This window comes from Aeromonas sp. 160P (assembly GCF_055193095.1).
The window spans coordinates 610,001-667,369 of the sequence record NZ_JBUXKV010000001.1 but is presented as its reverse complement, the minus strand read 5'-3'; the positions used below and the strand labels follow the sequence as shown (position 1 = coordinate 667,369).

The following is a 57,369-nucleotide window of genomic DNA, read 5'->3' as shown; positions in this document are numbered from 1 at the left end:
CCTGTCGTGGTGAAGCGCCCGAGGCCTTGCTGGCCCACACCCGGGCCACCTCCGCCGCGTTCTTCCAACTTCCTCTCCAGGAGTGATTCATGGCTACAACTCTTCCGGGCGCCTTTCCGGGCCGCCGCCTGCGCCGAGTGCGCAAACATGATTTCAGCCGTCGTCTGGTGCGCGAGAACGTACTGACCGTCAACGATCTCATCTATCCGGTGTTTGTGCTGGAAGGGGAGAACCGCCGGGAAGCCGTTCCCTCCATGCCGGGGGTGGAGCGTCTCTCCATCGATCTGCTGCTGGAGGAGGCTGCCGAGCTGGTAGAGCTGGGCGTGCCCGCCATCGCCCTGTTCCCGGTCACCCCGCTTCAGAGCAAGAGCCTGATGGCGGAAGAGGCCTACAGCCCGGACGGACTGGCCCAGCGCACCGTGCGTGCCCTCAAGGCCCGCTTCCCGGAGCTGGGGGTGATCACCGACGTGGCGCTCGATCCGTTCACCACCCACGGTCAGGACGGTATCATCGATGATGAAGGCTATGTGCTGAACGACATCACCACCGAGATCTTGATCAAGCAGGCGCTCTCCCATGCCGAGGCCGGGGTCGACATAGTCGCGCCGTCCGACATGATGGATGGCCGCATCGGTGCCATCCGCGCTGCGCTGGAAGAGAACGGCTTCATCAACACCCAGATCATGGCCTACTCCGCCAAGTACGCTTCCTGCTACTACGGCCCATTCCGTGATGCGGTTGGCTCTGCCGGCAACCTCGGCAAGAGCAACAAGGCCACCTATCAGATGGATCCGGCCAACAGCAACGAAGCCTTGCACGAAGTGGCGCTGGATATTCAGGAAGGGGCTGACAGCGTGATGGTCAAGCCGGGCATGCCCTATCTGGACGTGATCCGTCAGGTGAAGGATCAGTTTGGCGTGCCGACTTTCGCTTATCAGGTTAGTGGTGAGTACGCCATGCACATGGCGGCGATCCAGAACGGCTGGCTGAAAGAGAAGGAGTGCATCATGGAGTCCCTGCTCTGCTTCAAGCGGGCCGGGGCCGACGGCATCCTCACCTATTTCGCCAAGCGCGTGGCGCAGTGGCTGAAGGAAGATGCCCGTTAAGCAGACGTGACCGAGCGTGTAACGGATAGAAAAGAGGGGAGCCAATGGCTCCCCTCTTTCGTTATGAATGTCGCCCGGAGATAACTCCGGGCTGTGCCAATCGCGGTTGATGCGACGTGGTGGAGGGAGCCAGCGGCTCCCTCTTGGTTATGACCTGCTGATTACAGCTTGGTCCAGGCATCGCTCCAGGCAGAGCCGGTACCCGGTGCATAGTGGCTGGTAGAGCCACCACACCAGCCGCTGTACGGCCAGGGTTTGCACTCGAAGTTGCCGCCGGCGTTGCTGACCCGATCACCGGCCTGATAGCTGGTGTTGGGGGCATAGGCCGGGTAGTCGCCATCGTTGCCGCCGTTGTCGCTCTCTTCAGCCAGGGTGACCGGGAAGCGCTGTACCACCGGCTTCTGGCCGTCAGCCAGACCGCTGATGACCACTTCATAGCTGCCGTCAGTGACGTTGCTGCCTTGCAGTACCAGCGAGCTGGTGCCATTCACTTTGCTGCTGGTGGTGCCGTGGCTGCGGCCGCTCTGCTCCAGGGTCGCAGTGATCTGTACCGGGTTGGCGGTAGTCACGTTGAAACGGATGCTGACCTGACCGTTGACTATGGTGTACTCGCTGGCCATGGCGCCAACGGTGAAGTCGCTGCTGTCGATCACCGGCGGCTTGTTGCCACCGTCACAGTCGCTGTCACCCTGAACTTTCCAGACACCCCAGTCACCTGTGGTACCCGGCTCTTCGTTCTGGGTCCACCAGCCAGCCAGCCAGTTCTTGCCGTTGTGGCTGACGATGTCGCCGCCGACGTAGACCTTCTTGGCATCCCAACCGTTTTCACAGATAGCGCCCTGCTCCTTGACGGTCACGTTGCGCTGCTGGGTCACCAGCTGACCGGCACTGTCGGTCACCTGATAGGTGAGGGTGTAGCGACCGACCTTGTTGCTGTCGACGCTGCCGCTGACCTTGATCTGGGCAGTCAGGTCACCATCTTCTTCGTCATTCGCGCTGACGCCGGTCATCGGATCGAAGGGGGTACCCAGCTCCAGCGTGGTGTCGGTGACGCCGCTGAATACCGGCTTCATGCTATAGACTTCGACGCTACGCAGCTGTTCGGTGACGTTGTTGTCACGATCGCTCACCTTGTAGGTGAGGGGGTAGAGACCGATGCGCTGGTTGTCTACCGAACCTTCCACCAGGATCTGGCCAGTCAGGTCGCCATCTTCCTTGTCGTTGGCGGTGACACCGGCCATGGGATCAAAGGCGGTGCCCTGCTTGATGCGGGTATCGCTCACGCCACTGAACACCGGCTTGCCGTTGTCGATCGGCGGAGTGATCTCCTGCTCGTGGATGAAGGGGCCGTAGCTCTTGATGAAGGATTCGTTGTAGGCCTGACCAGCGGCGTTACGACCCATGTCCCAGTTGATGGACCAGGTCATCACGCCGCGCAGGGGCTGGCCCTGGCTCTTCAGCTTGTTGAAGGCATCGAACAGATCTTGCGGATTGGTGACGTAGCCAGTGGCGGCGGCGTCGATGTTGGTCGGGATGCCGAACACCAGCTTGTCGTGGGGGATCTTGTAGTAGCCACGGGTGCCGTTGATCAGCGAGTCCGCCATGTAGTAGATGAACTCTTCTTTCAGGGCATCGTTGTTCTGGGCAATCCAGCCGAAGCCGTCGATCCAGATACCGTCGCCACCCTGGTTGTAGAACTGGGGGTTGATCCAGTCATAGTAACCTTCCAGCGCCCGCAGATAGGGGGTGTAGAGGCCGTTGGCGGTCAGGTAGGGGAACTCGGGCGCCATGGTGATGAGGAAGTTTTTCCCCTGGGCACGATAGTGATCTTTGACGATGCGCAGGGCGGCCGGGATCACGGTCTGGTTGTTGGCAGCGGTGACTGCGGTTTGCTCCAGATCGATGTCCAGACCGTCAAAACCGTAGGTCTCCACCAGACGAATGATCTCGTCAGCGAAGGCTTGCTCCTGGCCGGTGCGCAGCTCGATGTGGGCATCGGCACCGCCCAGTGCCAGCAGCACGGCGCGGCCCTGACGGTTCAGTTCAGCGATCTGTTCGATGAACTGGCTTTCATTCATGCCGGTGCCGGTATCCAGCTTGAAGGTCGGGATCGGGTTGCTGCCATAGACCTTCATGAAGGAGACATCGACCACGTTGTATTGCGGGTTGACCTGATCGAGCTTGACGCAGGGGGCGACGCCACCCTTGTAGCCAGCGCCGCCGCACCAGTTGTGCCAGTAGCCGACTACCACGCCAGATTGCGGGTTGACCATGTTCTGGCCTGCGCTGGCGGCGTGCAGCATGGGGCTGGTGGCGCCGATCAGGCAGCCCAGCAGGGAGAGTTTGAACTTGTTCATTGTTGCTCCGTACGTTGCAAAAGGAGGCCCATCAGGGGATGGGCTTCGGGGGCAGCTCCGCTGTCATAGGAAAATCCCTTAGACCGGTGGCTTTGCGTGGTGGTCTTTCGAGCCACCTTGCCTTTTTCACCCGACCTCTGTGTGGCACAGACAATCAAGTGGCCCCCCAAATTAGCCGCATATGGTAGGAGAGGGAAGATAAATTAATCAACGTGCTCTTCTGTATGTCACATTTTGGAAAAAGTTAATAATTCAAAGTGTTCCAGAGGGTCTTTGTTTAAATAACAGGATGTTCGAAGAGGGGGGAAAGCCTGATGGCCACAGGGTTGGTGAGGAATTTACCCTGATGCTCGCCACCGGTGGCATGCCTATCAGTAGCACGGGAATGATGGGGAACAAGGGCTGCGGCCTGTGTCATTAGCTGACGCGAGGTGGCCCCCGGCTGGCTGGCGGCACCCCGGTTGTGAGACGGATGGCAAAAAGGGGGCTGGAGTGTGATTCCAGCTTGATTATTGCATGGGTTGCCCACATGTTAGAAAACCATACAGAGCTGATAAAGCGGTCTGTTCAAGACCTAACAAGAGGTAACCGGGATGAATAACCCTTTGCTGACAATGGATGCACTGCCCCCTTTCAGCCAGATCCAGCCAGAGCAGGTGCAAGCTGCCGTGGTGCAGGCGATCGCTGACTGCAAGCAGAAGATCAGCGATGTGCTGGCCCAGAATGAAACCCACACCTGGGATAGCCTGATTGCCCCGCTGGAAGAGGTCAATGACCGTCTGGCTCGGATCTGGTCACCGGTCAGCCACCTTAATTCCGTCCTTAACAGCGAAGCGCTACGAGTGGCACATGATGCCTGCCTGCCGCTGCTCTCTGAGTTCCAGACTTATGTCGGCCAGCATGAAGGGCTCTATCAAGCCTATCTTGGCCTCTCCCAAAGCGATGACTTCCCGCTGCTGAGCGGCGCCCAGCGCAAGGAAATCCTCAATACCCTGCGCGATTTCCGCCTCTCCGGTATCGGTCTGCCTGCCGAGGCGCAGCAGCGTTACGGCGAAATTCAGGCCCGTCTCTCCGAGCTGGCCTCCCGCTTCAGCAACAATGTGCTGGATGCCACCCAGGGCTGGCACAAGCCGGTGACCGAGGAAGCCGAACTGGCCGGTCTGCCCGACAGCGTGCGGGCTGCTGCCCGTCAGATGGCCGAACTCAAGGGCAAAGAGGGGTGGCTGTTCACTCTGGATATCCCCTCCTATCTGCCGGTGATGATGTACTCGGACAACCGCGAACTGCGTGCCGAGATGTATCAGGCCTTCACCACTCGCGCCTCGGATCAGGGCCCCAACGGGGGTAAGTGGGACAACTCCGCCATCATGAGCGAGCTGCTCACCTTGCGCCGCGAACTGGCCCAGCTGCTTGGCTTTGCCAACTATGCCGAGCTGTCGCTGGCGACCAAGATGGCGGACAAGACCGAACAGGTGGTGAGCTTTCTCACCGATCTGGCGGCCAAATCCCTGCCGCAAGGCAAAGCCGAGCTGGAGGAGATCCGCGCCTTCGCCACCGAGCAACATGGTCAGAGCGAGCTGGCCGCCTGGGATCTCGCCTATTACGCCGAGAAGCTCAAGCAGCACAAATTCTCCATCTCCGACGAGCAGTTGCGCCCCTACTTCCCCGCCAGCAAGGTGGTGAAGGGGCTGTTCGAAGTGGTGAAGCGGGTGTTTGGCATGAAGGTGCGCGAGCGTCTCGGCATTGATACCTGGCACCCGGACGTGCGCTTCTACGACATCTTCGATGCCGAGGATGAGCTGCGTGGTAGCTTCTACCTCGATCTCTACGCCCGTGAACACAAGCAGGGCGGCGCCTGGATGGATGTGTGCCTGGGTCGTCGTTACCGTCAGGATGGCTCGCTGCAAAAGCCGGTGGCCTACCTGACCTGCAACTTCAACGGCCCGGTGGATGGCAAGCCAGCGCTGTTTACCCACAACGAAGTGGTCACCTTGTTCCACGAGTTCGGTCACGGTATTCATCATATGCTGACCCGCATCGACGTGGCCGGTGTCGCCGGGATCAACGGCGTGGCCTGGGATGCGGTGGAGCTGCCGAGCCAGTTCCTCGAGAACTGGTGCTGGGAGTCCGAGGCGCTGGCCTTTATCTCTGGCCATCATGAGACCGGCGAACCGCTGCCTGCTGATCTGCTGGAGAAGATGCTGACGGCCCGCAACTTCCAGGCGGCGATGCAGATGCTGCGCCAGCTGGAGTTTTCTCTGTTTGACTTCCGGTTGCATCAGACATTTGACCCGGCCAACCCGGATCAAATCCCGAACCTGCTGGCTGAAGTGCGCAGTCAGGTGGCGGTGATGACGCCACCCGAGTTCAACCGCTTCCAGCACAGCTTCTCCCACATTTTTGCCGGTGGCTATGCGGCGGGTTACTACAGCTATAAGTGGGCTGAAGTGCTCTCTGCTGACGCCTTCTCCCGCTTCGAGGAGGAGGGGATTTTCAATCCGGTCACCGGCCAATCCTTCCTGAAGCACATTCTGGAGAAGGGGGGCTCGAAAGAGCCAATGGAGCTGTTCCGTGCCTTCCGTGGCCGCGAGCCCAAGGTGGATGCCCTGCTGCGCCACAGCGGGATCGCTGCGTGATATCTCTCCTCCAGAACCGGGGTGAGCTTCAAGCAGGTACATATTTATGACCTTGTAGGGTCAATTTGTGACTGGTGCGACAAAAAGGGACCTTATGGTCCCTTTTTTCGAGTCTTTTTAATATCTTGCTGACTGCATATTTGCACTGCCCGCGGCTCTTCAGTAGAGTCGTGTTCTAATCAGTCAAGGTGAGAAAGCCACTTGCCATGAGGCGAGCTCTCGATTCCGTCTATCAAATCATCTCCAGTCTGGCTCATTCGAGCGGGCGGGGATATTTCGATACTTTTGTGAGTGAAATCGCCGCTGCTGTGATGGCTGATGTCGTCCTGATCTCCAGTGGGGCGTTCAATGACACCCACTTGACGGTACAGGCGGCCTATCCCTCCTCCCTTGACCCCGATACCCTGACGCTGCAACTGACGACCACCCCTGATGCTATTACCTGGCAGGAGGGCGAGGCCTGGTTCAGCGATCGTCTGCTACAGCTGTTCCCCGAGATGCCACTTGCCCGCCAGTGGCAAGCCCGGGCGTATGTCGGGATTGCCCTCAAGAATGCTGACGGCGAGACCATAGGTGTCTGCAGTTTGCTCTATCGCCAGCCCCAAACCGATATGGGCCGGGTGATGGGCTTGCTCAGGCTGCTGGGGCCACTGGCGGGCCGCGAGCTGGCGTTGCTGTTGCAGCGACAGCTGCCGCAGCCAGTGCCTGATGCCCCCCAAGTGTTGCAGAGCATGCTTTTTGAGGCTCCGGTGGGGATCGGCAAGCTGGATCTCACTGGCCGGATCCTCTGGGCCAATCCGGCTATTGAAAGGATGTTGGGTTATTCCCTCGACGAGCTGCTGCAGCGATCCATCTCTGACATCAATCACCCCGAGGACTGGCAACGCAGTCTCGAGTGCTACCAGCAAATTCACCGTGGTGAGTGCAGTCGTTTTACGCTGGAGAAGCGCTACCTGCGCAAAGGGGGGGAGATCCTGTGGGGGCGGGTCACGGTTACCCTTATCACTGACGAGCAACAGCAGCCGGACTACCTGATGGTGCTGCTGGAGAATATCGATCCTCTCAAGCGTCATGCCGAACAGCTTAAACTTTCCCACCGGGTCTATGACAACCTCTCCGAAGCCATTCTGGTGTGTGATGCCGATAGCCGCATCATCTCGGTCAACCCGGCCTTCGAGCAGATCACCGGTTACAGTGGTGACGAGGCCCGTGGCCAGCGTCCCAGCATCCTCAAGTCCGGGCTACACGATCAGACCTTCTATGCCGACATGTACCATGCGCTGGAGCGGGTGGGGGTGTGGCGCGGCGAGGTGTGGAACAAGCGCAAGAACGGCAAGCTCTATCCGCAGCAGCTGATGATAAGTACCCTGCGTGAAGCGGGAAAAATCCAGCAATATATCGCCATTTTCAGCGATCTTTCCCAAACCAAGCAGGCTGAGCAGAAGATCGCCGCCCAAGCAAACTATGACACCCTCACCAGCCTGCCCAACCGCTGGTTGTTTAGCCGCTGTTTGAGTCGTTTTTGCGAGCGGGGCGAACGCTTTTCCCTGATGGTGCTCGATCTCAATAACTTCAAGGCGGTCAACAACAGCATGGATCACCAGGCCGGTGATGCCCTGTTGCGGGAGGTATCGGATCGACTGGTGAGCCGGGTGCGTACCGAAGATATGGTGGCCCGTATCGGCGGCGACGAGTTTGCCTTTCTGGTGCCCGGTATCGTCACTCGCCGTCAGGCGGAGGTGTTTGCCAAACAGGTGATCGGCAGCTTCGCCCGTCCCTTTATGCTGGCCAACCAGCAGCTCTATGTCACCGCGACCATCGGCATGACCCTTTGTCCGGTCGATGGCAGCGAGAGCGACGAGCTGCTACGCAACGCCGAACAGGCACTGTTTGCGGCAAAGCGGCAGGGGAGGTTGCTGGGTGCCTACAGCGCGACCATGCGGGAAGAGGTGCGCCAGCGCCACCAGATGCAGCAGGATTTGGCTGAAGCGATCAAGCTGGAACAGCTGACCATGGCCTACCAGCCGATCTGGGATAACCGCAGCGGGCGGGTTGCCAAGCTGGAGGCGCTGGTACGCTGGTATCATCCCCGCTGGGGACAGGTTTCCCCCGCTGAGTTCATTCCGCTGGCGGAAGAGGCCGGCTTGATTCAGGGGTTGGGGGCACTGGTGCTGTGGCAGTCGTGCCGGGATCTGGCGCGCTTGCAGCAATCCGGTTTCCCGCAGCTGCAGATGTCGATCAACCGCTCTACCCTGGAGTTCCAGACCATAGATCCGGAAGCGAGCGAGTGGCTCAAGGTGATTCAGCACTACGGGCTTGATCCTGCCGACATCGTCATCGAAATTACCGAATCCTTGCTGATGGAGAGTAGTGATCAGCACAGGGTGCGGATCGATGCGTTGCGTGCAGCGGGGTGCCTGCTGGCCATCGATGATTTCGGCACCGGTTACTCGGCGCTCAACTACTTGCGTACCTTCCCGGTCGATCTGGTCAAAATAGATGGCTCCTTTGTTCGCCACATCCCCTTCAACGAGCAGGATCGACTGCTGCTGGACGGCATCATCAACATAGTGCACAACCTCGGCATGGAGGTGGTGATCGAAGGGGTGGAAACCCGTGAGCAGCTCAACTTCCTCTGTCAGAAGGGGTGTGCCTTCACTCAGGGCTACCTGCTCAGCCGCCCGTTGGCCTATGACGACCTGACCGATTACCTCGCCCTCAATCAACAGGGGATGAGCCTCACGGTCGTGAGCTGATCCACCGCTTCTGTTATCATGGCCGCTTCTGTGCGTGTCATGAGTCTGCCCCCTATGCCCCATATTCAGGTTATCAGTGAAGTACCCGCCCGTGATGGCGAGCTCGACGCCCTGCGTTTACGCCTTGCAGAGGTGGAGTTTGTGGCCCCGTTTGCGCTGGTACTGACTGAAGAGAGACTGGAGCTGCGCAAGCTGGATGAGCCCAAATTGGGTGCAGTCTATGTGGACTTTGTGGAAGGGGCGGTGGCGCATCGCCGCAAGTTTGGCGGCGGCCGTGGCCAGTCTATCGCCAAGGCGGTCGGGCTCAAGGCCGGAGCCACCCCTACCGTGGTGGATGCCACCGCCGGGCTGGGCCGTGATGCCTTCGTGCTCGCCTCTCTCGGTTGCAAGGTGACTCTGATCGAGCGCAGCCCCGTGGTGGCCGCCCTGTTGCAGGATGGGCTGGCGCGGGCGGTGCAGGATCCCGAGATTGGCCCCTGGGTCAGCGAGCGGATGCAGCTGCTGCAAGGCCCGGCGGTGGATAACCTGCTGGCGCTGCCAGAGCGGCCTGACGTCATCTATCTTGACCCCATGTTCCCCCACAAGCAGAAGTCGGCGCTGGTGAAAAAAGAGATGCGGGTATTCCAGTCGCTGGTGGGGCCGGATCTCGATGCGGATGCCCTGCTGCCGGCGGCGCTCAAGATGGCGAACAAGCGGGTGGTGATAAAGCGCCCGGCCTATGCTGGCTGGCTCAATGAGCACAAACCCAGCATGGCCATCGAGACCAAGGGTAACCGCTTCGATGTCTATGTGATGGCGGCGCTGGTGGCCGGTTAACTGCCTGAGTGAGTCGCGGATGCAAAAAAAGAGGGCCAACGTCATGTTGGCCCTCTTTTTTCGTACTGGATTCAGTTGGTTGGCGCGAAGCGGATTAGCTTATCTTCCCCTTGCCAACTTAGGCCTAAAGTCGCCAACTCCCCTAGACTGAGCCGTTCACCACTGTGTAGCAGCAGATATTCGACCCCTTCACAGGCCTCTATAGTGCGGATCTTGTCATCCCACTGACGACCATCGCGACTGGCGAGGGTCACCGGCAGTTGCCAGCTGGCGGCAATTTCGAGCCAGTCGTAGAGATCGCAGCTGATGGGTTGATAATCCGGCATGATCGACTCCAAAACAGCCAGGTTGCTGGTTCAGGCTTCCTGCAGGCGGGTTGGCCAGCCCATCTTTTGCTGGCGTTCCACTTCCAGGCGCAGCTCGCTGGCGCGCAGGTAGTGTTCATCCATCCAGCCCTTGGGCAGGGTCAGGGTCAGTGACTCTTCCTCGGCCTGCAGGGTGAAGTTGGGCACTGTGCCCTGAGTGCGGCGCATGCAGAGAATGAGCGAGATGCGCAGGATACGGGCCAGCCGGATCGCCTGACGACCGGTGACTGCGCCCTGTTTTTCCAGGGTTTCCAGCTTGAATTCGTCCCGCTGGTTGAACAGCAGGGCCGACAACAGCTTCTTTTGTGCAGGGGTAAAACCCGGCATATCGATGTTGTCGATGATGTAGGCAGCGTGTTGTGGTGCCTTCTTGTACTCGATACAGAGGCCCAGTTCGTGCAGCAAAGCGGCATAACGAAGGATGGGGCGACCATAACGTTTGGAGAGACGCCAGCCCGGTTGCAGCTGGCTGAATGCTTCGACGGCGGTATCACGCACCCGCTCGGCGTGCTCTTTATCCAGCTGATAGCGGCTGATCAGGCTGTCGGCGGTGCGATCTCGGGCATCACAGTCGTGATTGTTGCCCAGCAGACCGTAGATCAGGCCTTCACGCAGAGCACCACCCGCCAGGGTCATGCTCTCTATATTCAGGGTTTCAAAGATGGCGATCAGGATGGCGAGGCCGGAGGGGAACACCGTCAGCCGTTCGGCCGCCAGCCCTTCCAGTTGCAACCGATCCAGCTTGCCACAGGCAATGGCCTGACCCATCAGCTCCTGCAGTTTTGGCAGGGTAACCCGCTCGCTCTTCCCTTGCGCCAGCATGATCTCTTGCAGCGCCTGCACCGTGCCAGAGGCGCCGACGCAGGTGCGCCAGCCGAGGGCGCGGTAATCTTCCGCCACTTTCTCCAGCACCGCTTTGGCGGCGGCAATCGCTTGCTCGAACCGCGTTGCACTCAGCTCGCCATCACCGAAGTGATTGTTGAGCCAGGTGACACAGCCCATGTGCAGGCTGTTGAGCAGTTTCGCTTCGCTGTGTTCGCCGATCACCAGTTCGGTACTGGCACCGCCAATGTCGATCACCAGCCGGTTGCCCTCTCCGGCAGAGGTCCAGGAGACCCCTTCGTAGATGGTTTTTGCCTCTTCCTCACCCGAGATAATCTCGATGCTGTGGTTGAGTAGCCGTTCTGCTTCGCTGAGGAACTCATCGACGTTGGTGGCAAGGCGCAGGGTTGCGGTGCCCACCACCCGGATGTTGTCGGCCGGAATATCCTGCAACTGCTCGGAGAACAGCCGCAGACAGTCCCAGCCCCGCTCCATGGCGGCACGGCTGAGGTGAAATTCCGGATCGAGCCCGGCCGCGAGGCGAACCTTGCGCTTGACCTTGGTGACGGTGCGCAGGGCACCGGCGACCTCGCGCACCACCAGCATGTGAAAGCTGTTGGAGCCGAGGTCGATGGCGGCATAGAGCGGCGAGTTGTGCAACTGGGCCTGTCCTTTAGCTCTTGCGCGGCGGACGACGACGGTTGTTGCTGTTGTTGCTGCCACCCTGACGGTCACGCATGTTGCGGTTGACCGGCTGGCGGTTGCGCACAACACGTTTCGGCGCAGTCACATCATCCAGCAGCGCTTCACGATCATATTTGCTGACCGGGATAGCGTGGTGGATGTACTCCTCGATGGCTGGCAGGTTGAAGGCATAGTCTTCACAGGCCAGGCTGATGGAGTGGCCGCTCTTGCCGGCACGACCGGTACGACCGATACGGTGCACGTAGTCTTCGGCGTCGTCGGGCAGGTCATAGTTGAAGACGTGGGTCACGTCAGGGATGTGCAGACCACGGGCAGCCACGTCGGTAGCGACCAGGATGTCCAGCGTCCCTTTGGTGAAGTCTTCCAGGATCTTCATCCGCTTCTTCTGCGGCACGTCGCCAGTCAACAGACCTGCGCGGTGGCCGTCATTCTCCAGCCACGCCTGCACGTCTTCACAGATATGTTTGGTGTTGGCGAACACGATGGCTTTTTCTGGCCACTCCTCTTCCATCAGAGAGAGCAACAGCAGCATCTTGTCTTCATTGGAGGGGTAGAACAGCTCTTCCTGAATGCGTACGCCGGTCATCTGCTCCGGCTCTACCTGCACATGTTCCGGGTGGTTCATGTGCTCGTAGGCCAGCTCCTGCACCCGCAGGGAGAGGGTTGCGGAGAACAGCATGCTCAGACGCTCGGTCGGGGCAGGCATACGACGGAACAGGAAGCGGATGTCCTTGATGAAGCCCAGATCGAACATGCGATCGGCCTCATCCAGCACGACGACCTGAATGTTGCTCAGATCGATCACCTTGGACTTGAAGTAGTCGATGATGCGGCCTGTGGTGCCGATCAGAATGTCGACGCCCTGCTCCAGCACAGCCAGCTGCTTGTCGTAACCTTCGCCACCGTAGGCGAGGCCGAGCTTCAGGCCGGTAGAGGCAGCAATGCTGTCGGCATCGTTGTAAATCTGTACTGCCAGTTCCCGGGTGGGTGCCATGATGATGGCTCTGGGTTGATTAACCAGACGGGGAGTGGTCAGTGGATGAGTTAGCAAATAGTTGAAGGTGGCAGCCAGGAAGGCGATGGTCTTGCCGGTTCCTGTCTGAGCCTGACCGGCGAGGTCATGACCTTCTACCAGCAGTGGCAGAGACAGTGCCTGGATGGGGGTGCAATAGTGAAATCCCTTTGATTCCAGACCAGCCAGAACTTCGGGTTCGAGGCCCATTTGGGCGAATTTTTCGGTCGTTAAGTGTGTTTTGCTCATGGCGGTAGGTTATCAGGTTAGGCTTGCATTAATAAACAGGATCATTTCAAATAGGGCAACTATTGCCTTTGTTGACGTATCAATAAAGCCTTATTTACTGACTGGAGTTGGAGATGAGTGACAAGATTGTTCAGCTGAGCGATGCCAGCTTCGAGGCAGATGTAATCAAAGCCGATGGCGCCGTCCTGGTCGACTTCTGGGCCGAATGGTGTGGTCCGTGCAAGATGATTGCCCCGATCCTGGAAGAAGTTGCCCAAGAGTACGAAGGTCGCGTGACCGTGGCCAAACTGAACATCGACCATAACTCTGATACTCCGCCCAAGTACGGCATTCGTGGTATCCCGACCCTCTTGCTGTTCAAGAATGGCGAAGTGGCAGCGACCAAGGTCGGTGCACTGTCCAAGACTCAGTTGAAAGAGTTTCTGGACGGCAACCTGTAATAACCTAAGGGGAGCGCATTGCAATAATGCGCTCCTTCTGTTTTATCACCTAGACGCTCATCCCGATTAGTGCTAATTTATCGCTCGTTTGCTAACCTTTTTGTCAGACCCGCTTTTACAAAAATCGGCTGGCAAGTCAAATCTGAACAGCACCAATCCAGCAGACTGTCTCCTCCCATTTCAATCCTTGCTTACAGACTTTCACCACTATGAATCTGACTGAATTAAAGAACACTCCTGTGTCCGAGCTGGTCAAGCTTGGCGAATCCATGGGGTTGGAAAATCTGGCTCGGGCGCACAAGAAAGATATTATTTTCGCGATCCTCAAGGCGCACGCCAAGGGTGGTGAGGATATCTTTGGCGACGGTGTGCTGGAAATCCTGACCGATGGTTTTGGCTTCCTGCGTAGTGCAGATGGCTCCTATCTGGCTGGCCCGGACGATATCTACGTCTCCCCGAGCCAAATTCGCCGCTTCAACCTGCGTACCGGCGATACCGTTTCCGGCAAAATCCGACCACCGAAAGAGGGCGAACGTTATTTCGCGCTGCTCAAGGTCAACGAGGTCAACTATGACCGTCCGGAAAACGTCCGCAACAAGATCCTGTTTGAAAACCTGACGCCGCTGCATGCCAACGAACGTCTGCGCATGGAACGGGGTAACGGTTCTACCGAAGATATCACTGCCCGTGTACTGGATTTGGCCTCCCCCATCGGTAAAGGCCAGCGTGGCCTGATCGTGGCACCGCCCAAGGCCGGTAAGACCATGCTGCTGCAGAACATCGCCCAGAGCATCGCCTACAACCACCCGGACTGTGAACTGATCGTCCTGCTGATCGACGAGCGTCCGGAAGAAGTGACCGAGATGCAGCGCATGGTGAAGGGTGAAGTGATCGCTTCTACCTTTGACGAGCCTGCTTCCCGCCACGTTCAGGTCGCCGATATGGTGATCGAAAAGGCCAAGCGTCTGGTCGAGCACAAGAAGGACGTGGTGATCCTGCTGGACTCCATCACCCGTCTGGCGCGCGCCTACAACACCGTCATCCCGTCATCGGGCAAGGTACTGACCGGTGGTGTGGATGCCAACGCCCTGCACCGTCCCAAGCGCTTCTTCGGCGCCGCGCGTAATGTGGAAGAGGGCGGTAGCCTGACCATCATCGCGACCGCGCTGGTGGATACCGGATCCAAAATGGACGAGGTTATCTACGAAGAGTTCAAGGGTACCGGTAACATGGAACTGCACCTCTCGCGCAAGATTGCCGAGAAGCGCATCTACCCGGCCATCGACATCACCCGTTCTGGCACCCGTAAGGAAGAGCTGCTGACAGCGCCTGACGAGCTGCAGAAGATGTGGATCCTGCGCAAGATCATTCACCCCATGGGCGAGATCGATAGCATCGAGTTCCTGATCGACAAGTTGGCAGGCACCAAGACCAACGACGAGTTCTTTGACGCCATGCGGCGCCAGCAGAAGTAAGTCCGGTCACAAAATGACGAAACCGCGGCCCTGGTCGCGGTTTTTGTTTATCTGTTTTCCGGTCGTCCTAGTAGTATGAAATCCCGATGTCACAAGGATAGAGACGTCATGAAACCTATTTTTTGGTTCTGGCTGGGGTTGCTGTTCGCCATGCCGCTCCATGCCCAAGTGGCATCAGCCTCATTGCCGGTGACCGTTGAGACCCTGCAAACGCACCAGCGCTATCTGGCGAGCCGCCTGCAACAGGGGCAATTTGCTGCCATCGACACCCTGCTGGCAACCCTGAGCCGCGAGCAGCGGGAGTTCCTGCTGTTGCAACTGCTGCGGGATATTCCGGCTACCGCCCCTGCGTCCCCCGAGTTGCAACAGTGGGTCGAGGCTCAGGCCGACAAGGCTCCCCAGTGGCTACTGGAGCAGCAGGTAGACGGTTTTCTGGTGCAGCAACCCGCCTACGATTTTTCCGCCCGCGCCCGCCAGTTGCTTGGTCAATGGCAACTACAGCGGCTGGTGGTGAGCTATCACCAGCAGCTTGCCCAGGGGAGCTTTGCGCTCAAATCCATTTACTACAGCCGTAACCCCGACCTTGCCATGCAGCAGCAAGCCCTGTTGCTGGCCCTTGCAAAAGTGCCGCCGTCGATCTGGGATCGGGAGGCCCGCCAGCTGGCGGGCCAGAATATCTATCTGCCCGACAACCAGTTGTTGCGCTATCTGCTGGAACGTACCGGTGAGCCAGCACTCTATGCCCGCTTGTGGCGCCAGCCGGTGGATCAGGATGCGTTGATCGCACTGTCCACCATCAGTCACTTCCATCAAGGCGCTGCGGCCAGTGATCTATTGATTGCTGCCAGTGTTAACCCTGATTTGAAAGAGCCCGCCCTGCGCCAGATGAGCGCGCTATCTCCCTTGCCGCAGCTGGCCCAACGCTATCTGCTGGCGGAACTCTCCAACCGCCAATACGGTGCGCTGGTGGCGGGTTTGTTGATGGAAGTGGACGAGCCTCTGTTGCTCTCTGCGCTGGTCAGGCGTCTGGGGCAACGTGACCCCCCTCCCATCGCCCCGAGTCTGTTACCCGATACGGGTACACCCGATGTGCGGCCAGGGTTATAATGCACAACCTCCTGAACCCGGTTGGGAACTTGCATGAAATACAAGGATTTGCGTGATTTCATCGCGCAGCTGGAACAAAACGGACAACTCAAGCGCATCACTCGCGAGATAGACCCCTATCTGGAGATGACCGAGATCAGCGATCGCACCCTGCGTGCGGGTGGCCCGGCGCTGCTGTTCGAAAATCCCAAAGGCTACACCATGCCGGTGCTGACCAACCTGTTCGGTACCCCGGATCGGGTGGCCATGGGGATGGGGCAGCCGAATGTGGGGGCCCTGCGTCAGGTCGGGGTTTGGCTCTCTTATCTCAAGGAGCCTGAGCCGCCCCGTGGTCTCAAGGAGCTGATGGAGAAACTGCCGATCTTCAAGCAGGTACTCAACATGCCGACCAAGCGGCTATCTTCCGCCCCCTGCCAGCAGGTGGTGCTGGAGGGGGATGCGGTCGATCTCGACCAGATCCCGATCCAGCACTGCTGGCCCGGTGATGTGGCGCCGCTGGTTACCTGGGGCCTTACCATTACCCGTGGCCCCTACAAGAAACGGCAGAACCTCGGTATCTACCGCCAGCAGAAGATCGGCAAGAACAAGTTGATCATGCGTTGGCTCGATCACCGTGGCGGCGCCATCGATTTTCGCGAATGGCAAGAGGCCCATCCGGGCGAGCGATTCCCGGTGGTGGTGGCGCTCGGCGCCGATCCGGCGACCATTCTCGGCGCTGTGACGCCGGTGCCGGATACCCTCTCCGAGTATGCCTTTGCCGGTCTGCTGCGCGGTAGCCGTACCGAAGTGGTGAAAGCGATAAGTTGTGATCTGGAGGTGCCGGCCAGCGCCGAGATCGTGCTGGAAGGCTATCTGGAACCGGGTGAAATGGCGCCGGAAGGGCCTTATGGCGATCATACCGGTTACTACAACGAGGTGGACGAGTTCCCGGTCTTTACCATTACCCATATGACCAAGCGGCGGGATGCCATCTACCACAGCACCTATACCGGCCGTCCGCCCGATGAGCCTGCAGTGCTGGGGCTGGCGCTGAACGAGGTGTTCGTGCCACTGCTGCAAAAGCAGTTCCCCGAGATCGTCGACTTCTATCTGCCACCGGAAGGGTGCTCCTACCGGATGGCGGTGGTCACCATCAAGAAGCGCTACCCGGGCCATGCCAAGCGAGTCATGCTGGGGGTCTGGTCCTTCCTGCGCCAGTTTATGTACACCAAGTTCGTAATTGTCTGCGATGACGACATCAATGCCCGCGACTGGAACGATGTGATTTGGGCCATCACCACCCGAATGGACCCGGCACGGGACACCACCCTGATCGAAAACACCCCGATCGACTACCTCGATTTTGCCTCGCCGGTCTCCGGGCTCGGCTCCAAAATGGGGCTGGATGCCACCAATAAGTGGCTGGGTGAGACCAGTCGTGAGTGGGGCCAGCCCATAGTGCAGGACGAAGCAGTGAAGCAGAAGATCGATACCATTTGGGATGAGCTCAATATCCTCAGCTGAGCCAAAGATGGCCGCTTTGCGGCATTTGCTGCAAAAAGTGATGCGATCCCCACTGATTTGAGTATTCTCGACTGACGGGACCAGGGCTGCTGGTCGTCATTCCATAGTGAAACAATGAGCGAAGCGGGCCGAGCGAGCCCGCCACAAGGACAAGAATGCAACGTATCAAATGCCGCGTAGAGGAACTGCGCGAATATGTCGACACCATCTGGCATGTGGCCCTGACGCCGCAGCAAGAGATCAGCTTCAAGCCGGGCCAGTATCTGCTGGTGGTGATGAGCGATTCGGACAAGCGCCCCTTCTCCATCGCCAACTCGCCGACCCGCCCGGGTGTACTGGAGCTGCAGATCGGTGCCACTCCCGAAAATGCCTACGCCGGTCAGGTGCTGGCGCGGATGCGCGAGCAGGGCGAGATCGAGGTCGAATTACCGGCTGGCAAGGCGTTCCTGCGCGATGAGTCCCGCCGTCCGCTGATCCTGATGGCGGGCGGCACCGGCTTCTCTTACGCCCGCTCCATTCTGGAGTATCTGATCGACACGGGTAGCAAGCGCCCGGTGTTCTTCTACTGGGGCGTGCGTCAGGCTCACTGGCTCTACGAGCTGGAGCAGATGCAGCAGTGGGAGCGTGACTACGCACCGCTCACCTTCATCCCGGTGGTGCAGGAGCCGGAAGCTGACTGGACTGGCAAGAGCGGGCTGGTGCACAAGGCGATCATGGATGACTTCGTCAGTCTGCACGACTACGACATCTATGTGGCTGGTCGTTTCGAGATGGCGGGTGCGGCGCGGGAGGAGTTCAAGATCCTCGGTGCCGAGCCGGAGCGCATCTTCGGTGATGCCTACGAATTTATCTGACCAACAGCAGAGTTGGATGATGCAGCCCCCGGTGTGACCGGGGGCTGTTGTTTTTTCGGGGTTGTTATCGTGAGCGGGCGTGGCGCGACGAACGTGGTGTTATCCCATGATTTTTCGTCATTTTTGACATGAATGGCTACTAATTAGCCGTGGCTGGTGGCATCTTGGTCGGTGATTATCAGCAGGCTGGGTAAGGATATCCGAAGTGATAGCACAAGGCGGGGTAGCGTTGAGTGAAGAGGGCAGGGTAGCTGCAGAGGATGTCGCGGGTGAGGCCCGAAGTGCTGAATGGGCCACGACGCCAAACCCGTCTCTTCATGGTGGTGAACGTGCCCGTTTGCAGGCTGAAATAGCTGCCCTGAAGCATGAAAATGACCTGCTGCAAGAGAAGCTCAATGCCGCCCTCGATGGCACCGGCATCTGCCTCTGGCAGGGCTCCATTCCCACCGGTGAGCTGCGGGTCTTCAATCTGCAGAACTTCCAGGCCGGAGATATGGCCCCTCATTTCGATCTATGGAGCGCCAAGCTCCATCCTGATGATCGTAGCCACACCCTGGCCCACTACCATGACCACCTGCAGGGGCTGGCTCCCTGTTATGAAGCCGAATATCGCACTGTCAGCCCGGATGGCGAGATTACCTGGCTGTGGGATCGGGGGCGGGTCGTCGATTGGGATGGTGATGGCAAGCCGCTGCGGATCATGGGCTCCCATATCGATATCACCCGGCGCAAGGCGTATGAGCTACAGCTGGCAGAGCGCGCCAACAGCGACGCCCTGACCGGGCTGCTCAACCGGCAGGGATTTGGCAAGGCCTTCAAGCAGTTAAAGCCCCAAGGGCCAAGGGCTTTGCTGTTTATCGATCTGGATGATTTTAAAGGGATCAATGATCAGCTGGGTCACGCCTGTGGTGACCAGGTGCTGCAGCAGATCGCGCAGTGGTTGCGGCGCATCATGCCGGCGTCGGCACTGTGTGGTCGCTATGGTGGTGATGAATTTGTGGTCCATCTGCACCATGAGGTATCGAGTCACACCTCGGCCCAGTTGGCAGATGTGCTGATCAGCGAGATACAGCGTTATGTGCCGCAACCCGATTGCCCGCTCCGGGTCGGGATGAGCATCGGCATTGCTCTATGGGAGGCCGAACTGTCGTTAAGAGAGGTGCTGGATGTGGCGGACAGGGCCATGTATGAAGCCAAGGCACGGGGAAAACGGGCCTGGCATCTGCTACATGCTTGATTGAGCCATTCGGCTTACCATCACATACAAAAACCCCAGCCGAGCTGGGGTTTTTGTTATTCGCCTTTGGCGCCGAACTGCTGTTCGAGTTGCTCCAGCTTGCTTTCGAGGGCGGCCAGTTTTTCCCGGGTACGCAGCAGCACCTTGGTCTGCACGTCGAACTCTTCGCGGCTGACCAGATCCAGCTTGCCCAGCTGGGCTTGCAGTACCTGACGCATCTTCTTTTCTGCCTCTTCACCCATGCTACGAATGCCGGGCGGCAGGGAGTTGTGTACCTGCTTGGCGATCTCTTCCAGTTTCTTCGGGTCGATCATGACGTTCTCCTTAAGCGTTGGCTGACATTCTACCGACAATTCCCTCACTTTGCCGAGATCGCGGCGGCTTTTTAGTCGTGAAGGCGAGCGCTGTCTGGTCGGGTCTGGTTAATCCTCCGCTGTTGTTACCCTTGCGCCCCTTTGTTGACGTAAAACCTTGATTCTCGCCACAAACCTGAGCAGAAGATGACCAACGCGAGTCTCGTTGGTTGTTGGTTTTATGTTAACTTCTTGCAGTCGAAGTGGTGAATGCTTCGTTGGCTTGTGATGGACAACAACTTATAAAGAGAACAAAAAAATGAAGAAGAAGCTAATTTATGCAGCCGTTGTCAGCGCCCTGCTGGCCGGATGTGGGGGAGATGAAAACAAGGGCGATACCACCAGCTCCCTCGACTATGCCCTGAGTGGCGCCAGCGGCCTCCGCCCGAGCGTGCTGGCCCCTCGTGCCAGCGACGGCACCCTGAAGTTTGCAACAGAGACGCAGGATCTCTCCAATCCGGTGTCTGCGCTCTCCACCCTGGATGGCTGGTCAACGACGCAACCTGTCCAGTTGGTACCGGCGACCGTGACTGGTGTATCTGTGCCGGCACCTGCGGCCAGCGAGTATGCCTCTGCCGTTGCGCCACTCTATCTGCTGGAGCTGGTGCTGGATCCGGTGACTCAGCGACCCGTCGGAGTGAAGAACAACAAGCCTCTGACCTATGGCGCCGACTTTGTGGTGAGCGATAGCGGCGGCAAACTCAATCTGGTACCGCTCAAGCCGCTCAATCCCTCTTCTTATTACATGATCGTGGCGACCGACTCCCTCAAGGACAGTCTGGGGACACCGCTGAAAGCCGGTGGTGATTACAGCAGCTTCAAATCGACAGCAGGCAGCAGCGCGCAGGATCAGGCCATTAACGGTCTGATTACGCTGCAGGAGAGTCTGTTCAAATCTGCGACCGGTATCAGCAGCGATCGGGTGATCTTCTCCGACTGGTTTGCCACCCAATCTGGTGCCGATGTGCTGCTGGCGGTGAAGAGTGCCGCCGCTGCCGTGCTGCAGAGCCCGAGTCTGGACGCCGCATCGCTGTGGAAGCAGGACGCCAAAGGCAATACCAGCTTGCCGGCAACCTATACCATCAGCGGCCTTAATGGCGGCGTGGATTTCCTGACCCAGCTGGCCGGTGAACCCTTCCTGCCGCAGGATCAGAAAGATGCACTGACAGCCGCCTTTGGTACTGGCACTCCACTCAACGGTGTTGCCCAGCTGACCAAGGTTTACATCGGTACCGTCAAGCTCCCTTACTTCCTCTCTACCCCAGCGATAGCCGGTTCATGGGACAAGGCCAAGACCCAATCCTGGCACGGTGCTATTCCCAGCCTCTATGCCATCGCCAACGCCCTGAAAGCGGGTGACACCGAGGTGATCGGTGGGCTGGTCGGGGCGGGTGTGGATCCGGCGCAGCTGGGTGAGCTGATGGCCGACCCGAGCCGTCAGAGCGCACTGCTGACCGAGGCGAGCAAACTGATCGGAGTGACTATCACCTCGGGCGGCAAGCCGCTGGATACCGAGCGCAATATCGGCCGCTTCAACCCGCTGCCGACCCTGACCGAAGTGCAATCGGTGCCGCTGCGGATCTTTGCCGCCGGGCCACTGGCCAATGTCACCGATGTGATCATCTATCAGCACGGGGTCACCTCCATCAAGGAGAACGCCTATGCGCTGGCGCTGGGGCAGATTGGCGCAGGTTTGAGTGCCAGTAAAAGTGTCGCAGTGGTGGTGATCGATCATCCGCTGCACGGTGAGCGTGGCTATGCCCTGAGTGGCAGCACTGATACCGTCACCACCTCCGAGAACCCGACTCCTTACCTGAATCTGGGCTATCTGACGGTGGCGCGGGACAACCTGAAACAGAGCGTGGCCGATCTGCTGGGGCTGCGACTGGCGGTCGGTCTGGCCAATGCCAGGGGGCTGGGTGGCCAACTGGGCGGTGCTGGTCTGAAGGTGCACTTCCTCGGCCACTCGCTGGGGGCCATTGCCGGAGCCAATCTGCTGGCGGTAGCCAACCAGACCACCGGCAGTGCTCAGGCTGATGCCCTGTTCAAGTTTGATACCGGCGGTCTGGCAATGCCGGGTGGCGGCATAGCTCCGCTGTTGCTCAACTCGCCGAGCTTCGGGCCGACCATCAAGATGAGCGTGCTCACCTCGGGCAGTCCGGAGCTCAAAGCGGGTTTCACCGCCTATGCACCGAACTGTAAAACGGCAGCCGCTAACTGCTTCGTCAACGAGTTCCTGCCCAGTCTGGATGCGGCCACTCAGGCGGGGGCGGCCAGCACGCTGCAGAGCTATACCTTTGCCGCCCAGTCGGTGCTGGACTCTGCCGATCCGATCAATCTGGGCAGTGGCGTCGCCAAGAGCTTCCCGCTGTTTGCCACCGAAATTGTTGGCGATGGTGCGCTCAGCTTGCCGGATCAGGTGATCCCCAACAGCATCGCCTCCGCGCCGCTGGGTGGCACCGAGCCACTGTTCCGGGTGCTGGGTTTGCAAGAGCTGAAGGGTTCCGGCGTGATCCCGGCGGGTCACCATGCTGCACGCTTCCTGAAAGGGGGCCATAGCTCGCTGCTGGCCCCTGACGAGAACTTCGATCAGGCTGGCGCGGTCACCACCGAGATCCAGACCCAGTTCGCCAGCTTCTTTATGAGTGGCGGTGCGGCGGTCCAGGTGAGCAACGACACTCTGATCAAGCAGTAACTGCCTATCGCGTAAAAAAACGCCGCCCCTCGGGGCGGCGTTCTCGTTTCTGCAGGCAGCTTGCACATCTCAGGCAGGTTGGTGATTTCTATCCAGCCAGCCTTGCAGCAGGCCGACCAGCAGGCCGACCAGATGAGCCATATTGGCGGTTTTGGCACCGAGCATGTCGAAGAAACCGAGCACCAGCCAGAACAGCATAAAGCCCATCAATGCGGGTGGCAGAGTGAGGCCACAGGCCGGTTGCAGCTTGCCGCGCAGCCAGCAGTAGCCGAGCAGGGCATAGACCACGCCGGAGAGGCCGCCAAACAGCGGGCCGCTGACGAAGAACTCGGCGATATTGGGCAAGGCCGCCCCGATCAGCAACAAGATCAGCAGCTTGCCGCTGCCAAGGCGCTGCTCGATCTGGCCTCCCAGATACCACCACCACAGCAAGTTGAATACCAGATGGAGCACCGAGAAGTGGATCAGGGCGGGGGTGAAATAGCGCCATGCCTGCCAGTCGGTGAACTGGGTCAAGGTCGGGTGGAACGCCAGCTCGTCGAAGATGGGCAGGCCGATGGCCTCGATCCCGTAGATGGCCAGACAAGCGATGATCACCACCAGGGTCAGTGGCCCCGCTTGATGGAGAAAATCGGTGACCGGATCCATCATCCCCTTGCTGTAGTCAATGCGGGCATTGGCTTGGCCAGACTGCCAGGAGGCTTCCATATAGCGCGGGTGGTTTGGTTCAGTCAGGAAGCGCTTCACCTCCAGCTGGGCCTGGGCGAGGCGCTGCTCGTCCGCCAGCCAGATGGTCACCCCCAGCTCTGACTGGGTCAGCTCGCAGGAGATGCCCAGGGTCGTGAGGTAATCCACCAGCGCCTGCGCCATGCGGGCGTTGTCGAGCACCAGTAGCTGGATCATGCCTCGCCTGCCTCGATGGGAAACTCCCGGCGCCACGCCTCGAAGCCGCCATCCATGCTGTAGACCTCGTCATAGCCCTGTTGCAGCAGGTATTGGGCGGCCCCCTGACTGCTGTTGCCGTGATAGCACATCACGATGACCGGGGTATCGAAATCCACTTCATTCATAAAGCGCACCAGGGTGCCGTTGGTGAGGTGATAAGCGCCGACCGCATGGGCCGTTTCGAACGATTGCGGGTCGCGAATATCCACCAGTCGAGCATCACCGGCGCTCAGTTTCTGGTGAGCATCATGGGCACTGATATGGGCAAACTGGTCCATTGAAATGTCCTGCGAATAGGTTGATTGCCGGTCAGTGTACCGCAAGCCGGGGCGCAAACTAACCCCACAAAAGATAAGGGAGCCAGCGGCTCCCTTGTCGTTATGTCATCGCCGTTCCAGGCTCAGCCACCGAGATAAGCCTGCCGTACCGCCGGGTTGGCCAGCAGGGCGGCCCCGGTGTCTTGCAGCACCACATGGCCGTTCTCCAGCACATAGCCGCGGTCGGCCAGTTTGAGCGCCTGGTTGGCGTTCTGCTCCACCAGAAAGATGGTCATCCCCTTCTGGCGCAACTGCTCCATGGTGTCGAAGATCTGCTGGATGATGATGGGGGCCAGCCCCAGCGAGGGTTCATCCAGCAGCAGCAGGCGCGGTTTGCTCATCAGGGCGCGACCGATGGCCAGCATCTGTTGCTCGCCGCCAGACATGGTGCCCGCCCGCTGTTGCAGTCGTTCGTGCAGCCGCGGGAACAGGGTGAACACCTGATCCAGCAAGGCGGGCTGTTCGGCCTTGTCGACGAAGAAGGCCCCCATCAACAGGTTCTCTTCCACAGTCAGGCGGGCGAAGATGCGGCGCCCTTCCGGCACCACGGCGATATCCTTGCGCATGATGCGGGCTGTGGTGAGGGAGCTGATCTGTTCCCCTTCAAACCAGATGGAGCCGCTGCTGGGCTTGGGTTCGCCACACAGAGTCATCAGCAAGGTAGTCTTGCCAGCGCCGTTGGCACCGATCAGGGTGACGATCTCCCCCTCTTTTACCTCGACGCTGACATCGTGCAGCGCCTGAATTTTGCCGTAGTGGGTCGATACGTTGCGAAGTTCTAACATCGTGACTCCTAATGCCTATGCCTACGATTCGCCCAGATAGGCTTTGATCACTGCCGGATTGTTGCGGATCTCATCCGGCTTGCCATGGGCCAGCGGTGTGCCCTGATTGACCACGAAGATGCGGTTGGAGATGCCCATCACCAGCTTCATATCGTGCTCGATCAGCAGCACAGAGACGCCGAATTCGTCCCGCAAAGAGGTGATCAATTCATCCAGCTCGTCGGTCTCTTTCGGGTTGAGGCCTGCAGCCGGTTCATCCAGCATCAACAGCTCGGGCCGGGCTGCCATGCAGCGGGCGATCTCGAGGCGGCGTTGCTGGCCATAGGCCAGATTGCCTGCGGCGCGGTTAGCAAGATCCGTGAGCCCCACCTTCTCCAGCCAGAATGCGGCTCGCTCCAGCCCCTCTTGCTCCGCTCGGCGAAAGGCCGGGGTCTTGAACAGACCGGCGATAAAGTTGGTGTTGAGGTGCTGGTGCTGGGCGACCAGCAGGTTCTCCACCGCCGTCATCTCCTTGAACAGCCGCACATGCTGGAAGGTTCGCACTATCCCCTTGCGGGCGATAAGGTGGCCAGGCAGCCCCTGGATCTCCTCACCCTTGTAGCGGATGGTGCCGCCGCTTGGGCTGTAGAAGCCGGTCAGGCAGTTGAATATGGTGGTCTTGCCCGCGCCGTTGGGGCCGATGATGGAGATCACCTCGCCCTTGTCGATATCCAGTTTGACCCCGTTGACTGCCAGCAGACCACCGAAGCGCATCGACAGATCAGAGACTTCCAATAACTTCTGATTGGCGCTCATTTTTTCAGCTCCCTATTCAAGGTGGAGCAAGTCACTGCCAGCCATTCAGCCACATAGCGCATCGACAGATCAGAGACATCTATGAACTTCTGATGAGTGCTCATTTCTTCAACTCCAGATGCGGACGGGTCATCGGCAGCAATCCTTGTGGCCGCCAGATCATCATGAACACCATCAACAGGCCAAACATCAGCATGCGGTACTCGTTGAATTCACGGGCCAGCTCCGGCAGCACCGTCATCACGATGGCGGCCAGCACCACCCCGATCTGGGAGCCCATGCCCCCCAGCACCACAATCGCAAGGACGATGGCCGACTCGATAAAGACGAAGGATTCCGGGCTGATAAAGCCCTGCCGCGAGGCGAAGAAGCTACCGGCGAAACCGGCAAAGGTGGCGCCTATGGTGAAGGCGGTCAGCTTGATGATGGTGGGGTTGAGCCCCAGCGACTTGCAGGCGATCTCGTCTTCCCGCAGCGCTTCCCAGGCGCGGCCGAGCGGCATCCGCAACAAGCGGTTGATGACGAACAGGGTCGCCACTACCAGCAGCAGCGCCATCAGGTAGAGGAAGATCACCTTGTGGTTGGCGTTATAGGTGATGCCAAAAAATTCGTGGAAAGTCTCCCAGCCGCCATCCTTGACGGTGCGGTTGAACTCCAGCCCGGCCAGGGTCGGTTTTGGGATGCCGGAGATCCCGTTCGGGCCGCCGGTCAGGGAGGTCATATTGTTGAGCAGGATGCGGATGATCTCGCCAAAGCCCAGGGTGACGATGGCCAGATAATCCCCCCGTAGCCGCAGCACCGGAAAACCCAGCAGGAAGCCAAAGGTAGCGGCCATCATCCCGGCGATAGGCAGGCACTCCCAAAAGCTCAGACCGAAATAGGTGTTGAGCAGGGCATAGCTGTAGGCGCCGACCGCATAGAAACCGACATAGCCGAGATCGAGCAGACCGGCGAGGCCGACCACCACGTTCAGCCCCAGCCCCAGCATGATGTAGATCAGGGTGAGGGTAGCCAGATCGATGGCACCGCGCGAGGCCATAAAGGGCCAGAGTACCGCAAACAGCAGCACCAGCACCGCAGTGGTGTTGTAGAGCCGTGGCGCCTCTTCCTGACTTGGCAGCACCAGCTTGGTGAAGCCGACCGAGAAGCCACTGATGGAGGAGTGGAACAGCCGACTGATCTGGCCACGCATCAGCTGGAACCAGAACACCAGGGTGGCGCCGCCCAGCAACCAGGCCAGCGACACATCGAGACGACTGACGATCAGTAATTGACCCCCCTCTGACTCAAAACGAAAGCCGAGCAGCCAGAAGGAGAGCACCAGTAACACCAGACTGGCGATGCTGGCGTGGATGAATTGGCTTTTCATGCCTTCACCTCCGAAAGTTGCGGGCGACCCCGAGTGCCGCTGCTGGGCAGAGAGAGCAGCATCAGAGTGGTGGTATCTGCATGAGTGAATGGATGTTTCATCATACTTTTTCTACCTCCGGGCGGCCCAGAATGCCGGTGGGCATAAACAGCAGCACAAAGATAAGCAGGGCAAACGCCATCACATCCTTGTATTCGGTGCTGAGATAACCGGCGGTGAGCGCTTCAACCACCCCCAGCAGCAGGCCGCCAAGTACGGCGCCCGGAATGCTGCCGATGCCACCCAATACCGCCGCCGTGAAGGCTTTCAGACCGGCCATAAAGCCGAGGTAGGGGTTGATGACGCCGTAATACATGCCGAGCAGCACCCCGGCGATGGCGGCCAGCGCGGCCCCCAGCACGAAGGTGATGGAGATGACCACGTGGGTGTCGATCCCCAGCAGGTTGGCCATCTTGATATCTTCCGAACAGGCGCGGCAGGCGCGGCCCATGCGAGAGCGGTTGATGAACTGGGTCAGCGCCAGCATGGTGATAAAAGTCACCACGAAGATGATCAGCTGCATATAAGAGAGGCTGGCCTGAAAACCATCCTCGCCCCCCAGGGTCCAGCCACCGGAGATCAGGGTGGGCATGGCGATATCCCGCGAGCCCTGCGCCATCCGCATCATGTTCTGCAAGAAGATCGACATGCCGATGGCGGAGATGAGGGGGATCAGCCGGTTACCACCGCGCAGCGGCCGATAGGCGACCCGCTCGATGCTCCAGCCATAGGTGCCGGTGATGACGATACTGACCAGGAAGGCGCCCCCCAGCAGTAGAAAGGTGCTGTCGATGCCCATCATCATGAGCCCCGCCATCACCATGAAAGCGACATAGGAGCCGATCATGTAAACCTCGCCGTGGGCGAAGTTGATCATGCCGATGATGCCATAGACCATGGTGTAGCCGATGGCGATCAACGCATAGGTGCTGCCTATGGTTAATCCGTTCAGCAGCTGCTGAACCAGATAAAGGAGGTGTTCGGACATACTGCATTCCCTGTACTTGCCCGCAAAGAGAGGAGGGGGTGAGCGCACTCACCCCCAAATCGGCAGATTATTTGACTTGGCTGGAGGTACCGTCAGCGTGCCACTGGAACACCCCGAATTCGAAGCCTTTCAGGTCACCGTTCGGTGCCCAGTTCAGGTTGCCCATCACGGTATCGATCGGGGTTGCCTTGATGGCGGCAGCAACGGCGGCCGGGTCATCTTCACCCGCTTTGGCGATACCGGCTGCCAGGGTTTGCACCGCGGCATAGGTAGTCCAGACGAACGGGCCGGAGGAGTCCTGACCCTTGGCCTTGAAGGCCGCAACCAGCGGGGCGTTGGCAGGGACCAGATCGTATTTGTTCGGCAGAGTGACCAGCAGCCCTTCGGACGCCGGGCCACCGATGGCGGAGATATCCTTGTTACCCACCCCTTCCGGGCCCATAAACTTGGCTTTCAGCCCTTTCTCGGCAGATTGGCGCAGGATCAGCCCCAACTCAGGGTGATAACCGCCGTAATAGATGAAATCGACGTTCTCTTTCTGCAGCTTGGCGATCAGGGCGGAGAAGTCCTTGTCACCGGCGGTGATCCCTTCAAAGGCCACCACTTTGACGCCCGCCTTGTCGAGCGAGGCCTTGACGCTGGAGGCGATCCCTTCACCGTACTGCTTCTTGTCGTGGATAACGGCAACGCGCTGGGGCTTGACCTGCTCGATGATGTACTTGGCGGCAGTCGGGCCCTGATCGCTATCCAGACCTATGGTGCGCAGGGTCAGCTGGTAACCGCGCTCGGTGATCTTGGGGTTGGTGGAGGCGGGGGTAATCATCAGGATCCCCTCGTCTTCATAGATGTCGGACGCGGGCAGGGTGTTGTCGGAACAGAGGTGACCGACCACGAACTTGACGCCGTCATTCACCACCTTGTTGGCGACGGCCACCGCTTGCTTGGGGTCGCAGGCATCGTCATAGACGATCGCCTCGATCTGCTTGCCAGCGATGCCGCCAGCCTTGTTGATTTGCTCTACCGCCATCTTGCCGCCGGTAAACTGCATGTCGCCGTATTGGGCGACCGGGCCAGTGACCGGACCGGCGATACCGATCTTGATGGTGTCTGCTGCATTGGCGATGGAGATCGATCCAAACAGAGCCAAAGAAACCGCTGCGCTTACTGTTATTTTGCTCAACTTATGCATTGATTCGTCCCTTAATCAGTGAATTATTTCATTTCCGTACCTTGTTCCGGATCTTGATCCCACATGTCCGGCAGTAGATAAGGTTCTATCATTCCTCACGGGACAATAACAAGCTGTTAAAGATACTAACCAGAGGGGGTTGGATGGGGGTATTTTGAAACTAATGACCTATTATTTTAGTTTGATTGGAATTTAATATTGATTTAGGCGCTTAACATCTTTGCAACCAGTTGCTGGTTCGTTAAACACCAGAGGATTAATCTGGTGATAATTTACCCTGATGGCGCTCCCATTTTGACCACAATTAATTTGCGCAAATACAAATGGGCGCATAGATTAGCCAGCATTGACAATTCCGTGGCCGAGCCCGTTAAAACCAAGCCTTTATTCGGGAAATCTGCTAATGTTCCGCCTTTGACAGTCAGGAGACTGAGATGGCCACTATCAAGGATGTCGCCTCTCGCGCAGGCGTATCCATCTCCACCGTCTCACATGTGCTCAACCACACTCGGCGGGTCAGCGAAGACGCGACCCAGAAAGTGATTGAGGCGGTGGCAGAACTCAACTACGCGCCCAACTCGGTAGCGCGCAGTCTAAAAATCAATTCGACCAAGACCATTGGCATGCTGGTGACCACCAGCGTAAACCCCTTCTTTGCCGAAGTGGTGCAAGGGGTCGAAGCGTACTGCTTCGAACAGGGCTATAGCCTGATCCTCTGCAACACCGAAAACCAGCCGCCCCGCCAGCAGCATTACTTGAGAATGCTGATGGAAAAACGGGTGGATGGCCTGCTGGTATTGGGAACTGATATCGATACTCCGTTGCGCGATATGTTGCGCATCCACAAACATGTGCCACAGGTGGTGCTGGATTGGGGTACGGAGTGCGATTTCGCCAACGTGATCAACGATAACGCGCGCATCGGTGCCGGCATGGCTGTGCGCCATCTGTTGGAACTGGGGCACACCGATATCGTCTGTATCACTGGTCAGGTCTCTAAAGAGACCACCCAGCAGCGACTGGACGGGGTGCGCGACGCCTTGGGCGAGCACGGTCTGACCCTCAAAGATGAACAGATCTTTGAAGGGGATTACGAGAGCCAGAGCGGCTTCGATGCCATGCAGCGTATCCTGGCCTTGCAGCCCCGGCCGACCGCGGTGTTCGCGTTCGACGATCCGATGGCAATCGGGGCGATCTGTGCCGCTTGGGAAGCCGGGGTCAAGGTGCCTGATGACATCTCGGTGATCGGCTATGACGATGTGGCGATGGCCCGCTTCTCCAGCCCGCCGTTGACCACCATCCGTCATCCCAAGGCCGAACTCGGTCTGCTGGCGGTCAAGCATCTGGTTAGCCGGATCCGCAACAAAGAGCTGGATGTCGAATCAATGACGGTACAGCCCGAGTTGATCATCCGCCGCTCGGTCAAAGCGCTGGGTTAATCACACCTCTACTGCCCCAATATTGCCCCAATGAAAAACCCCCTCGGTCACGAGGGTAATGCCAGTCAGTTAAGCCTGACTGGCATTGTTTTTATTGGCTTTTTTAACACCATACTTCTGTGGTCTGGGCTTCACGCAGCGGGGATAATTTCGCTCCCTTCGGGCCGGCAACACAAACTGGCCCGCCTGTTTCTCCAGCTCCGCAACGCGTCCCGGGATATTCCCCGGCGACACATACGGCATGCAGCTCAACTCATGGATGAGGTAGACCGAGGCCATGTGAAAACTCAGCTGACTCGCCGTGTATCCCTTCAGGCTCGCCGCCATCTTCACCATCTGACTGCGCAGCAGGTTATAGGCCAACAACACACCCCATAGCTCTTGCCGTATCCCCGCCGCCTTCTTGCTGCGCAGGGTCAGCCGGTGCTGTTGCAGGCTGTGCTTCATCTCCCGATAGCCCAACTCGATTTCCCAGCGGGGCCCATACAGTTCGACGATATCGGCGCCAGGGAAACGCATCGGGTCGACCATTGAGGTCAGCACTTGCCGCTCTTTGCCGTTGATAGTGCGAGTCAGCAAGCGGGCTTCTAGCGTGTCCGGAAGTTGCGGCCACTTCTTCCTCGCCTGTGGACTGGGTTTAAGACGCACCAGCGCATCCTGACGCCCCAGCTTGCGCACCACCTCGTATTGCGTGCCCTTTTTGAGTGGCAGCAACCAGTGCCGCTCGTTGCCAGTGGTTTGCCAGGCATGGAGCAGGCCGAGCGAGTAAAACCCCTTGTCGAACAGGGTCAGCGAGTGGTCCGGCGTGCGTGCGACAAGCTGCTCGGCCAGCACCATCTCGTTGACGGCGCAGCTCTCCATGACCGCCTGAACAAGCAGGTGGCTGGTGAGCTCCATCTGGCAGAGCATGCGCACCTGAGGATAAGCGGTCTCGCCATGCTGGGTACCGGGCTTGTCAAACGCGGCGGCATTGTCCGGGGTATCAGGCGTGCGCCACATCACGCCATCGACGGCGAGCAGTTGCAGCCCGGCCCAGCCGGGGTGATTGGCCTGCTGGTGCCAGCCTGCGGCGGTCTCGTGAAACAGGCGTTCGATGCTCTTGTGGCCAAGCTTTTGGCGAGCTTGCAGGAAGGCGCTGGGGGCGACAAAGGGGCGCTCACCGGGCAACAGGATATCGAGCTGATTGATCAGCTGGGTCATGGGGACGTGGCGGAAGATGGCCATGCCGATGATGGCCCAGACCAGACGCTCCATGGGCATACGGCGACGACGCAGGGTAGCAACGCCCTCTTCGCCGAGCAGAGTGGTGATGAGCTCGGTGGGAATGAGGTCGGAGAGTGACTCAAACTGAGCGGCATTACTGGCGTGGAGGAAGTCGAGAGCTTGAGCGATACGCATAAAAAATCCGAAACCAATCAACAGGTTTCGGATTTTCACACATCAGAAGGATCGGTCAATGGATCCTTAACTGATCGGCATTACGGTCACGAGGGGGTTTTTGTTTATGGAGCGGTGGATTTCAAGTGGTGGCCCAAATGGCGAATATCAGCGCCAGCTGGCGATTATTCCAACCGTTTGAGCCACCTCTCACTTTGTCTGTTTATCGTTTGATCAATATCAACAAAGGGTTAAGTTCTGATGGGTTCCCATCTTATCCGTTCCATGCTGTAGGTTGGGTATGACTGTCAAGGATGGTGTCTTATGTTCCCCCCTCGCAAGCTGGGTCACCAGATCACGCTGCTGGCAATCGGCGGCATCGTATTGCTCGCCGTGGTGCTGCTTACCTTTAATCTGTTTGAAAATCGCCAGCGGGCGCTCGCGGCCGAGCAGGCTGCACTGCGGAGCCAGCTCCAGAACGTGGAAGCGGTGATCAAAAACACCAGCCATGAAACCGTGTTGGCGGCGACCCTTATCGCCCAGCGGCCGGATGCAGTAAAGGCGATGGCCGACAAGGATTGGCAGGCTCTCGCCAACCTGTTCGACCCGCTCTGGCCCGCCCTCAAGGCACAAGGGATCCAGCAGTTCCACTTCCACGTTCCCCCGGCCACCTCCCTTTATCGGGTGCATAAGCCCGCGAACCATGGCGATGACCTCTCTACCACCCGGTTGGCGGTGGTCGAGGTGAACCGCAACCATCAACCGGTGGGCGGGCTGGAAACCGGTCAGGGCGGCACCGGGATTCGCGGCGTGGTGCCGGTCACCTTCAACGGTCAGCCGGTCGGCTCGGTGGAGTTTGGCCGCGCCCTCGACACCTCGCTGTTTGCTGATCTGCTGGGTAAGGACAGTCGGCTCGCCATCTATCTGTTTGAACAGGGCAAACCCGTGCTGCTGACCGGCACCTCCATGCTGGGCTAGTCCGCTGACTGGTATCAGGGGGTGCTGGCGGGGGAGAGCCGTTTCACCACCATCAAGCAGCAGGGGAGCGATTTTCTGGTGATGGCGGCGCCGTTGCGCGACTTCTCCGGCAAGGCGGTCGGGGTGATCGAACTGGCGCGGGATCACAGCGGGGTTGCCGCCGCGCTGGCGCGCCAGAGCTGGCAGATGGTGATGATCGCCCTGCTCGGCACCGCCCTGATTGCAATGGCACTGGTGCTGCTGCTGGCTCGTCTGAGCCGTCCACTGCTCGACAGCGTCAAGGCACTGGAGGCGCTGGCCAATGGCTCCGGCGATCTCGGCAGCAAGCTGCCGGTGGCGGGGCCGGAGGAGATCCGCCGCCTTGGGTCGGCGTTCAATGTCTTCGTTGCCAAGATCCGCGACACCATCAGCCAGCTCACCACCACTCTGGGCGAACTGGCTGGCGAGAGCGAGCGGCTGTCGCGCAGCGCTGCGGGCAACCTCAGCAGCATGACGCGCCAGCAGGAGCAGACCACCCAGCTCGCCACCGCCATGACCGAGATGACCAGCACTGTGCACGAAGTGGCCCACAACACGGTGCAGGCGGCCGAGGCGGCCAGCGAGGCGGACAATCAGGCGGTCACCGGCGATGAGGTGGTGCAGCAGAGCGTCAGCATGATCGAACAGCTGGCCGAGGAGATCGCCAGCGCGGGCAACACGGTGAGAGAGGTCGCCAAAGCCAGCGAGCAGATTGGATCTGTGCTGGCGGTGATCCAGTCCATCGCCGAGCAGACCAACCTGCTGGCCCTCAACGCCGCCATCGAGGCGGCCCGGGCCGGTGAACAGGGGCGCGGTTTTGCGGTGGTGGCCGACGAGGTACGCTCGCTGGCTGGCCGCACCCAGCACTCCACTGCCGAGATCCGCGGCACCATCGAGCAGCTGCAACGGGCGGTGGGCGCGACAGTAACCATGATCGAGCACAGTGTCTCGCAGGCGGGGGAATCGGTGGAGCGGGCCAATCAGGCGGGGGAGGCCCTCAGCCGGATCAAGGGGGCGGTCAACAGCATTCGCGATATGAATGCCCAGATCGCCACCGCCTCGGAGGAGCAATCCTCGGTGAGCGACGAGATCACCCGCAATATCGTCAGCGTCCACGAGATCTCCCAGGCCACCACGCTGGTGGCGCAGGACACCGCCCAGATCGCCACCCATGTGGCGACTCTGGTGGACAAACTGGGGGATCTGGCTGGGCAATTCCAGGATGGTTCCAACGTGCGGATGGTGCTGACTCGCGCCCGCGCCGCCCACATGGGCTGGAAGACCCGGGTGCGTGCCTATCTGGATGGGCAGGAGGGGCTGTCGCGCAACGAAGCGGTCAGCGACAAGGAGTGCCGTCTCGGCCGCTGGTACTTCAGCGAGGGGGCATCTTGCTGCAGTTCACAACCGGCCTTCAAGGCGATTGCCACCCCTCACGCCAGATTGCATCAGGTGATCCAGCAGGTCATCGAGCTGAAAAATCAGCACAAGCACGACGAGGCGGAGGCCCTCTACCGGGAGATCGAGCACAACTCCGAGAAAGTGGTCGGTTGCATCGATCAGCTGTTGCAGGAGATGACCAAGCCGGAGCGCTAATCACGCTCGGGCCGGATAGCCAAAGGGCTGACAGTGATGTCAGCCCTTTTTCATGGCGCTTGCCGCGCGAAAATCGACCGCTCCTTAAGCTCCGGTACAAGGGGGGGAGGGATAATGGCTGCCAGCGCCGAGCTGGTGGCCGGATGTGGCACCCGCCGGGTGGCTGAGAGCCTGACAACCCTGCGCCAGTTGCCGAACGTGGAATCGAGAGAGTGAAACCGACCAACAAATCCCTGCTGTCCATGCCTGAACGCCAGATCCCGCAGATGCCGTCTGACGAACCCGAGACTATACCGCCCGCCGAACCAGCGCGTGAGGCACCCAGCGAGCCGCCCATCGCGCCTGTGCTTGCTGAGCTGCCGCTGCCATCGTTTCAATCTGGCACCACTTCACTGTCAGCTCCGCCGATTGTGGTGGTGCCGGTTACGCAGCCACTGCCTGCTCGCGCCAGCCACAAGCTGATCGGGGCGCTGATCTGTACCAGCCTGGCGCTGGTGGCCTCGCTGGTTTTTATTGCCCGCTTGCACCTTGCGGCACTTCCTCTGGTGGTCAACGAACCGCAGCCATTGGCTGAGTTTGGCGTGGCCGCCATTGATCAGCCCGATCCCCTCTATGCCATGGAGCTGGCCTTTCCGCCGCGCGAGACCACTATCCCCCAGCCGGTAGCGGCTCCCGGCCAGAAGCCAGCCAAGCTGAAGATCGGTGTCTACAAACAGGCGGATAACGTCGAGAAGTGGCGCCGCTGGGCGCGCCAGCACAACGTCACCTTCGAGGCGGTGAAAAAGAACCGCGATGGGGAGCCCCATTACTTCCTCTATCTGTGCGAGCAGGATCCGGCACGGGTCGACCAGCTTAAGCTCGACGTGGCCCGTATCAGCGGCGAAACCCCGCTGCTGGTACGGCGGGCATCCAGCGCCAGCATCTAGCGAGCAATGAACCCCGGTTGTTGCCGTGAGTCAGCAGTGGCCAGCCGGAGGGGGAAATGTGGCTGGCCTTTATGGCGGGAGAATTGATTTACGCGAACGTCCGATTACGCCTGACGGCTAATCGAACCTACGGTATCTGGAGGGTGTCGGGGGTGGCATTGCCCCCTTCTCCCCTTGCGAGAGAAGGGTTGGGGATGAGGGGGCGTTATGCCAATCCAAGGTCAATGTTGGGCTTCTCGATGTTCGGCAGCGACCGGTATCAACCATATCTCACCACCTTATGTAGGTGCGATTAGCGCAGCGTAATCGGACGCTCGAGAAGCTGTTGCCCCGATTGTTGCCGTGAGTCAGCAGTGGCCAGCCGGAGGGGGAAATTCGGCCAGCCGTTATGGCGGGAGAATCAATTTACGCGAAAGTCCGATTACGCCTAGCGGCTAATCGAACCTACGAGTTGCTCCCTTCTCCCCTTGCGGGAGAAGGGTTGGGGATGAGGGGGCGTTATGCCAACCCAAGGTCAACGTTGTGCTTCTCGATGTTCGACACCAACCGGCATGCACCATATCTCACCGCCTCATGTAGGTTCGATTAGCGCAGCGTAATCGGACGAACGAGAGGCTTTGATTACGGTTGTTGCCGTGAAACAGGGGCGGCCAGCCGGAGGGAAAATTCGACTGGCCGTTATGGCGGGAGAGTTGATTTACGCGAACGTCCGATTACGCCTACCGGCTAATCGAACCTACGGGCTTCAGCTAATCAATGGCTATGGGCTGGCAAGAGGGATATGTCATAGCCCCGAGAGTATTTTCCTCTCGGGGCGTGATATCCAGAAGTGCATGCTATAAAAGCAAAAAGCCTCAGGAATCGACCACTTAATTACTGTTCGGTTAATTGCAGTGTCGCCATAATTGGCAAATGATCGCTGACGGTTGGCCAATTGATCCCGGCATAAACACCGGTCTTGGCCGGAATGGTGACATTTTTGATATTCCAGCGCTGCGCATTGCTGGTAAAAATGTAGTCAACCCCGATTTCAGGGTTATTTGCAGGCCATGTACGATGTTCCCGATTTAGTGGGGTGATCGAGTTCCAGTATTTTGTGACTTCCTTGATGCTGGCGGTCTCTGGCGTGTCATTAAAATCACCCATGAGTACTTTTATGCCACGAATTTCAATTGTCCGGTCATTAAGCTCCTGGATTTGGCCAATCCGCATTTCTGGATTCTCCTTGGTATCCAGATGGGTGTTGATTGCGGTAATGGTGGCCGGGAAGCCTGGCACGGAAACTTCGGTGATCAGCGCTATTCGTTGTTCTCTGTTGCCGGATGGCAGCTGTACAATTTCTTTGGTTTTGATCGGATATTTTGACAAGAATGCCAAACCATATTTACCACCATCAAAGTCAATTGCTGCACCAAACACACCATTCATGCCGGTGAGTTTTTTTAATTCAGCCAGGTGATCGATATTGCCACTGCGCTTTGTTAGTTGATCAACTTCCTGCAAAGCAACAATATCTGCTGAGCTAGCCTTTATTGCTGCTGCAATAGCACTGATATTTGACACTTTTGCCGCACCAATATTGAACGTGGCAACAGTAATGGATGGGCCTTTATTTTGTGCAAACACCTTGTTAGGTAACCCGTTCATGGCACTTGCCACTTCACGGCTGTTCTGGTTGTTGTTGGCACGCCCATCCTGAGCATTGGCACAGAGTGGAAGTGTTAGCGCCCCAATGAAAAAAAGACTGTATAGTTTGTTCATAAATATCTCTATAGAAAATGCTGTATTGTGCGTGATGTTTTTATCGGAAATGGAATGGTTTTATGGAGGTTTTTATATTCAACCTCTGATTTTTATACACTAAATTTTCGATGAGAATTAACCAAGTTGTTTTTGCTGTTATTGTGATGCAGCCCACTATTCAGGAGTTTCACCTGTCCCATTATTAAGCAGGTATTTATAAATAAAATAATAGTAGTGTGAATGGTGCGGGCCATAGCTGATCGGCGTCAGGCAGACGCACCACAAGCCACCACTTTCTGTAGGTGCGATTAGCGCAGCGTAATCGGACGAACGAGAGGCTTTGATTGCGGTTGTTGCCGTGGGTCAGCGGCGGCCAGCCGGAGGGGGAAATTCGGCTGGCCGTTATAGCGGGAGAGTTGATTTATGCGAATGTCCGATTACGCCTGACGGCTAATCGAACCTACGGGCTGCCTCTTAATCACTCCCCAATATATCGATAGTTTCTCGCAATGCCTGCTCCAAGTGATCCGCTCTAGAATCTGCGCAATTGGCAAATTCGAACTGTATCAGTTTGAGAACTGGAATTGAGGCAAATGCATATTGCTGATACCTCTGCAATTGGTAAATGGCAGCGATCTGCTGAGCCATTTTGATAGTTCGACCCGATTCATCTGTGCCAGACGCGAGGCATATCATTTTATGGAATGCTTCATAGGTACGTTGTTCTTGTTCACGTGAACGCTGATCAATCCATCTGAATAGGCCGATGACAAACGCTATAGCGGTACCAATAGCACCAAACAGTGGCAGGTTTTTAAGTATTAAATCCATAATTTTCCTTATAAAAACGGCGCCTCGCGGCGCCGTTTTTAATATCACAAACCAACCAAAATCACTGCAGCAGAGAGATATCCGCTACTTGCAGGAACAGGTTGCGCAGGTTATTCAGCAGCGCCAGACGGTTGGCCTTGAGGGCTTCGTCGTCGGCCATCACCATCACCTCGTTGAAGAAGGTATCGACCGGCTCGCGCAGGGCGGCCAGACGGGTGAGGGCGGCCTGATAGTCACCGGCAGCGAACAGCGGAGCCAGTTCGGCTTGCAGTTCGGCAACCTGGGTGGCCAGCGCCTTCTCGGCAGCGTCGACCAGCAGTTCCGGTTTGACGGCAGTCGGCAGTTCGCCTTCGACCTTGGCCAGAATGTTGCTCACGCGCTTGTTGGCGGCAGCCAGTGCCAGTGCGGCATCCAGAGTGCGGAAGTGGCTGACGGCCTTGACGCGACGATCGAAGTCGAGCGGACGGGTCGGGCGGCGGGCCAGTACGGCCAGCACCACGTCGGCACTAATGCCTTCGTCCTGATAGGCGGCGCGGAAGCGACCCAGCATAAAGTCGACCACGTCGGTGACGACGGTGTTGTTGGTCAGCTTGTCGCCGTAGACGCGTACCGCTTCTTCAACCAGTTCAACCAGATCCAGATCCAGCTGCTTCTCGGTCATGATGCGCAGGGCACCGATGGCGGCGCGACGCAGGGCGAACGGATCTTTGTCACCTTTGGGCAGCATGCCGATGCCGAAGATACCGGCCAGGGTGTCGAGCTTGTCGGCCAGCGCGACGGCGCAGGCTTCCAGAGCGGACGGCAGGGCATCACCGGCAAAGCGCGGCATGTACTGCTCGTTGAGGGCCACGGCCACCACTTCGTCTTCGCCATCGTGACGGGCGTAGTGCATCCCCATGACACCCTGGGTGCTGGCGAACTCGCCGACCATGTTGGTCATCAGATCACACTTGGAGAGCAGACCGGCACGCTTGGCCTGAGCCACGTTGGCGCCGATGCGCTCGGCGATAAAGCCGGCGACGGTCTCGATGCGCTCGACCTTGGCCTTGACGGTGCCCAGCTGTTGCTGGAACAGCACGGTTTCGAGGCGCGGCAGGCGGGAGGCCAGAGTTTGCTTGAGATCAGTCTTGAAGAAGAACTCGGCGTCAGAGAGACGGGGGCGAACCACCTTCTCGTTGCCGCTGATGATCTGGCTCGGGTCTTTCGACTCGATGTTGGTGACGAAGATGAACTTCGGCAGCAGCTTGCCGTTCTTGTCGTAGACCGGGAAGTACTTCTGGTCACCCTTCATGGTGTGAACCAGCGCTTCAGCGGGAACGGCCAGGAACTTCTCTTCAAAGTTGGCAGTCAGCACCACCGGCCACTCGACCAGTGCGGTGACCTCTTCCAGCAGGGCGTCATCCAGATCGGCAACGCCACCAAAGGCGGCAGCGGCCGCTTCGGCGTCAGCCTTGATCTTGGCCTTACGCACCATGAAGTCGGCAACCACTTTGCCTTTTTCCAGCAGGATCTGCGGGTACTGGCTGGCGTTGTCGATGGTGAACTCGGGCTCGCCCATAAAGCGGTGACCGCGAATAGTGCGGGCAGAGTCGATACCCAGAATGGTGGCGGGAACCAGATCCCCATCCAGCAGCAGGGTCACGGTGAACACCGGACGCACGAACTGGATGGTCTTGTCGCCCCAGCGCATCATTTTCGGGATCGGCAGCTTGGCCAGTGCAGCAGCAACCAGCTCGCCCAGCAGCTCTTTAGCCGGACGGCCTTCGACCTTGGCGGTGTGAACCAGCCATTCACCCTTGTCGGTGACCAGACGATCTGCCTGTGCAACTGTGATGCCGTTGCCACGGGCCCAGCCTTCGGCAGCCTTGGTCGGCTTGCCTTCGGCATCGAACGCCTGAGAGACGGCCGGGCCGCGCTTCTCGACGCTCTTGCTTGGTTGTTCGCCAGCCAGCTCGCTCACCTTGAGAGCCAGACGGCGCGGTGAGGCAAACCACTCGACACCGGCGAAGGCCAGATCGGCCTTGGTCAGTTCGCTTTTGAGGTTGTCGGCAAAGGCTTCGGCCAGGGAGCGCAGGGCTTTGGGCGGCAGCTCAGCAGTACCGATCTCTACCAGAAATGTATGTTGTGCCATGTCCGTTCCTTAACCTTGCTGCTCGTTGCTGTCACGACGCTGGCGCTCTTCGTCGCTGCGCTTGCACATGGGGAAACCCAGCGCTTCGCGGGAGGCGTAGTAAGCCTCGGCCACGGCCTTGGTCAGGGTGCGAATGCGCAGGATGTAGCGCTGACGCTCGGTGACCGAGATGGCCTTGCGGGCATCCAGCAGGTTGAAGGAGTGAGCGGCCTTGAGGATGCGCTCGTAGGCAGGCAGCGGCAGCGGTTTTTCCAGTGCCAGCAGGTGTTGGGCTTCCTTCTCGTACTGCTCGAAGCAGTGGAACAGGAAATCTACATCGGCGTGTTCGAAGTTGTAGGTGGATTGCTCCACTTCGTTCTGGTGGAACACGTCGCCGTAGGTGGTCTTGCCCAGCGGGCCGTCAGACCAGACCAGATCGTAGACGCTGTCTACGCCCTGAATGTACATGGCCAGACGCTCGAGACCGTAGGTGATCTCGCCGGTGACCGGCTTGCACTCGAGGCCGCCAACCTGCTGGAAGTAGGTGAACTGGGTCACTTCCATGCCGTTGAGCCACACTTCCCAACCCAGACCCCAGGCACCCAGCGTCGGGTTTTCCCAGTTGTCTTCCACAAAGCGGATGTCGTGGATTTGCGGATCCAGACCCAACTCTTGCAGCGAGCCGAGGTAGAGCTCTTGAATGTTGTCGGGGGAGGGCTTGATGATCACCTGAAACTGGTAGTAGTGCTGCAGGCGGTTCGGGTTTTCACCGTAGCGGCCGTCGGTAGGACGGCGGGACGGTTGCACGTAAGCGCAGGCGATGGGCTCAGGGCCCAGTGCGCGCAGACAGGTCATGGGGTGGGAAGTACCGGCACCCACTTCCATATCCAACGGCTGAATAATGGTACAGCCCTGGCGGGACCAGTAGTCCTGCAGCTGCAGGATCAGGCCCTGAAAGGTTTTGACATCGAATTTTTGCATAATTTTTTTTCGCGCGAAGTGAAAATCAGAGCAAGATTTGCTGAATGTGAACCGAGGGAGTATACCGTCTGGCATGGTCGGATAATAGGCGAAATTGCTGGGGATTCGCGAGATGGCGCCCTGTTATGACGGGTTAGCGGCGGGTTGGCGCCGGATGTTCACGGGATGATCTGCCCACGGGGTGGGAGGATATCGGGTATCAGTGAGAAGAGAGGAGATAGCCAAAGATGAATGAGATGGAACTGCGTTGTGCCTGGGTGACCCGTGATGCGGAATATATTGCGTACCATGACCAGCAGTGGGGTCGGCCGGTTTATGACCCCCGCGAGCTGTTTGCCAAGCTCTGCCTCGACGGCCAGCAGGCGGGGCTGTCGTGGCTCACCATCCTCAAGCGCACCGGGAGCTACTACCGTGCCTATGCCGACTTTGACCCGGTGCTGATCGCCCGGTTCGACGAGCAGGATGTGGAGCGGCTGATGCAGGACAGCGGCATTATCCGCAACCGGCTCAAGGTGCAGTCGATCATCAGAAATGCCCGCGCCTATCTGGCGTTGCAGGAGCAGGGCATCGACTTTGCCGATTACCTGTGGGCCTTTGTCGGCGGCGTGCCCATGGTCAACCAGCGCCAGGGTAACGGCGATATTCCGGCTACCTCACCGGAGTCGGATGCTATGTCCAAGGCGCTCAAGAAGCTCGGCTTCAACTTCGTTGGCAGTACCATCTGTTACGCCTTTATGCAGGCGGTGGGCATGGTGAACGATCATCTGGTCAGCTGTCCTTGCCACGTTGAGTGTCAAAAGACACCACGTTAAGCCTCTTTGTTGCATCCGGTTCAGTCGGTATACAGTGATGGGCGTTCAGAATCTCGCTCCCAACTTAAGGAGTCATTCATGTCTTTCATCACTGTTCGCGGACGCACTTGTCGTGCCCTGATCCTGGCTTGTGCCACCCTGTTGACCTCACTGCCTGCCCTGGCTGTCAAAGAGGCGCGCGATATTCGTCAGGATGGTCGTAGCGACGCGCGTGACGTTCGTCAGGATAGCTACAACGGTCATCAGGATGCCCGCCACGATGCCCGTGATGTGCGTCAGGATGGCCGCCCGCAAGCCCGCGATACCAAGCAGGATTGCCGTCAGGAAGAGTACCTGAACAACGTCGACTGCCGTCAGGACAAGCGCCAGTTCAAGCAGGACGTGCGTGAAGAGGCGCGGGATATCCGCCGTCGCTGATGCTGGCCAGTGGGGGGGATCGCTCTGTTCACCGTTGCCCACCGTGCAACAGCCATGTTGAGACCGCATTGCGGCTCATCCGGCGATAAAAAGGCTCCTCGCAATCGGGAGCCTTTTTTACAGGTGTCATGGCCTGTGTCGTGGGCGATCTTCTGCAGTTCTCGGTGCGGGTCGGGGGATGGGGTGGTTCAGGTGAGGTCCAGTGTGGTTTGCCATAATAGGCCGATTTGCGGGATCGGGGCGTAGTCGACATCCTGACGTCACACCTTGGCGCGCGGCTGGGGTAGAATGCGCGCCTTCCCGTTTTGAGTCGTTTTTTCAGAGGTTTTTACATGCATTTCAAGATGATTGTTCCGGCGGTTGCATTGGCTGTGGCGCTGAGTGGTTGCACTACCAACCCGTATACCGGTGAGCAGCAAACTTCCAAGGCGGTGTGGGGTTCACTGGCGGGTGCCGCGACCGGTGCTGCAGTGGGTGCCATGTCTTCCAGCAAGGGCGATCGCAAGAAGGGTATCTGGACCGGCGTGGCCGCAGGTGCCGCACTGGGTGGTGGTATCGGTTATTACATGGATGTGCAGGAAGCCAAGCTGCGCGAGAAGTTGCAGGGCACCGGCGTCAGTGTTACCCGTAACGGTGACGAACTGATCCTCAATATGCCGAACAGCGTGACCTTCGACAGCTCCAGCTCCCAGTTGAAAGCGGCCGGTGCCAACACCCTCTCCGGCGTAGCCATGGTGGTTGCCGAATTCGACAAGACCCGCCTGAACGTGGTTGGTCACACCGACAGTTCAGGTTCCCGCGATCTGAACATGAAGCTCTCTCGTGAGCGTGCCGATGCCGTTGCCGCCCAGCTGATTGGCCAGGGTGTATCAGGCAGCCGTATCTCTACTCGTGGCGTTGGCCCGGATCAGCCGATTGCTTCTAACAGCACCGCTGACGGCAAGGCGCAGAACCGTCGCGTCACCATTACCCTGACCCCGACCGGTAAATAAGCCGCCGATGGTCTTGTAATGAAAAAGGCCCCGCCAGTGATGGCGGGGCCTTTTCGTTGGTGCAGTGACAGGCAATGGCGGCTTGGTGCTTGGCTCCCTTCTCCCCTTGCGGGAGAAGGGCTGGGGATGAGGGGAGCTGCAAGCCTTATGGTAAACAGGGCAAACAAACAGAAAGGTCCCTCACCCTGCCCCTCTCCCAGAGGGAGAGGGAACAGACCCCGGATCTCGCTACTCCCTCAGCCATTGGTCACGGCATGACATCGCGTGGTTTAGACCGCCGCAGTCAGCTGCACTTCCACCTTGTAGCCTTCATGGGCGAGGCGGGCCTGTACGCAGGCGCGAACCGGTGCAGTGCCAGCCGGGATCCAGCTGTCCCACTGCTCGTTGAAGGCGGCGATGTCGCTGATGTCCTTGAGATAGATGTTGGCCATCAGGATCTTGTTGACGCCGGAGCCGTTGGCTTCCAGCAGACGCTGCAGGCTGGTCAGCACTTCGCGGGTCTGCTGGTGGATATCCGCCTCTTCACTGACAGGGACTTCTACCACATAGAGGGTGCCATTGTGGATGACCACATCTGACCAACGCTGGGTGGTGCCGATTCGGGTAATGGTTGTCATGGATTGCTCCGGTACTGGGGCTTATTGACCCTTGCGGATCAGATAGCGGTAAGGGGCCTGCTCTGTCTCGCTGGCGATCAGGGTGTGATCCATAAAGCGGCAGAAACTGGGGATGTCGCGGGTGGTTGAAGGGTCGTCGGCGCTGACCAGCAGGGTCTCGCCATCCGCCATCAGCCGTACTTTCTTACGAACCATCATTACGGGTTCCGGGCAACGAAGCCCGATTGCGTCCAACTCATAAGTCGCGTCGCAGAATAAATCACTCATCTATTATCAACCTTCAACCTATTCGGCTGCCAATGATACTCAGGGCTAAAAAATAATCAAATAAACGCCCTGTTAACCAGCATATGTAACCAAAATGTTATTTAACCCTATCCAGTGTGCGCCGGACGAGTAATATAAAAATTGCACCATATTCAACAAGGAGGTGAATATGCAGGTTTCATACGGCAGATTACAGGCCTACGCAGGCATGGGGTTCTTGTCTTTCGCCATGATAGTGATGGGCAGCCCGATCGGGAATACCGGTACCTGGTTCGGCTCCATGGTGATGGTCGGATTGGGGCTCTGGATCGAGCTCAGCGATTACTATGACGAGGATGAGGACGAAAACGATCAATCCTGAATCGGATGACGATTCAACAACAAAGGCGGAGCAATTCCGCCTTTGTCATTTCTGCCGTTTGGCAATTTGTCCGGATCAGCGGGTCGAGCGCATGGCGCGTTCCAGTTGCAGCGCCGTCTGTTGCGGGTCGCCTTTGGCGTCATTGAAGAAGTTACCGAGCACGTCAAAGATGGCCTGACGCATATTGGTCGGGGTGGCCATCCCCTCTGCCATGCTGGGTAGCAGGTTGTCCTGCTTCTCCGCTTGCAGGAAATCCTGATAGGAGTGGATGGCGCAGCGGTCGAACTTGCTCATATCAGGGTTGGTCAGTGCCGGGATCGATCCCTTCACCCGATTGAACTCCTGCTGGAATTTCGGCGTCATCAGCAGCTGAGCCAGATCGCCCTGCGCCTGCAGCTGGGCGGGATCCCGCTGTTTGAACATGGCGATGGAGTCGAGGTTGTAGCTGAACAGCCCGGCACTACCCGGGCTTGGCAGGCAGGCGATATCCTCACCGGGCCGGTAGTTGCCCGCGCTCAGCTCCCCCTTCACCCAGTCCCCCATCAGCTGCATGGCAGCGCCACCACTCTCTAGCAAGTTGGTGGCCTGGTGCCACTTAAGGCCTGCGTATTTTTGCGGTACATAGGCACGGAGCTGGTGGAAGCGGGTCAGTACCCGCACCATGTCGGGGCCGGTCAGGGTGGCGCTGTCCTGTTCGAGAAACGCCTTACGGTAGAACTCTTTACCGCCCTCACCGAGCGCTACCGTTTCAAACAGCACCGCCAGCTGCCAAGGCTCGTTGCCGATGGCGAGCGGGGTGATGCCCCGCTGTTTGAGTTGCTCGGCGACCGTGATGAACTGGGCCCAGTCGTCGGGCGGGGTGAGCTTTTGCTGCTCGAACACCTTGCGGTTGAGCCACAGCCAGTTGACTCGATGGATACCGGTAGGCACCGCCATCAGGGCGTCATGCTGGCTGAGAGTAGCCCGCACCATGGGGGGCATTTTGGCATACCAGCCAAGGTGCTCGGCCATCGGGCTCAAATCGCGCAAGAAACCGAGACCGGCCCACTCCTTGAGCTCGTAACCCTTGAGGTGCGCCGCCTCCGGCGGGTTGGCTGCCAGTGCCCGGCTTTTCAGTACCGTCATGGCGCTCTTGCCGCCGCCCCCTTGCACCGCGAAATCATTCCACTGATTGCCTTGGGCAGCCCATTCGGATTTGAGCTCTTCCACCGCTTTCGCTTCACCACCGGAGGTCCACCAGTGCAGCACCTCCACCTGGGAGGCGGAGGCAGAGCCACAGAGCAGGGCAAGCAGGGAGATCGGGAACCACTTCATGGGCAACTACCTTGGGAGAGAGAGGGTGGCCTGCAGGCCGCCTTGCGGACGATTTTCCAGCACCAGATCGCCGCCATGGGCGTGGGAAATATTGCGGGCGATGCCAAGGCCGAGGCCGGTTCCCGCCTGATCGGTGCTGAGCCGGTAGTAGGGTTCGAAGATGCGTTCGAACTGATCTTCCGGCAGGCCGGGACCTTCGTCCATGATGAACAGGATCAACATTTCCGCGTCATCCATGATGATGATGCGTACCCGCTGACCATATTTGATGCCGTTATCCACCAGATTGCCGATGCAGCGCTTGAGGGCCAGCAGCTTGCCGCGATAGGGCCACTTGCAGTGCCCCTCGATAGTCAGTCGCTCGTCGTGCAGGTTCATCGACTCCGCCATCTGCTCCAGCAGGGCGTTGATGTCGATCTCCTCGATATTCTCGTGGATGTCGGTCTCTTTTACCGTCTGTAGCGCCCCTTTCACCATCAGCTCCAGCTCGTCGAGATCCTTGTTGAACTTGCCGATCTGCACCTCGTCGTCGAGCAGCTCGACCCGCAGCCGCAGCCGGGTGATAGGGGTCTTGAGGTCGTGGGAGATGGAGCTGAACAGCCGTTCCCTATCATCGATATAACGGCGAATACGGTGCTGCATGATGTTGAAGGCGCGGGTGGCCGCCACGATCTCCGACGCCCCTTCTTCTTTCAGTGAAGGCTGGTCGATATCCTTGCCCAGATTCACCGCCGCCTTGGCGAGACGGCGCAAAGGGCGGGTCTGCCAGCGCACCAGCATAAAGGTGAAGAAGCAGAGGAACACCGTCATCAGGGCGATAAAGCGCACCTGATTGCTCGGCATCACGGTATCGTCGAGGGTCATGTAGGGGGCGGGCAGCAGGGCCGCCAGATAGAGCCATTCCCCCTTTTCAATCTCGATCTGGGTCACCAGCACCGGCGGATTGAGCGGTTCCAGCGACAGGGTATAGCGGGCCCAGGAGGAGGGGAGATCCGCCAGCAGGGTGTCATTGTTGAAGACGTGGAGGTCGTCGGGTCGGGAGAAATCCACCTTGATCGCCATGGCATCGGAGAGCTTGCGGGTCAGCACCCCCTGCACCTCCTGCAGCACCAGCGTCTTGCGCTCGCTGTCGGGGATGGCGTTGATGTGGATCTCCTCCTCGTTGAGCGAGACGAAGAAGCGGCTGCCGCCCATGTTGCGCAGCTGGTCCAGCGCGATATGGCGATACTGCAGCGGCAGAGATTTGAAGAAGTTGACGGTGGAGGCGGCGGAGAGCGCCAGGTTGCGGGTGGTGCTGATCATCCCCTCCAGCTCCCGCTTCTGGATCTGCTGCATCCAGATGCCGGTCAGAATGGTCTGGGAGAGCAGGATGGCCAGCAACAGCAGCAGGATCATCCGTGACAGCAGGGAGCGGGGCACCAGCACCCCCCAGGACCACTTGTGGCTCATGGCAGCTCGTGTACCTCGGCAATCAGCATGTAGCCGCTGCCGCGAATGGTCTTGATGATGCGCGGACTCTTGCCGTTGTCACCCAGCTTCTGGCGCAGGCGACTGATCTGCACGTCGATGCCGCGCTCCATCGGCAGGCTCTCGCGGCCGCGGGTGGCATCGGAGATGGTATCCCGATCCAGCACCAGACCGGGCTGCTGCAGGAACATGCCGAGCAGCATGGCATCGCTGCCGGAGAGATCCAGCAGGCTGCCATCGTCATGGGTCAGCTGGTGGCTCAGAGTGTCGAGGGTCCACTCGGCAAAACGCAGGCGGCGGCTCGGCTCTTTCTCTTTTTCCGGTTGGCGGAATTCGGCGCGGCGCAGCAGCGCCTTGATGCGGGCCTGCAGTTCACGGGGGCTGAACGGCTTGGCGATATAGTCGTCGGCGCCGAGCTCGAGGCCGATCACCCGATCCGCTTCGTCGGAGGCGGCGGTCAGCATGATAATGGGTACCTGGGAGTCACGACGGATCTGCTGGCAGAGGGTAAAACCGTCCTCGCCGGGCATCATGATGTCCAGAATAATCAGGTCCGGGCTGTGCTGGGCGAGTTGCTGGCGCATCTCGTTGCCACCGGCGGCCGTCAATACCTGAAAGCCCGCCCGGGTCAGGTACTCATTGAGCAGCTCGCGGATCTCTTGGTCGTCATCGACGATCAGCAGTTGTTTGCTCATTGACATATGTATGTGCATCCACCCATTTTTTTGTGCAGATTGAACCTGTCGGGGGAGTAAAAAGCAAGCAAGCCCCCCATCTAATGTGAGGTTTAAGGCAATAACAGGCTATTGATAAGGTTAAAACGAAAAAAGGCCGACCCAAACGGGACGGCCAACAGATAACTGCTGACAACTGACGATCACCCCGTGTGGCTCTCGTCACAGACTTGAAAAGGGGCCAGTCAGACTGGCCCCGAAAAGGGACAACACTCAGTCATGCATCCCGTCGATCCGGCTGGTCATCACACCCGTTCGAATACGGTGGCGATACCCTGACCCAGACCGATACACATGGTGGCAACCCCCAGGGTGGCATCTTTCTCCTCCATCAGATTGATGAGGGTGGTGGAGATGCGGGCACCGGAGCAGCCGAGCGGGTGGCCCAGCGCAATGGCGCCGCCGTTGAGGTTGACCTTCTCGTCCACCAGATCCTGCAGACCCAAATCCTTGACGCAGGGCAGGGACTGGGCGGCAAACGCCTCGTTCAACTCGAACAGGTCGATATCACCGACAGTCAGACCGGCACGCTTGAGCGCTTTCTGGGTCGCCGGTACCGGGCCGTAACCCATGATGGCGGCATCACAACCGGCGATCGCCATGGCGCGCACCCTGGCGCGGGGCGTGAGGCCGAGGGCCTTAGCGCGATCCGCACTCATCACCAGCATGGCGGCGGCGCCGTCAGACAGGGCTGAGGAGGTACCGGCAGTGACGGTGCCGTTGACCGGGTCAAACACCGGGCGCAGCTGGCTCAGGGTTTCGACCGTGGTCTCCGGGCGGATCACTTCGTCGTAGTCGTAGAAGAAGCGGGCGCCGCTGGCGTCATGGCCTTCCAGCCCGACGATCTCCTTGGCGAAACGCCCTTCCACTGTGGCAGCATAGGAACGGCGATGGGAGCGAGCTGCAAACTCGTCCTGCTGCTGGCGACTAATGCCGTGCAGCTTGCCGAGCATTTCGGCGGTCAGCCCCATCATGCCGGAGGCTTTCGCCACCGACTTGGCCATGCCGGGGTGGAAGTCGACGCCGTGGCTCATCGGCACGTGGCCCATGTGCTCGACGCCGCCGATGATGAAGATATCCCCATCACCCACCTGAATGGCGCGGGAAGCGTCGTGCAGCGCCTGCATGCTTGATCCGCACAGGCGGTTGACGGTGACCGCCCCCACCTGCTTCGGAATACCAGCCAGCAGTGAGGCGTTACGGGCGATGTTGAAGCCCTGCTCCAGAGTCTGCTGCACGCAGCCCCAGTAGATATCCTCGATCTCGTTCGGGTCGAGGTTGGGGTTGCGCAGCAGGATGGATTTCATCAGGTGCGCGGACAGATCTTCTGCACGCACGTTGCGGAAGGCGCCGCCCTTGGACCGGCCCATGGGGGTCCGGATACAGTCGACAATGACTACGTCTTTCATGAATGGATCTCCTTTCCGCAATCAGTAGAAGGTTTTGCCCTGGGCGGCCATCTCGCGCAGCTTGTCGCTGACGCGGTAGAGCGGGCCCAGATCGGCATACTGGTCGGCCATGGCCACGTAACGATCCAGACCAATGGTGTCCAGATAGCGGAACACGCCGCCGCGGAAGGGAGGGAAGCCCAGACCGTAGACCAGTGCGATGTCGGCTTCGGCTGGGGTGGCGACAATGCCCTCTTCCAGACAGAGCACCACCTCGTTGATCATCGGGATCATCATGCGAGCTATGATGGCTTCTTTGTCAAAGTCCTGCTTCGGCTTGGCAATGGGGGCCAGCAGCTCGTAAGCAGCTACGTCGGCCACCTTCTTCGGCTTGCCCTTCTTGTCCTGCTCGTAAGAGTAGAAACCCTTGCCATTCTTCTGACCGAAGCGACTCACCTCATACATCACGTCGATGGCGGTGCGGCCTTCTTTGCTCATGCGTGCCGGGAAACCCTGCGCCATCACATCACCGGCATGGTGGCCGGTATCGATGCCGACCACGTCCAGCAGGTAGGCGGGGCCCATCGGCCAGCCGAACTCCTTCTCCATCACCTTGTCGACGGCCGCGAAGTCGGCGCCATCGGCAACCAGCTTGTTGAAGCCGAAGAAGTAGGGGAACAGCACCCGGTTGACGAAGAAGCCCGGGCAGTCGTTAACCACCACCGGGGACTTGCCCATGGCGGCGGCATAGGCCACCACGCGGTTGATGGTTTCATCGGAGGTCTGCTCGCCGCGGATGATCTCCACCAGTGGCATGCGGTGTACCGGGTTGAAGAAGTGCATGCCGCAGAAGTTCTGCGGGCGCTTCAGCCCCTTGGCCAGCAGGGAGATGGGAATGGTGGAGGTGTTGCTGGCGAGCACGGCGTCTTCGCCAATGATCCCTTCCACTTCGCCCAGTACGGCGGCCTTCACCTTGGGGTTCTCGACCACGGCTTCGACCACCAGATCCACATGCTTGACGTTGTCATAGCTGAGGGTCGGGGTAATGGCAGAGAGCACCTGGCCCATCTTGATGCCATCGATGCGGCCCTTTTCTAGCTGGCCGTTGAGCAGCTTGGTGGCTTCGCCCATGCCAAGCGCCAGTGCCTTCTCGTTGATATCCTTCATCACGGCCGGAATGCCCTTGCTGGCAGACTGGTAGGCGATGCCGCCCCCCATGATGCCGGCACCCAGTACGGCGGCGTGGCTAGTGGCCTTAGCAGCCTGCTTGGCAGCCTTTTTGGCCAGCGCCTTGATGTGTTGATCGTTCAAGAAGATACCGACCAGCGCCTTGGCGACATCGGTCTTGGCCAGTTTGATAAAGCCCTGTGCCTCAACGGCCAGCGCCTCGTCACGGCCCATGCCAGCGGCGGCTTCGACGGTTTTCACCGCGGTCATCGGCGCCGGATAGTGTTTGCCCGCCACGGCGGCAACCATGCCAGCAGCGGTGGTGAAGCTCATCATGGCTTCCAGTTTTGAGAGGCGCAGCGGGGCTTTTTTGGCGGCGCGGCGGCTCTGCCAGTCCAGCTTGCCCGCGATGGCGTCTTTCATCATCTGCAGCGCAGCGCTGTGCAGCGCGTCGGGGGCGACCACGGCATCGATGGCACCCACCTTGAGGGCATCATCGGCACGGTAATCCTTGCCGGTGGTGATCCACTCCAGCGCGTTGTCGGCGCCGATCACCCGTGGCAGACGGACGGTGCCGCCAAAGCCCGGCATGATGCCGAGTTTGGTCTCGGGCAGGCCGATTTTGGCTGTGGTATCAGCCAGACGGAAGTCGGTGGAGAGGATGGTCTCGCAGCCGCCGCCCAGGGCGTGGCCTTTGATGGCAGAGAGGGTCGGCACTGGCAGATCTTCGATGGCGTTGAAGATGTCGTTGGCCTTTTTCAGCCAGCCGAGCAGATCTTCTTGCGGCAGATCGAACAGTTCCAGGAATTCGGTAATATCGGCGCCGACGATAAAGGCGTCTTTGCCGGAGGTGAGGATCAGACCTTTTAGTTCACGTTCTTGTTGTAATGCGGCGATCGCTTCGCTCAGGGAGAGCAGGGTAGCGCGATCCAGCTTGTTGACTGAACCCGGGGCATCAAACCTCAGTTCGGCAATGCCGTTTTCGAGGTAGCTGACCGACAGGGTTTCGCCTTGGTAGATCATGAGAGTGTCTCCTTGTTCCCACTCAGTGGGGGGTGTTGCTCCTTTATCCCCAGCAGGGGGCGAGGCTCACTATTGATCCAAAAGGAGACATTTTCAACACCTATTTAAAACATTTGTTTAACACCTCTCGAGTAAAAGCTCTTCATCACAAAACGGGTAAAAGAGAGGCGCCTTGCGGCGCCTCCGATGGATGTGAGTTTGTTATCAACTGGCCAGTTCCGGCCGGTTGCGATACTGGTTCAGCACCTCTGGGTCGGCGAGGGCGTGGGTGTTGTTGACCGGTCTGTTGTGCACCACTTCCCGCACCGCCAGTTCGACGATCTTGCCGGACTTGGTGCGAGGGATGGCATCCACCTGCAGGATGCGGGCGGGCACGTGGCGGGCGGTGCAGTGCTGTTTTATCTGCTGACGGATCCGCTCGCGCAGCGGCTCGTCCAGCTTGTAGCCTGCCTTGAGCTTGACGAACAGCACCACCCGCTCGTCCTGCTGCCACTGCTGGCCGATGACGATGCTCTCCTCCACCTCGTCCAGCTGCTCCACATAGCGGTAGATCTCGCTGGTGCCGATGCGCACGCCGCCCGGGTTGAGGGTGGCATCGGAGCGGCCGTAGAACAGAATGCCGCCGGTCGGGGTCAGCTCGATCCAGTCGCCGTGGCACCAGATGTTGTCGAACCGCTCGAAGTAGGCGGCGTGGTATTTGTCGCCGTTCTCATCTCCCCAGAAGCCCACCGGCTGGGCTGGGAACGGTTTGGTGCAGACCAGTTCGCCCTTCTCCCCCTGCACCGGCTGGCCCGCTTCGTTGAATACCTGCACCGCGAGGCCAAGGCCGCGCCCCTGACTCTCGCCGCGATAGACCGGGCTGAGGGGGTTGCCGATGACAAAGCAGGAGCAGATGTCGGTGCCGCCGGAGATGGAGCTGAGCTGCACATTCTGTTTGATCTGCTGATAGACGTAGTCGAACCCCTCTGGCGACAGCACAGATCCGGTGCTGCAGATCAGCCGCAACTGCGGCAAGTCGTGGGTCTTGATGGGGGCATAACCCTGCTTGTGCAGCGCATCGAGATACTTGGCCGAGGTGCCGAACAAGCTGACCTGCTCGTCGCGGGCCAGATCCCACAGCACGTTACCGTCCGGATAAAACGGCGAGCCATCGTAGAGCACCAGAGTCGCGCCAGAGGCGAGAGCGCTCACCAGCCAGTTCCACATCATCCAGCCGCAGGTGGTGAAGTAGAAGATCCGCTCCCCCGGTTTGATATCGCAGTGCAGCTGGTGCTCTTTCAGGTGTTGCAGCAGGGTGCCGCCAATGCCGTGGACGATGCACTTGGGTTTGCCGGTGGTGCCGGACGAATAGAGGATATAGAGCGGATCGTTGAAAGCCATCGGCTCGAAGGTGAGTTGGGCACCTTGCTGGCTCGCCAGCAGTTGTTGCCAGTCGTGGCCAAGCTGCAGCGGGTTGCCGAGCAGCGGGATCATCACCGTCTGCTCTATGCTGCCTAACTGGCTCACCACGCTGGCGACCTTCTGCTGAATGTCGATCCCCTTGCCGTTGTAGCGATAGCCATCCACCGCGAACAGCACCCGCGGCCGGGTCTGGCCGAAGCGTTCCACCACGCTGGCTTCACCGAAGTCGGGGCTGGTGGAGGTCCAGATCGCCCCGAGGCTGCTGGTGGCCAGCATGGCCACCACGGTTTCCGGAATATTGGGCAGGTAGGCGGCAACCACATCGCCACGACCAATCCCCTGCTGGCGCAGCCACTGGGCCAGCCGGGCCACCTGATCACTCAATTCACGCCAGCTGAGGGTGCGGCTTGGACTCCCTTCAATGCGAGAGATGATGGCCGGGCTCTCGTCCTGACGGCGCAGCAGGTTTTCGGCGAAGTTGAGGCGGCTGTCGGGGAACCAGCGGGTGCGCTGCATATCCTGACGGTTCTCCGCCACTATGTTGCCGAGCTCGCCCTTGACGCCACAGTGCTGCCACACCAGTGGCCAGAAACGGGTGGTCTTCTCCACCGACCATTGGTAAAGCTGCGGATAGTTCTGCAACTGCAAGCCGTGGAAACGGTTCACCTCCGCCATAAAACGGTAGAGGTTGGATTGCTGCATCCCGAGCGGATCCGGTTGCCACAGGCAGAGGTTGTCCATGAGTAATCCCTGACGTCATGTATCTAGCGGCAGTGTATTGAATTGTTTTTGATTTGTTAATGATTGGTTCTCTGTTGATAACAAACACTTTGTAACGCATGCGTTACCTCACGAAGCGACAGCTTGACGGGTCGAGCCGCCCCGAGCTTGGTGTTATGCTGCTATCACATTCACCTCGGAGCAGGACGCCATGAGCAGCTACAGCCAACTTTTTGCCCAGCACCTCGATACCTTGCAGCAGCGCACCCGCGATATTCTGCAACAACAGGGGCTCAGCGGACTGGCCATCCACTCCGGCCAGACCCACCGCATCTTCCTCGATGATCAGGATTACCCGTTCAAGGTAAACCCGCACTTCAAGGCCTGGTTGCCGGTGCTGGACAACCCTCACTGCTGGCTGCTGGTGGACGGGGTGAACAAACCGGTGCTGCTGTTCTATCGTCCGGTGGATTTCTGGCACAAGGTGGCGGATCTGCCCAATGCCTTCTGGGTCGAGTTCTTCGATATCCGTTTCCTGACCCGACCGGAGCAGGTGGCTGACCATCTGCCTGCCAACAAGCAGGAGTGGGCCTATCTGGGCGGCCATCTGGAAGTGGCCGACCTGCTGGGGCTGACCCAGCCCAATCCGGAAGCGGTACTCAACTATCTGCACTATCACCGCGCCTACAAGACCCCCTACGAGCTGGAGTGTCTGCGCGAGGCGACCCGCATCGGGGTGCGCGGCCATATCGCGGCCAAGGACTCCTTTATGGCGGGGGCGAGCGAGTTCGAGATCAATCTGGCCTACATGAAGGCGGTCGGGCAGGGGGCCAATGAGGCGCCCTACGGCAATATCGTCGCCATCAACCGCAACGCGGCCATCCTTCACTACACCCATTTGTCTGCCTTGCGGGTGCCGGATGCGGAGCGCCACTCCTTCCTGATCGATGCCGGCGTCGATTTTCACGGTTATGCCTCCGACATCACCCGTACCTGGGCGTGGCGGCGCGGCGAGTTTGCCGATCTGATTGCTGCCCTCGACGAGCAGCAGCAGGAGATCATCAAGGAGATCAAACCGGGCCGTCGCTACAGCGAGCTGCATCTGCAGATGCACCACAAGCTGGCGCGCCTGCTGCAAGCCACCGAGCTGGTGGACATGTCGGTGGACGAGATGATCAACACCGGGGTGACCAACGTCTTCTTTCCGCACGGCCTCGGCCACTTCCTCGGTCTGCAGGTGCACGACGCCGGTGGCTTCATGCAGGATGAGCGCGGCACCCATCTGGCGGCGCCCGAGCTGTTCCCCTATCTGCGCTGCACCCGGGTGATGGAGGTGGATCAGGTGTTCACCATCGAGCCGGGGCTCTACTTCATCGACAGTTTGCTGGAGCCGCTGCGTCAGGGCGAACAGGGCAAACGGGTCAACTGGAACAAGGTGGAGGCACTGCGGCCGTTTGGCGGCATCCGCATCGAAGACAACATAGTGCTGCACGCCAACGGGGTGGAGAACATGACCAGACAAGCAGGGCTCTGATGGCGGCAGCGTACTCCATTCCGGCCGCCCCGCTGGAACTGACCGAAGAGATCAAGAAGAGCCGCTTCATTACCCTGATTGCCCACACCCCGACCGTCGAGGCGGCCAAGGGGTGGGTCAATGAGATCAAGCGTCAACATCCGACCGCTCGCCATCACTGCTGGGCCTTTGTGGCGGGGGCGCCGCAAGATAGCCAGGTCTATGGCTTCAGCGATGATGGCGAACCTTCCGGCACGGCGGGCAAGCCGATCTTGGCCCAGTTGATGGGGTCTGGATTCGGTGAAATCTGCGCCGTGGTGGTGCGTTACTACGGCGGTATCCAGCTTGGTACCGGCGGACTGGTCAAAGCCTATGGGGGTGGTGTCGGTGCCGCCCTCAAGCAGCTGCCAACCCTGCTCAAGGTGCCGCGCACTCCCTCTCTCATTCACTGCGATTACGGTGACATGGGGACGGTCGAGTCGCTGATCAGCAGCCACAATGGTGAATTGCTGGCGGCCGATTACGGTCAGCAGGTCACCTTGCAGGTGGCGTGGGAATCCTCTGTTTGGGCTCAGGTTGACCGTGAATTGACCGATCGGACTCATGGACGGGTATCCCTCAGTCCCTTAGATGGCTAGAATCCATCGCTCTTTAATGGGGAAAAGGGAGCTGTAATGCACATCCTGAGCATCGTTCGCATTGTTGGCCTGCTGGTTGCGCTATTTAGCTCGACCATGCTGTTGCCTGCGCTGGTGGCCTTCGGCTATCGGGATGGGGGTGGTGCCGAGTTCGTCAGCTCTTTTCTGATCGCCCTGCTGCTCGGCGTGGTGCTCTGGTTTCCCAACCGCTATCACAAGAAGGAGATGCGCTCGAAAGAGGGCTTCCTCATCGTGGTGCTGTTCTGGACTGTGCTGGGCAGCGTGGGGGCTGTGCCCTTCATTATTGGCGATGTGCCGGACATGTCGGTTTCGGAGGCCTTCTTCGAATCTTTTTCCGGCCTGACCACTACCGGCGCGACGGTACTAACCGGGCTCGATAATCTGCCCAAAGCGTTTCTGTTTTACCGCCAGCTGTTGCAGTGGCTGGGGGGGATGGGGATCATCGTACTGGCGGTGGCCATTCTGCCCCTGCTCGGGATCGGTGGCATGCAGCTCTACCGTGCCGAGATCCCGGGGCCGGTCAAGGATACCAAGGTGACGCCGCGTATCGCCGAAACGGCCAAGGCGCTCTGGTTCATCTATCTGCTGCTGACCGCGCTCTGTGCGCTGGCCTACTGGCTCGCCGGGATGACGCTGTTCGATGCGGTGTGCCATTCGTTCTCGACCCTGTCGGTCGGTGGCTTCTCCACCCACGATGCCAGTATCGGTTTCTTTAACAGTCCGGTCATCAACCTGATTACCGTGGTGTTCCTGCTGCTGGCCAGCGTGAACTTTGCGCTCCACTTTACTGTCTTTTCCCACCGCCCGGTTCGGCTCGGACGCTACCTCTATGATGCGGAGCTCAAGGTGTTCCTGGCCATCCAGGCGACCCTGGTGATGATCTGCTTTGTCGCCTTGCTGACTCATGGGCACTATGACACCTGGCAAGAGGCGCTCAATCACGGTCTGTTCCAGGCGGTCTCTCTGGGCACCACCACCGGCTACAGCACCACCACCTATGCAGACTGGCCCTCTTTTCTGCCCATGCTGCTGATGTTCTCCGCTTTTATCGGCTGTTGCGCGGGCAGTACCGGGGGCGGCATCAAGGTGATGCGTTTCATGATCCTGTTCATGCAGGGGATGCGTGAGCTGAAGCGGCTGGTTCACCCCAGAGCCATCTATACATTGAAGCTGGGGCAGCGGGCGGTGCCCGAGCGCATCGTCGAGGCGGTGTGGGGTTACTTCGCTACCTATATCATTCTCTTCTTTATGTTCATGCTGTTGTTGCTGATGACCGGGCTAAACGAAGTGACCGCATTCACCGCCGTGGCTGCTGCCTTTACTAACGTGGGGCCGGGGTTGGGAGAGGTCTCTGCCAACTTCGGCAACATCTCGCCAGCAGCACAGTGGGTGCTGGTGGTGGCCATGTTGTTTGGTCGATTGGAAATTTTCACGCTTCTGGTACTGTTTACCCCTGCCTTCTGGCGTAGTTGAGGTTGTTATGGACAAGATTCTGGTGCTTTATTCCTCTCGGGATGGCCAAACCCGCAAAATAGTAGATGTCATGCTGGAGCAGATGCCGGGATGCGAAGTGGTGATGCATGACCTGCACTCCCTGCCGATGTGC

At 59.1% G+C, this 57,369-nt stretch carries 49 protein-coding genes and 1 riboswitch (2 of these 50 only partly in view); of the genes, 24 read left to right on the top strand and 25 right to left on the bottom strand.

What is annotated here, in order from left to right:
* Together ACY8FN_RS03170 and hemB are read left to right on the top strand one after the other, a co-directional pair.
* Positions 1–86 carry the 3' end of a TatD family hydrolase gene (locus ACY8FN_RS03170; RefSeq protein WP_101345870.1) on the top strand. Its footprint begins 700 nt before the window's first position, so only the last 86 of its 786 coding nucleotides appear in the window; its start codon lies beyond the left edge, outside the window; it ends in the stop codon at positions 84–86.
* A gap of 3 nt (positions 87–89) precedes the next feature.
* Positions 90–1,106 (top strand): porphobilinogen synthase, encoded by a 1,017-nt coding sequence (hemB, locus tag ACY8FN_RS03165; protein ID WP_139720697.1) that lies wholly within the window; start codon positions 90–92, stop codon positions 1,104–1,106.
* A 161-nt stretch (positions 1,107–1,267) separates the two neighbouring features.
* Here the strand turns inward: hemB and ACY8FN_RS03160 are convergent, their stop codons facing one another.
* Positions 1,268–3,463 (bottom strand): immunoglobulin-like domain-containing protein, encoded by a 2,196-nt coding sequence (locus tag ACY8FN_RS03160; RefSeq protein WP_101345872.1) that lies wholly within the window; start codon positions 3,461–3,463, stop codon positions 1,268–1,270.
* Between the two features lie 47 nt (positions 3,464–3,510).
* A riboswitch (cyclic di-GMP riboswitch) is annotated at positions 3,511–3,595 on the bottom strand.
* 461 nt (positions 3,596–4,056) lie between these two features.
* Between ACY8FN_RS03160 and prlC the strand changes: the two genes are divergently transcribed.
* The 3 genes from prlC (at position 4,057) to ACY8FN_RS03145 (ending at position 9,671) form a co-directional block, all read left to right on the top strand.
* Positions 4,057–6,099, top strand: coding sequence for an oligopeptidase A (gene prlC, locus ACY8FN_RS03155; RefSeq protein WP_463099211.1), 2,043 nt, complete (start codon positions 4,057–4,059; stop codon positions 6,097–6,099).
* A 206-nt stretch (positions 6,100–6,305) separates the two neighbouring features.
* A complete protein-coding gene (locus tag ACY8FN_RS03150) occupies positions 6,306–8,855 on the top strand; it encodes a putative bifunctional diguanylate cyclase/phosphodiesterase (RefSeq protein ID WP_463099210.1) in 2,550 nt (849 codons plus the stop codon).
* Between the two features lie 54 nt (positions 8,856–8,909).
* Positions 8,910–9,671 carry a class I SAM-dependent methyltransferase gene (locus ACY8FN_RS03145; protein WP_463101125.1) on the top strand — a complete coding sequence of 254 codons (762 nt, stop codon included), beginning with the start codon at positions 8,910–8,912 and terminating at the stop codon, positions 9,669–9,671.
* Positions 9,672–9,742: 71 nt separating this feature from the next.
* Here the strand turns inward: ACY8FN_RS03145 and ACY8FN_RS03140 are convergent, their stop codons facing one another.
* From ACY8FN_RS03140 to rhlB, 3 genes are read right to left on the bottom strand one after another with little or no spacing between them, the layout of a single operon-like run.
* Positions 9,743–9,997 carry a Rho-binding antiterminator gene (locus ACY8FN_RS03140; protein ID WP_463099209.1) on the bottom strand — a complete coding sequence of 85 codons (255 nt, stop codon included), beginning with the start codon at positions 9,995–9,997 and terminating at the stop codon, positions 9,743–9,745.
* A gap of 30 nt (positions 9,998–10,027) precedes the next feature.
* The gene (gene gppA / locus ACY8FN_RS03135; RefSeq protein ID WP_463099208.1) at positions 10,028–11,518 is read right to left on the bottom strand and encodes a guanosine-5'-triphosphate,3'-diphosphate diphosphatase; all 1,491 of its coding nucleotides are present in this window, start codon (positions 11,516–11,518) and stop codon (positions 10,028–10,030) included.
* 13 nt (positions 11,519–11,531) lie between these two features.
* Positions 11,532–12,824 (bottom strand): ATP-dependent RNA helicase RhlB, encoded by a 1,293-nt coding sequence (gene rhlB, locus ACY8FN_RS03130; RefSeq protein WP_042021114.1) that lies wholly within the window; start codon positions 12,822–12,824, stop codon positions 11,532–11,534.
* A 113-nt stretch (positions 12,825–12,937) separates the two neighbouring features.
* On the opposite strand from rhlB, the gene trxA reads away from it, so the two are divergent.
* From trxA to ACY8FN_RS03100, 6 genes are all read left to right on the top strand, one after another.
* Positions 12,938–13,264, top strand: coding sequence for a thioredoxin TrxA (gene trxA, locus ACY8FN_RS03125; protein WP_005339416.1), 327 nt, complete (start codon positions 12,938–12,940; stop codon positions 13,262–13,264).
* 209 nt (positions 13,265–13,473) lie between these two features.
* A complete protein-coding gene (gene rho, locus ACY8FN_RS03120) occupies positions 13,474–14,739 on the top strand; it encodes a transcription termination factor Rho (RefSeq protein WP_042021112.1) in 1,266 nt (421 codons plus the stop codon).
* A 108-nt stretch (positions 14,740–14,847) separates the two neighbouring features.
* Complete coding sequence (locus tag ACY8FN_RS03115) at positions 14,848–15,846, top strand: hypothetical protein (RefSeq protein WP_463099207.1); 999 nt, start codon at positions 14,848–14,850, stop codon at positions 15,844–15,846.
* Between the two features lie 33 nt (positions 15,847–15,879).
* The gene (gene ubiD, locus ACY8FN_RS03110; protein WP_463099206.1) at positions 15,880–17,349 is read left to right on the top strand and encodes a 4-hydroxy-3-polyprenylbenzoate decarboxylase; all 1,470 of its coding nucleotides are present in this window, start codon (positions 15,880–15,882) and stop codon (positions 17,347–17,349) included.
* A gap of 155 nt (positions 17,350–17,504) precedes the next feature.
* Complete coding sequence (fre, locus tag ACY8FN_RS03105; protein WP_463099205.1) at positions 17,505–18,203, top strand: NAD(P)H-flavin reductase; 699 nt, start codon at positions 17,505–17,507, stop codon at positions 18,201–18,203.
* A gap of 205 nt (positions 18,204–18,408) precedes the next feature.
* The gene (locus ACY8FN_RS03100; protein WP_463099204.1) at positions 18,409–19,440 is read left to right on the top strand and encodes a GGDEF domain-containing protein; all 1,032 of its coding nucleotides are present in this window, start codon (positions 18,409–18,411) and stop codon (positions 19,438–19,440) included.
* Positions 19,441–19,496: 56 nt separating this feature from the next.
* Here the strand turns inward: ACY8FN_RS03100 and ubiK are convergent, their stop codons facing one another.
* A complete protein-coding gene (gene ubiK / locus ACY8FN_RS03095) occupies positions 19,497–19,754 on the bottom strand; it encodes a ubiquinone biosynthesis accessory factor UbiK (protein WP_101318998.1) in 258 nt (85 codons plus the stop codon).
* A gap of 298 nt (positions 19,755–20,052) precedes the next feature.
* Between ubiK and ACY8FN_RS03090 the strand changes: the two genes are divergently transcribed.
* Positions 20,053–22,488 carry a VolA/Pla-1 family phospholipase gene (locus ACY8FN_RS03090; protein ID WP_463099203.1) on the top strand — a complete coding sequence of 812 codons (2,436 nt, stop codon included), beginning with the start codon at positions 20,053–20,055 and terminating at the stop codon, positions 22,486–22,488.
* A 69-nt stretch (positions 22,489–22,557) separates the two neighbouring features.
* Here ACY8FN_RS03090 and glpG read toward each other — a convergent pair whose 3' ends face one another.
* From glpG to ACY8FN_RS03055, 7 genes are all read right to left on the bottom strand, one after another.
* A complete protein-coding gene (gene glpG / locus ACY8FN_RS03085) occupies positions 22,558–23,391 on the bottom strand; it encodes a rhomboid family intramembrane serine protease GlpG (protein ID WP_139691511.1) in 834 nt (277 codons plus the stop codon).
* A complete protein-coding gene (glpE, locus tag ACY8FN_RS03080; protein ID WP_463099202.1) occupies positions 23,388–23,711 on the bottom strand; it encodes a thiosulfate sulfurtransferase GlpE in 324 nt (107 codons plus the stop codon). Before glpE ends, glpG begins: the two co-directional genes overlap by 4 nt.
* Before the next feature lie 122 nt (positions 23,712–23,833).
* The gene (locus tag ACY8FN_RS03075; protein WP_463099201.1) at positions 23,834–24,535 is read right to left on the bottom strand and encodes an ABC transporter ATP-binding protein; all 702 of its coding nucleotides are present in this window, start codon (positions 24,533–24,535) and stop codon (positions 23,834–23,836) included.
* Positions 24,536–24,556: 21 nt separating this feature from the next.
* A complete protein-coding gene (livG, locus tag ACY8FN_RS03070; RefSeq protein WP_042021094.1) occupies positions 24,557–25,330 on the bottom strand; it encodes a high-affinity branched-chain amino acid ABC transporter ATP-binding protein LivG in 774 nt (257 codons plus the stop codon).
* A gap of 100 nt (positions 25,331–25,430) precedes the next feature.
* Positions 25,431–26,699, bottom strand: a complete 1,269-nt coding sequence (locus tag ACY8FN_RS03065; RefSeq protein ID WP_042021092.1) for a high-affinity branched-chain amino acid ABC transporter permease LivM — start codon at positions 26,697–26,699, stop codon at positions 25,431–25,433.
* A gap of 100 nt (positions 26,700–26,799) precedes the next feature.
* Positions 26,800–27,726: a high-affinity branched-chain amino acid ABC transporter permease LivH gene (gene livH / locus ACY8FN_RS03060; RefSeq protein WP_042021090.1), complete on the bottom strand. Its 927-nt coding sequence runs from the start codon at positions 27,724–27,726 to the stop codon at positions 26,800–26,802.
* Positions 27,727–27,793: 67 nt separating this feature from the next.
* A complete protein-coding gene (locus ACY8FN_RS03055) occupies positions 27,794–28,915 on the bottom strand; it encodes a branched-chain amino acid ABC transporter substrate-binding protein (protein ID WP_463099200.1) in 1,122 nt (373 codons plus the stop codon).
* A gap of 434 nt (positions 28,916–29,349) precedes the next feature.
* On the opposite strand from ACY8FN_RS03055, the gene ACY8FN_RS03050 reads away from it, so the two are divergent.
* Complete coding sequence (locus ACY8FN_RS03050; protein ID WP_042021087.1) at positions 29,350–30,354, top strand: substrate-binding domain-containing protein; 1,005 nt, start codon at positions 29,350–29,352, stop codon at positions 30,352–30,354.
* Between the two features lie 69 nt (positions 30,355–30,423).
* Here the strand turns inward: ACY8FN_RS03050 and ACY8FN_RS03045 are convergent, their stop codons facing one another.
* Positions 30,424–31,752, bottom strand: coding sequence for an IS4 family transposase (locus tag ACY8FN_RS03045; protein ID WP_463099199.1), 1,329 nt, complete (start codon positions 31,750–31,752; stop codon positions 30,424–30,426).
* Between the two features lie 303 nt (positions 31,753–32,055).
* On the opposite strand from ACY8FN_RS03045, the gene ACY8FN_RS03040 reads away from it, so the two are divergent.
* From ACY8FN_RS03040 to ACY8FN_RS03030, 3 genes are all read left to right on the top strand, one after another.
* Positions 32,056–32,709 (top strand): cache domain-containing protein, encoded by a 654-nt coding sequence (locus tag ACY8FN_RS03040; RefSeq protein WP_463099198.1) that lies wholly within the window; start codon positions 32,056–32,058, stop codon positions 32,707–32,709.
* A 21-nt stretch (positions 32,710–32,730) separates the two neighbouring features.
* A complete protein-coding gene (locus tag ACY8FN_RS03035; protein ID WP_463099197.1) occupies positions 32,731–34,320 on the top strand; it encodes a methyl-accepting chemotaxis protein in 1,590 nt (529 codons plus the stop codon).
* Positions 34,321–34,532: 212 nt separating this feature from the next.
* Positions 34,533–35,246, top strand: coding sequence for a hypothetical protein (locus ACY8FN_RS03030; protein WP_463099196.1), 714 nt, complete (start codon positions 34,533–34,535; stop codon positions 35,244–35,246).
* 873 nt (positions 35,247–36,119) lie between these two features.
* On the opposite strand, the gene ACY8FN_RS03025 is transcribed toward ACY8FN_RS03030, so the two are convergent.
* From ACY8FN_RS03025 to glyQ, 4 genes are all read right to left on the bottom strand, one after another.
* Positions 36,120–37,007: an endonuclease/exonuclease/phosphatase family protein gene (locus tag ACY8FN_RS03025; protein WP_463099195.1), complete on the bottom strand. Its 888-nt coding sequence runs from the start codon at positions 37,005–37,007 to the stop codon at positions 36,120–36,122.
* 456 nt (positions 37,008–37,463) lie between these two features.
* Positions 37,464–37,820: a hypothetical protein gene (locus ACY8FN_RS03020; protein ID WP_463099194.1), complete on the bottom strand. Its 357-nt coding sequence runs from the start codon at positions 37,818–37,820 to the stop codon at positions 37,464–37,466.
* Positions 37,821–37,881: 61 nt separating this feature from the next.
* Positions 37,882–39,951 (bottom strand): glycine--tRNA ligase subunit beta, encoded by a 2,070-nt coding sequence (gene glyS / locus ACY8FN_RS03015; RefSeq protein ID WP_463099193.1) that lies wholly within the window; start codon positions 39,949–39,951, stop codon positions 37,882–37,884.
* Between the two features lie 9 nt (positions 39,952–39,960).
* Positions 39,961–40,911, bottom strand: a complete 951-nt coding sequence (glyQ, locus tag ACY8FN_RS03010) for a glycine--tRNA ligase subunit alpha (protein ID WP_042021076.1) — start codon at positions 40,909–40,911, stop codon at positions 39,961–39,963.
* A 236-nt stretch (positions 40,912–41,147) separates the two neighbouring features.
* Between glyQ and ACY8FN_RS03005 the strand changes: the two genes are divergently transcribed.
* The 3 genes from ACY8FN_RS03005 (at position 41,148) to ACY8FN_RS02995 (ending at position 43,132) form a co-directional block, all read left to right on the top strand.
* The gene (locus tag ACY8FN_RS03005; protein WP_463101124.1) at positions 41,148–41,723 is read left to right on the top strand and encodes a DNA-3-methyladenine glycosylase I; all 576 of its coding nucleotides are present in this window, start codon (positions 41,148–41,150) and stop codon (positions 41,721–41,723) included.
* 78 nt (positions 41,724–41,801) lie between these two features.
* Positions 41,802–42,140, top strand: a complete 339-nt coding sequence (locus ACY8FN_RS03000) for a hypothetical protein (protein WP_042021073.1) — start codon at positions 41,802–41,804, stop codon at positions 42,138–42,140.
* A 332-nt stretch (positions 42,141–42,472) separates the two neighbouring features.
* Positions 42,473–43,132, top strand: coding sequence for an OmpA family lipoprotein (locus ACY8FN_RS02995; RefSeq protein WP_101345888.1), 660 nt, complete (start codon positions 42,473–42,475; stop codon positions 43,130–43,132).
* A gap of 269 nt (positions 43,133–43,401) precedes the next feature.
* Here the strand turns inward: ACY8FN_RS02995 and ACY8FN_RS02990 are convergent, their stop codons facing one another.
* A complete protein-coding gene (locus ACY8FN_RS02990; protein WP_101318972.1) occupies positions 43,402–43,749 on the bottom strand; it encodes a RidA family protein in 348 nt (115 codons plus the stop codon).
* Between the two features lie 21 nt (positions 43,750–43,770).
* The gene (gene tusA, locus ACY8FN_RS02985; RefSeq protein WP_463099192.1) at positions 43,771–44,016 is read right to left on the bottom strand and encodes a sulfurtransferase TusA; all 246 of its coding nucleotides are present in this window, start codon (positions 44,014–44,016) and stop codon (positions 43,771–43,773) included.
* A gap of 169 nt (positions 44,017–44,185) precedes the next feature.
* Here tusA and ACY8FN_RS02980 point away from each other — a divergent pair, with 169 nt between their 5' ends.
* Positions 44,186–44,377 (top strand): hypothetical protein, encoded by a 192-nt coding sequence (locus ACY8FN_RS02980; RefSeq protein WP_005339471.1) that lies wholly within the window; start codon positions 44,186–44,188, stop codon positions 44,375–44,377.
* A gap of 75 nt (positions 44,378–44,452) precedes the next feature.
* Here the strand turns inward: ACY8FN_RS02980 and ACY8FN_RS02975 are convergent, their stop codons facing one another.
* From ACY8FN_RS02975 to ACY8FN_RS02950, 6 genes are all read right to left on the bottom strand, one after another.
* Positions 44,453–45,691, bottom strand: a complete 1,239-nt coding sequence (locus tag ACY8FN_RS02975; RefSeq protein WP_101318968.1) for an ABC transporter substrate-binding protein — start codon at positions 45,689–45,691, stop codon at positions 44,453–44,455.
* A gap of 6 nt (positions 45,692–45,697) precedes the next feature.
* Complete coding sequence (locus ACY8FN_RS02970; RefSeq protein WP_162515546.1) at positions 45,698–47,140, bottom strand: ATP-binding protein; 1,443 nt, start codon at positions 47,138–47,140, stop codon at positions 45,698–45,700.
* The gene (locus tag ACY8FN_RS02965) at positions 47,137–47,859 is read right to left on the bottom strand and encodes a response regulator (RefSeq protein WP_042021059.1); all 723 of its coding nucleotides are present in this window, start codon (positions 47,857–47,859) and stop codon (positions 47,137–47,139) included. Before ACY8FN_RS02965 ends, ACY8FN_RS02970 begins: the two co-directional genes overlap by 4 nt.
* A gap of 278 nt (positions 47,860–48,137) precedes the next feature.
* Positions 48,138–49,301 (bottom strand): acetyl-CoA C-acyltransferase FadA, encoded by a 1,164-nt coding sequence (fadA, locus tag ACY8FN_RS02960; RefSeq protein WP_101318966.1) that lies wholly within the window; start codon positions 49,299–49,301, stop codon positions 48,138–48,140.
* Positions 49,302–49,322: 21 nt separating this feature from the next.
* Positions 49,323–51,470 carry a fatty acid oxidation complex subunit alpha FadB gene (gene fadB, locus ACY8FN_RS02955; RefSeq protein ID WP_463099191.1) on the bottom strand — a complete coding sequence of 716 codons (2,148 nt, stop codon included), beginning with the start codon at positions 51,468–51,470 and terminating at the stop codon, positions 49,323–49,325.
* Between the two features lie 204 nt (positions 51,471–51,674).
* Positions 51,675–53,612, bottom strand: a complete 1,938-nt coding sequence (locus ACY8FN_RS02950; protein WP_463099190.1) for an acetoacetate--CoA ligase — start codon at positions 53,610–53,612, stop codon at positions 51,675–51,677.
* Positions 53,613–53,802: 190 nt separating this feature from the next.
* Here ACY8FN_RS02950 and pepQ point away from each other — a divergent pair, with 190 nt between their 5' ends.
* The 4 genes in view from pepQ to hemG are tightly spaced (at most 36 nt apart) and all read left to right on the top strand, a layout consistent with a single transcriptional unit that may run on beyond the window.
* Positions 53,803–55,125 (top strand): Xaa-Pro dipeptidase, encoded by a 1,323-nt coding sequence (gene pepQ / locus ACY8FN_RS02945; RefSeq protein WP_303845353.1) that lies wholly within the window; start codon positions 53,803–53,805, stop codon positions 55,123–55,125.
* Positions 55,125–55,742 (top strand): YigZ family protein, encoded by a 618-nt coding sequence (locus ACY8FN_RS02940; protein ID WP_213393705.1) that lies wholly within the window; start codon positions 55,125–55,127, stop codon positions 55,740–55,742. Before pepQ ends, ACY8FN_RS02940 begins: the two co-directional genes overlap by 1 nt.
* A 36-nt stretch (positions 55,743–55,778) precedes the next feature.
* On the top strand, positions 55,779–57,236 hold the full coding sequence (locus ACY8FN_RS02935; RefSeq protein WP_463099189.1) for a TrkH family potassium uptake protein: 1,458 nt from the start codon (positions 55,779–55,781) through the stop codon (positions 57,234–57,236).
* A 7-nt stretch (positions 57,237–57,243) separates the two neighbouring features.
* A protein-coding gene (gene hemG, locus ACY8FN_RS02930; protein WP_463099188.1) for a menaquinone-dependent protoporphyrinogen IX dehydrogenase crosses the window boundary here: on the top strand, positions 57,244–57,369 show its 5' portion. The gene runs 399 nt beyond the window's last position; 126 of the gene's 525 nt are visible here — the first part of the coding sequence; the start codon lies at positions 57,244–57,246; its stop codon lies beyond the right edge, outside the window.

What these genes read in the sequence shown, in the direction of transcription:
- ACY8FN_RS03005 (WP_463101124.1), top strand. Translation starts at nt 41,148, where the DNA reads ATGGAACTGCGTTGTGCCTGGGTGACCCGTGATGCGGAATATATTGCG.
- tusA (WP_463099192.1), bottom strand. Translation starts at nt 44,016, where the DNA reads ATGAGTGATTTATTCTGCGACGCGACTTATGAGTTGGACGCAATCGGG.
- ACY8FN_RS03160 (WP_101345872.1), bottom strand. Translation starts at nt 3,463, where the DNA reads ATGAACAAGTTCAAACTCTCCCTGCTGGGCTGCCTGATCGGCGCCACC.
- ACY8FN_RS03000 (WP_042021073.1), top strand. Translation starts at nt 41,802, where the DNA reads ATGTCTTTCATCACTGTTCGCGGACGCACTTGTCGTGCCCTGATCCTG.
- fadB (WP_463099191.1), bottom strand. Translation starts at nt 51,470, where the DNA reads ATGATCTACCAAGGCGAAACCCTGTCGGTCAGCTACCTCGAAAACGGC.
- ACY8FN_RS02995 (WP_101345888.1), top strand. Translation starts at nt 42,473, where the DNA reads ATGCATTTCAAGATGATTGTTCCGGCGGTTGCATTGGCTGTGGCGCTG.
- rhlB (WP_042021114.1), bottom strand. Translation starts at nt 12,824, where the DNA reads ATGAGCAAAACACACTTAACGACCGAAAAATTCGCCCAAATGGGCCTC.
- glyS (WP_463099193.1), bottom strand. Translation starts at nt 39,951, where the DNA reads ATGGCACAACATACATTTCTGGTAGAGATCGGTACTGCTGAGCTGCCG.
- fadA (WP_101318966.1), bottom strand. Translation starts at nt 49,301, where the DNA reads ATGAAAGACGTAGTCATTGTCGACTGTATCCGGACCCCCATGGGCCGG.
- ACY8FN_RS03115 (WP_463099207.1), top strand. Translation starts at nt 14,848, where the DNA reads ATGAAACCTATTTTTTGGTTCTGGCTGGGGTTGCTGTTCGCCATGCCG.
- ACY8FN_RS02975 (WP_101318968.1), bottom strand. Translation starts at nt 45,691, where the DNA reads ATGAAGTGGTTCCCGATCTCCCTGCTTGCCCTGCTCTGTGGCTCTGCC.
- ACY8FN_RS02980 (WP_005339471.1), top strand. Translation starts at nt 44,186, where the DNA reads ATGCAGGTTTCATACGGCAGATTACAGGCCTACGCAGGCATGGGGTTC.
- fre (WP_463099205.1), top strand. Translation starts at nt 17,505, where the DNA reads ATGCAACGTATCAAATGCCGCGTAGAGGAACTGCGCGAATATGTCGAC.
- ACY8FN_RS03090 (WP_463099203.1), top strand. Translation starts at nt 20,053, where the DNA reads ATGAAGAAGAAGCTAATTTATGCAGCCGTTGTCAGCGCCCTGCTGGCC.
- ACY8FN_RS03025 (WP_463099195.1), bottom strand. Translation starts at nt 37,007, where the DNA reads ATGAACAAACTATACAGTCTTTTTTTCATTGGGGCGCTAACACTTCCA.
- ACY8FN_RS03050 (WP_042021087.1), top strand. Translation starts at nt 29,350, where the DNA reads ATGGCCACTATCAAGGATGTCGCCTCTCGCGCAGGCGTATCCATCTCC.
- ACY8FN_RS03055 (WP_463099200.1), bottom strand. Translation starts at nt 28,915, where the DNA reads ATGCATAAGTTGAGCAAAATAACAGTAAGCGCAGCGGTTTCTTTGGCT.
- glyQ (WP_042021076.1), bottom strand. Translation starts at nt 40,911, where the DNA reads ATGCAAAAATTCGATGTCAAAACCTTTCAGGGCCTGATCCTGCAGCTG.
- glpE (WP_463099202.1), bottom strand. Translation starts at nt 23,711, where the DNA reads ATGGACCAGTTTGCCCATATCAGTGCCCATGATGCTCACCAGAAACTG.
- ACY8FN_RS02935 (WP_463099189.1), top strand. Translation starts at nt 55,779, where the DNA reads ATGCACATCCTGAGCATCGTTCGCATTGTTGGCCTGCTGGTTGCGCTA.
- ACY8FN_RS03140 (WP_463099209.1), bottom strand. Translation starts at nt 9,997, where the DNA reads ATGCCGGATTATCAACCCATCAGCTGCGATCTCTACGACTGGCTCGAA.
- ACY8FN_RS02950 (WP_463099190.1), bottom strand. Translation starts at nt 53,612, where the DNA reads ATGGACAACCTCTGCCTGTGGCAACCGGATCCGCTCGGGATGCAGCAA.
- livG (WP_042021094.1), bottom strand. Translation starts at nt 25,330, where the DNA reads ATGAGCGCCAATCAGAAGTTATTGGAAGTCTCTGATCTGTCGATGCGC.
- ACY8FN_RS03065 (WP_042021092.1), bottom strand. Translation starts at nt 26,699, where the DNA reads ATGAAAAGCCAATTCATCCACGCCAGCATCGCCAGTCTGGTGTTACTG.
- pepQ (WP_303845353.1), top strand. Translation starts at nt 53,803, where the DNA reads ATGAGCAGCTACAGCCAACTTTTTGCCCAGCACCTCGATACCTTGCAG.
- ACY8FN_RS03145 (WP_463101125.1), top strand. Translation starts at nt 8,910, where the DNA reads ATGCCCCATATTCAGGTTATCAGTGAAGTACCCGCCCGTGATGGCGAG.
- ACY8FN_RS03040 (WP_463099198.1), top strand. Translation starts at nt 32,056, where the DNA reads ATGTTCCCCCCTCGCAAGCTGGGTCACCAGATCACGCTGCTGGCAATC.
- trxA (WP_005339416.1), top strand. Translation starts at nt 12,938, where the DNA reads ATGAGTGACAAGATTGTTCAGCTGAGCGATGCCAGCTTCGAGGCAGAT.
- livH (WP_042021090.1), bottom strand. Translation starts at nt 27,726, where the DNA reads ATGTCCGAACACCTCCTTTATCTGGTTCAGCAGCTGCTGAACGGATTA.
- ACY8FN_RS02940 (WP_213393705.1), top strand. Translation starts at nt 55,125, where the DNA reads ATGGCGGCAGCGTACTCCATTCCGGCCGCCCCGCTGGAACTGACCGAA.
- ACY8FN_RS03150 (WP_463099210.1), top strand. Translation starts at nt 6,306, where the DNA reads ATGAGGCGAGCTCTCGATTCCGTCTATCAAATCATCTCCAGTCTGGCT.
- ACY8FN_RS02970 (WP_162515546.1), bottom strand. Translation starts at nt 47,140, where the DNA reads ATGAGCCACAAGTGGTCCTGGGGGGTGCTGGTGCCCCGCTCCCTGCTG.
- ACY8FN_RS02965 (WP_042021059.1), bottom strand. Translation starts at nt 47,859, where the DNA reads ATGTCAATGAGCAAACAACTGCTGATCGTCGATGACGACCAAGAGATC.
- ACY8FN_RS02990 (WP_101318972.1), bottom strand. Translation starts at nt 43,749, where the DNA reads ATGACAACCATTACCCGAATCGGCACCACCCAGCGTTGGTCAGATGTG.
- glpG (WP_139691511.1), bottom strand. Translation starts at nt 23,391, where the DNA reads ATGATCCAGCTACTGGTGCTCGACAACGCCCGCATGGCGCAGGCGCTG.
- ubiK (WP_101318998.1), bottom strand. Translation starts at nt 19,754, where the DNA reads ATGATCGACCCGAAGAAACTGGAAGAGATCGCCAAGCAGGTACACAAC.
- ubiD (WP_463099206.1), top strand. Translation starts at nt 15,880, where the DNA reads ATGAAATACAAGGATTTGCGTGATTTCATCGCGCAGCTGGAACAAAAC.
- prlC (WP_463099211.1), top strand. Translation starts at nt 4,057, where the DNA reads ATGAATAACCCTTTGCTGACAATGGATGCACTGCCCCCTTTCAGCCAG.
- hemB (WP_139720697.1), top strand. Translation starts at nt 90, where the DNA reads ATGGCTACAACTCTTCCGGGCGCCTTTCCGGGCCGCCGCCTGCGCCGA.
- ACY8FN_RS03045 (WP_463099199.1), bottom strand. Translation starts at nt 31,752, where the DNA reads ATGCGTATCGCTCAAGCTCTCGACTTCCTCCACGCCAGTAATGCCGCT.
- ACY8FN_RS03020 (WP_463099194.1), bottom strand. Translation starts at nt 37,820, where the DNA reads ATGGATTTAATACTTAAAAACCTGCCACTGTTTGGTGCTATTGGTACC.
- ACY8FN_RS03075 (WP_463099201.1), bottom strand. Translation starts at nt 24,535, where the DNA reads ATGTTAGAACTTCGCAACGTATCGACCCACTACGGCAAAATTCAGGCG.
- rho (WP_042021112.1), top strand. Translation starts at nt 13,474, where the DNA reads ATGAATCTGACTGAATTAAAGAACACTCCTGTGTCCGAGCTGGTCAAG.